Annotated in this window: 49 protein-coding genes (2 of these 49 only partly in view); 24 read left to right on the plus strand and 25 right to left on the minus strand. The window is 65.0% G+C overall.

Annotation, left to right across the window (positions count from 1 at the left end; genetic code table 11):
• A protein-coding gene (locus O3301_RS04705; protein ID WP_289904785.1) for a bifunctional diguanylate cyclase/phosphodiesterase crosses the window boundary here: on the plus strand, positions 1–1,860 show its 3' portion. Its footprint begins 402 nt before the window's first position; only the last 1,860 of its 2,262 coding nucleotides appear in the window; its start codon lies off the left edge, out of view; the stop codon is at positions 1,858–1,860.
• Positions 1,861–1,929: 69 nt separating this feature from the next.
• On the opposite strand, the gene O3301_RS04710 is transcribed toward O3301_RS04705, so the two are convergent.
• Together O3301_RS04710 and O3301_RS04715 are read right to left on the minus strand one after the other, a co-directional pair.
• Complete coding sequence (locus O3301_RS04710) at positions 1,930–2,376, minus strand: CBS domain-containing protein (protein ID WP_010398828.1); 447 nt, start codon at positions 2,374–2,376, stop codon at positions 1,930–1,932.
• Positions 2,377–2,600: 224 nt separating this feature from the next.
• A complete protein-coding gene (locus O3301_RS04715) occupies positions 2,601–3,224 on the minus strand; it encodes a 2OG-Fe(II) oxygenase (RefSeq protein WP_305055696.1) in 624 nt (207 codons plus the stop codon).
• A gap of 284 nt (positions 3,225–3,508) precedes the next feature.
• Between O3301_RS04715 and O3301_RS04720 the strand changes: the two genes are divergently transcribed.
• From O3301_RS04720 to O3301_RS04735, 4 genes are read left to right on the plus strand one after another with little or no spacing between them, the layout of a single operon-like run.
• Entirely contained in the window at positions 3,509–4,819 is a 1,311-nt protein-coding gene (locus O3301_RS04720; RefSeq protein ID WP_305055697.1) for an O-acetylhomoserine aminocarboxypropyltransferase, read from the plus strand.
• A gap of 1 nt (position 4,820) precedes the next feature.
• Positions 4,821–5,633: an alpha/beta fold hydrolase gene (locus tag O3301_RS04725; RefSeq protein WP_305055698.1), complete on the plus strand. Its 813-nt coding sequence runs from the start codon at positions 4,821–4,823 to the stop codon at positions 5,631–5,633.
• A gap of 39 nt (positions 5,634–5,672) precedes the next feature.
• On the plus strand, positions 5,673–7,076 hold the full coding sequence (locus O3301_RS04730; protein WP_305055699.1) for a PoNe immunity protein domain-containing protein: 1,404 nt from the start codon (positions 5,673–5,675) through the stop codon (positions 7,074–7,076).
• Positions 7,077–7,105: 29 nt separating this feature from the next.
• Positions 7,106–9,097 (plus strand): WG repeat-containing protein, encoded by a 1,992-nt coding sequence (locus O3301_RS04735; protein ID WP_305055700.1) that lies wholly within the window; start codon positions 7,106–7,108, stop codon positions 9,095–9,097.
• A gap of 20 nt (positions 9,098–9,117) precedes the next feature.
• Here the strand turns inward: O3301_RS04735 and O3301_RS04740 are convergent, their stop codons facing one another.
• Positions 9,118–10,494 carry a YihY family inner membrane protein gene (locus tag O3301_RS04740; protein WP_289904780.1) on the minus strand — a complete coding sequence of 459 codons (1,377 nt, stop codon included), beginning with the start codon at positions 10,492–10,494 and terminating at the stop codon, positions 9,118–9,120.
• 67 nt (positions 10,495–10,561) lie between these two features.
• Between O3301_RS04740 and wrbA the strand changes: the two genes are divergently transcribed.
• Genes wrbA through O3301_RS04785 form a run of 9 tightly spaced genes read left to right on the plus strand, consistent with a single transcriptional unit; the run spans position 10,562 to position 20,764 of the window.
• Positions 10,562–11,170: an NAD(P)H:quinone oxidoreductase gene (wrbA, locus tag O3301_RS04745; protein WP_305053131.1), complete on the plus strand. Its 609-nt coding sequence runs from the start codon at positions 10,562–10,564 to the stop codon at positions 11,168–11,170.
• Positions 11,170–11,580: a DUF2069 domain-containing protein gene (locus tag O3301_RS04750; protein ID WP_289914475.1), complete on the plus strand. Its 411-nt coding sequence runs from the start codon at positions 11,170–11,172 to the stop codon at positions 11,578–11,580. The genes wrbA and O3301_RS04750 overlap by 1 nt, the downstream gene beginning before the upstream one ends.
• Positions 11,581–11,591: 11 nt before the next feature.
• Positions 11,592–13,007, plus strand: coding sequence for an FAD-binding oxidoreductase (locus tag O3301_RS04755; protein WP_305055701.1), 1,416 nt, complete (start codon positions 11,592–11,594; stop codon positions 13,005–13,007).
• On the plus strand, positions 13,004–13,432 hold the full coding sequence (locus O3301_RS04760) for a DUF4124 domain-containing protein (RefSeq protein ID WP_305055702.1): 429 nt from the start codon (positions 13,004–13,006) through the stop codon (positions 13,430–13,432). The genes O3301_RS04755 and O3301_RS04760 overlap by 4 nt, the downstream gene beginning before the upstream one ends.
• Positions 13,420–16,011 carry an FtsX-like permease family protein gene (locus tag O3301_RS04765; protein ID WP_305055703.1) on the plus strand — a complete coding sequence of 864 codons (2,592 nt, stop codon included), beginning with the start codon at positions 13,420–13,422 and terminating at the stop codon, positions 16,009–16,011. Before O3301_RS04760 ends, O3301_RS04765 begins: the two co-directional genes overlap by 13 nt.
• Positions 16,011–17,087, plus strand: coding sequence for a carotenoid 1,2-hydratase (locus tag O3301_RS04770; RefSeq protein WP_289914471.1), 1,077 nt, complete (start codon positions 16,011–16,013; stop codon positions 17,085–17,087). The genes O3301_RS04765 and O3301_RS04770 overlap by 1 nt, the downstream gene beginning before the upstream one ends.
• A gap of 34 nt (positions 17,088–17,121) precedes the next feature.
• Positions 17,122–18,975 (plus strand): ABC transporter transmembrane domain-containing protein, encoded by a 1,854-nt coding sequence (locus O3301_RS04775; RefSeq protein ID WP_251348417.1) that lies wholly within the window; start codon positions 17,122–17,124, stop codon positions 18,973–18,975.
• A gap of 12 nt (positions 18,976–18,987) precedes the next feature.
• Entirely contained in the window at positions 18,988–19,662 is a 675-nt protein-coding gene (leuE, locus tag O3301_RS04780) for a leucine efflux protein LeuE (RefSeq protein WP_305055704.1), read from the plus strand.
• Positions 19,663–19,672: 10 nt separating this feature from the next.
• Positions 19,673–20,764: a low specificity L-threonine aldolase gene (locus tag O3301_RS04785; protein ID WP_305055705.1), complete on the plus strand. Its 1,092-nt coding sequence runs from the start codon at positions 19,673–19,675 to the stop codon at positions 20,762–20,764.
• Positions 20,765–20,846: 82 nt separating this feature from the next.
• Here O3301_RS04785 and O3301_RS04790 read toward each other — a convergent pair whose 3' ends face one another.
• The gene (locus tag O3301_RS04790) at positions 20,847–22,277 is read right to left on the minus strand and encodes an OmpP1/FadL family transporter (RefSeq protein ID WP_305055706.1); all 1,431 of its coding nucleotides are present in this window, start codon (positions 22,275–22,277) and stop codon (positions 20,847–20,849) included.
• A 198-nt stretch (positions 22,278–22,475) separates the two neighbouring features.
• Entirely contained in the window at positions 22,476–25,178 is a 2,703-nt protein-coding gene (locus O3301_RS04795; protein WP_289910378.1) for an EAL domain-containing protein, read from the minus strand.
• A gap of 205 nt (positions 25,179–25,383) precedes the next feature.
• Between O3301_RS04795 and O3301_RS04800 the strand changes: the two genes are divergently transcribed.
• Positions 25,384–26,358, plus strand: coding sequence for a thymidylate synthase (locus O3301_RS04800; RefSeq protein ID WP_305055707.1), 975 nt, complete (start codon positions 25,384–25,386; stop codon positions 26,356–26,358).
• Positions 26,358–27,401, plus strand: coding sequence for an SMI1/KNR4 family protein (locus tag O3301_RS04805; protein WP_289914466.1), 1,044 nt, complete (start codon positions 26,358–26,360; stop codon positions 27,399–27,401). Before O3301_RS04800 ends, O3301_RS04805 begins: the two co-directional genes overlap by 1 nt.
• Here the strand turns inward: O3301_RS04805 and O3301_RS04810 are convergent.
• From O3301_RS04810 to O3301_RS04825, 4 genes are all read right to left on the minus strand, one after another.
• Positions 27,398–29,659 (minus strand): outer membrane beta-barrel family protein, encoded by a 2,262-nt coding sequence (locus O3301_RS04810; RefSeq protein WP_305055708.1) that lies wholly within the window; start codon positions 29,657–29,659, stop codon positions 27,398–27,400. The genes O3301_RS04805 and O3301_RS04810 overlap by 4 nt on opposite strands.
• A gap of 187 nt (positions 29,660–29,846) precedes the next feature.
• Complete coding sequence (locus tag O3301_RS04815; protein WP_305055709.1) at positions 29,847–31,181, minus strand: VWA domain-containing protein; 1,335 nt, start codon at positions 31,179–31,181, stop codon at positions 29,847–29,849.
• A 9-nt stretch (positions 31,182–31,190) separates the two neighbouring features.
• Positions 31,191–32,444 carry a TerD family protein gene (locus tag O3301_RS04820; protein WP_305055710.1) on the minus strand — a complete coding sequence of 418 codons (1,254 nt, stop codon included), beginning with the start codon at positions 32,442–32,444 and terminating at the stop codon, positions 31,191–31,193.
• A 243-nt stretch (positions 32,445–32,687) separates the two neighbouring features.
• Complete coding sequence (locus tag O3301_RS04825; protein ID WP_099667617.1) at positions 32,688–33,263, minus strand: TerD family protein; 576 nt, start codon at positions 33,261–33,263, stop codon at positions 32,688–32,690.
• A 213-nt stretch (positions 33,264–33,476) separates the two neighbouring features.
• Here O3301_RS04825 and O3301_RS04830 point away from each other — a divergent pair, with 213 nt between their 5' ends.
• The 4 genes from O3301_RS04830 (at position 33,477) to O3301_RS04845 (ending at position 38,886) form a co-directional block, all read left to right on the plus strand.
• Positions 33,477–34,241, plus strand: coding sequence for an alpha/beta fold hydrolase (locus O3301_RS04830; RefSeq protein WP_305055711.1), 765 nt, complete (start codon positions 33,477–33,479; stop codon positions 34,239–34,241).
• Entirely contained in the window at positions 34,238–34,723 is a 486-nt protein-coding gene (locus O3301_RS04835) for a dihydrofolate reductase (protein ID WP_305055712.1), read from the plus strand. Before O3301_RS04830 ends, O3301_RS04835 begins: the two co-directional genes overlap by 4 nt.
• A 239-nt stretch (positions 34,724–34,962) precedes the next feature.
• Positions 34,963–37,221: an arginine/lysine/ornithine decarboxylase gene (locus O3301_RS04840; RefSeq protein ID WP_034784421.1), complete on the plus strand. Its 2,259-nt coding sequence runs from the start codon at positions 34,963–34,965 to the stop codon at positions 37,219–37,221.
• Positions 37,222–37,497: 276 nt separating this feature from the next.
• Positions 37,498–38,886 (plus strand): sigma-54 dependent transcriptional regulator, encoded by a 1,389-nt coding sequence (locus O3301_RS04845; RefSeq protein WP_305055713.1) that lies wholly within the window; start codon positions 37,498–37,500, stop codon positions 38,884–38,886.
• A gap of 6 nt (positions 38,887–38,892) precedes the next feature.
• On the opposite strand, the gene O3301_RS04850 is transcribed toward O3301_RS04845, so the two are convergent.
• From O3301_RS04850 to O3301_RS04885, 8 genes are all read right to left on the minus strand, one after another.
• Positions 38,893–39,621, minus strand: a complete 729-nt coding sequence (locus O3301_RS04850) for an amidohydrolase family protein (RefSeq protein WP_305055714.1) — start codon at positions 39,619–39,621, stop codon at positions 38,893–38,895.
• 9 nt (positions 39,622–39,630) lie between these two features.
• Positions 39,631–40,281, minus strand: coding sequence for a hypothetical protein (locus O3301_RS04855; protein ID WP_305055715.1), 651 nt, complete (start codon positions 40,279–40,281; stop codon positions 39,631–39,633).
• A gap of 34 nt (positions 40,282–40,315) precedes the next feature.
• The gene (locus O3301_RS04860) at positions 40,316–41,173 is read right to left on the minus strand and encodes a hypothetical protein (protein WP_305055716.1); all 858 of its coding nucleotides are present in this window, start codon (positions 41,171–41,173) and stop codon (positions 40,316–40,318) included.
• Complete coding sequence (locus tag O3301_RS04865; RefSeq protein WP_305055717.1) at positions 41,157–42,203, minus strand: aminotransferase class I/II-fold pyridoxal phosphate-dependent enzyme; 1,047 nt, start codon at positions 42,201–42,203, stop codon at positions 41,157–41,159. Before O3301_RS04865 ends, O3301_RS04860 begins: the two co-directional genes overlap by 17 nt.
• Before the next feature lie 20 nt (positions 42,204–42,223).
• On the minus strand, positions 42,224–44,398 hold the full coding sequence (locus tag O3301_RS04870; RefSeq protein WP_305055718.1) for a hypothetical protein: 2,175 nt from the start codon (positions 44,396–44,398) through the stop codon (positions 42,224–42,226).
• Positions 44,395–45,744 carry a hypothetical protein gene (locus O3301_RS04875; RefSeq protein WP_305055719.1) on the minus strand — a complete coding sequence of 450 codons (1,350 nt, stop codon included), beginning with the start codon at positions 45,742–45,744 and terminating at the stop codon, positions 44,395–44,397. Before O3301_RS04875 ends, O3301_RS04870 begins: the two co-directional genes overlap by 4 nt.
• A gap of 4 nt (positions 45,745–45,748) precedes the next feature.
• Complete coding sequence (locus O3301_RS04880) at positions 45,749–46,474, minus strand: hypothetical protein (protein ID WP_305055720.1); 726 nt, start codon at positions 46,472–46,474, stop codon at positions 45,749–45,751.
• A 63-nt stretch (positions 46,475–46,537) separates the two neighbouring features.
• The gene (locus tag O3301_RS04885) at positions 46,538–47,101 is read right to left on the minus strand and encodes a hypothetical protein (RefSeq protein ID WP_305055721.1); all 564 of its coding nucleotides are present in this window, start codon (positions 47,099–47,101) and stop codon (positions 46,538–46,540) included.
• A gap of 412 nt (positions 47,102–47,513) precedes the next feature.
• Between O3301_RS04885 and O3301_RS04890 the strand changes: the two genes are divergently transcribed.
• The gene (locus tag O3301_RS04890) at positions 47,514–49,316 is read left to right on the plus strand and encodes a DUF1800 family protein (RefSeq protein WP_305055722.1); all 1,803 of its coding nucleotides are present in this window, start codon (positions 47,514–47,516) and stop codon (positions 49,314–49,316) included.
• Between the two features lie 9 nt (positions 49,317–49,325).
• On the plus strand, positions 49,326–50,771 hold the full coding sequence (locus tag O3301_RS04895) for a DUF1501 domain-containing protein (protein WP_289910396.1): 1,446 nt from the start codon (positions 49,326–49,328) through the stop codon (positions 50,769–50,771).
• Here the strand turns inward: O3301_RS04895 and O3301_RS04900 are convergent.
• From O3301_RS04900 to O3301_RS04915, 4 genes are read right to left on the minus strand one after another with little or no spacing between them, the layout of a single operon-like run.
• Positions 50,768–51,634 (minus strand): intradiol ring-cleavage dioxygenase, encoded by an 867-nt coding sequence (locus O3301_RS04900; RefSeq protein WP_305055723.1) that lies wholly within the window; start codon positions 51,632–51,634, stop codon positions 50,768–50,770. The two genes, O3301_RS04895 and O3301_RS04900, sit on opposite strands and share 4 nt — an antisense overlap.
• Positions 51,592–51,756 carry a hypothetical protein gene (locus O3301_RS04905; protein WP_171985041.1) on the minus strand — a complete coding sequence of 55 codons (165 nt, stop codon included), beginning with the start codon at positions 51,754–51,756 and terminating at the stop codon, positions 51,592–51,594. The genes O3301_RS04900 and O3301_RS04905 overlap by 43 nt, the downstream gene beginning before the upstream one ends.
• A gap of 3 nt (positions 51,757–51,759) precedes the next feature.
• Positions 51,760–52,410, minus strand: coding sequence for a hypothetical protein (locus O3301_RS04910; RefSeq protein ID WP_305055724.1), 651 nt, complete (start codon positions 52,408–52,410; stop codon positions 51,760–51,762).
• Positions 52,411–52,425: 15 nt separating this feature from the next.
• The gene (locus O3301_RS04915; protein WP_305055725.1) at positions 52,426–52,920 is read right to left on the minus strand and encodes a Spy/CpxP family protein refolding chaperone; all 495 of its coding nucleotides are present in this window, start codon (positions 52,918–52,920) and stop codon (positions 52,426–52,428) included.
• A gap of 193 nt (positions 52,921–53,113) precedes the next feature.
• On the opposite strand from O3301_RS04915, the gene O3301_RS04920 reads away from it, so the two are divergent.
• A complete protein-coding gene (locus O3301_RS04920) occupies positions 53,114–53,803 on the plus strand; it encodes a response regulator transcription factor (RefSeq protein WP_251348393.1) in 690 nt (229 codons plus the stop codon).
• A 2-nt stretch (positions 53,804–53,805) separates the two neighbouring features.
• The gene (locus O3301_RS04925) at positions 53,806–55,299 is read left to right on the plus strand and encodes an ATP-binding protein (protein ID WP_305055726.1); all 1,494 of its coding nucleotides are present in this window, start codon (positions 53,806–53,808) and stop codon (positions 55,297–55,299) included.
• 41 nt (positions 55,300–55,340) lie between these two features.
• Here O3301_RS04925 and O3301_RS04930 read toward each other — a convergent pair whose 3' ends face one another.
• The 4 genes from O3301_RS04930 to O3301_RS04945 all read right to left on the minus strand — a co-directional run.
• Positions 55,341–55,682, minus strand: coding sequence for a FlxA-like family protein (locus O3301_RS04930; protein WP_305052257.1), 342 nt, complete (start codon positions 55,680–55,682; stop codon positions 55,341–55,343).
• 121 nt (positions 55,683–55,803) lie between these two features.
• Entirely contained in the window at positions 55,804–56,373 is a 570-nt protein-coding gene (dcd, locus tag O3301_RS04935) for a dCTP deaminase (RefSeq protein WP_034755486.1), read from the minus strand.
• Between the two features lie 133 nt (positions 56,374–56,506).
• Entirely contained in the window at positions 56,507–57,307 is an 801-nt protein-coding gene (locus O3301_RS04940; RefSeq protein WP_305055727.1) for an alpha/beta fold hydrolase, read from the minus strand.
• Positions 57,308–57,365: 58 nt separating this feature from the next.
• On the minus strand, positions 57,366–57,532 hold the end of the coding sequence (locus O3301_RS04945) for an HAD family phosphatase (protein ID WP_305055728.1). Its footprint extends 529 nt past the window's final position; only the last 167 of its 696 coding nucleotides appear in the window; its start codon lies off the right edge, out of view — the gene reads right to left on this strand; it ends in the stop codon at positions 57,366–57,368.

Here is a 57,532-nt window from a genome sequence, read left to right on the forward strand (position 1 = left end):
GCCATCCGCGATTTCGACATCAACGACTACAAGACCAAGTCCGAATTGACGCGCATCAAGCTGTTTACCACGGTGACGGCAGCCATCCGCTCGTACGAGCAGATCCGTTCAATCAGCAGCAGCCGGCGCGGCCTGGACCGCATCGTCCACGCCAGCACGCAGCTGATGGCGCTGCACGGCGTGCAAAACTTCTCGGCCGGCGTACTGGCGCAGATCGCCGACCTGCTGGGCATCCGCGCCGACGGCGTGCTGTGCGTGCAGGACTTGCAGGACAACGGTTCGCGGGAACTGCTCGTCTCGGCCTGCACGGGCAGCTTTTCCAGCTTGCCGCACAGCGCCCTGTGCGGCCTGCAAAACCCGCGCGTGATGGCTGCCGTCGAGCACACGCTGGCGCAGCGGCGCAATGTGTATGCGCACGACTACGCCACCCTGTACTTCGCGGGCAAGGCCAGCCGCGACGCGGCCGCCTACCTGGTGCTGCCGCGCCCCCTGTCCGCCATCGATGAAAGCCTGCTGGAAGTATTCTGCAGCAACGTCGCCGTGGGCCTCGACAACGTCGAACTGGTGTCGCACCTGCACAATGCCGCCTTCTACGACCAGTTGTCGAAGCTGCCCAACCGCACGCGCCTGGTGGAAATCCTCGACGCCACCCTGGCCGGCCCCGCGCGCGACGACGCCACCCTGTCGCTGGTGGACCTCGACCATTTTGCCGAGACCAACGACGCGCTGGGCCACCAGTTCGGCGACATGCTGCTCGTGGCCGTGGCGGGACGCCTGCAGACCCAGCTGGGCCCGCAGCTGACCGTGGCGCGCCTGGGCGGCGACATCTTTTGCGTGCTGGGCGACTCGTCGCAAGTCAATCCGACCAAGATCCTGGCCCTGTTTCAGGCGCCGTTCAGCATCGATGGCCAGGACGTGCAATTGTCCGCCACCCTGGGCCTGGTGCGGCTGGGCGAACATGCGGGCACGGGCGCCGATGCGCTGAAGGATGCCGATATCGCCCTGAAACGGGCGAAAAGCCAGCAGCGCGCCGGGCATTTCTATTTCTCGCGCAGCATGGGCATCGAAATCCGCGAACGGGTGCGCATGATGCACGCGCTGCGCACGGCTTTCAGCCAGGGCCAGCTGTTTGTCGTGTATCAACCGCAGATCGACCTGACCACGCGCCGCCCGGTGGGCGCCGAAGCGCTGCTGCGCTGGCAGACGCCGGACGGCAAGTTCATCTCGCCCGACCGTTTTATTCCCATCGCCGAGTATTCCGGCATCATCATCGACCTGGGCGAATGGGTGCTGCGCACGGCATGCCGCGAACTGGTGCTGCTGCGCGAACAGGGCCACCGCAACTTCGTCATGTCCGTCAACGTGTCGCAAGTGCAATTCCGCCACCCCCTGTTTTTGGAAATGCTGCGCGCCGCGCTGGAAGAAACGCAGGCGCCGCCCGAGTTCATCGAGCTGGAAATCACGGAATCGATGGCCATGGAAGAGCCTGATTTATTGATCAAGATGTTGTGGCAGATCAAGCAAACGGGCGTGAGCATCGCCATCGACGACTTCGGCACGGGTTTCTCCTCGCTGTCGTATTTGCAGCGCCTGCAAGTGGATCGCCTGAAGATCGACCGCGCCTTCGTGACGGAAATCACGGGTTCCGCGCGCGGCAGCAGCATCGCCGAAATGGTCATCCAGCTGGGCCGCAACCTGGGCCTGGCCGTGATCGCGGAAGGCGTGGAAGACGAGCGCCAGGCGCAGATCCTGCAGGCGCTGGGCTGCCCCATGGCGCAAGGTTTCCTGTTCGCCCGCCCCATGACGGCCGCGGCGCTGGGCAGCTGGCTGAACAATGAAGCGCTGCAGGGCGCCGCATAGACGCCACCCTGGATAGACAATGCAAAACGCCGGCAGATGCCGGCGTTGTTTTTACTGCATGAGTGAAGCTTAGTCGGTGGTTTCGGCCGGCCAGTCGCGGATATAGGCCTTGAGCATCTGGTTTTCAAAGCTTTGCGCTTCGAGTACGGCGCGCGCCACGTCGTAGAAAGAAATGACGCCCAGCAAGGTCTTGGCATTCATGACGGGCAGGTAGCGCGCATGCTTTTCCAGCATGATGCGGCGCACTTCATTGACTTCCGTGTCAGGCGTGACGGTAATCGGGTGGTCATCCATGTGCTTGCGCACGGTTCCGCCGCCGATCTGGCCCGCGTTTTCATGCAGCGCGTTCAACACTTCGCGGAAGGTCAGCATGCCGACCAGGTCGCCAAATTCCATGACCACCAGCGAACCGATGTCCTTTTCAGCCATGGTATTGGCCGCGTCAAGCAGGGGCTGGTCAGGCGTGACCGTGTAGAGGATATTGCCCTTGACTTGGAGAATTTCAGATACTTTCATATTGGCCGTCCTGTCCGCGTGATTGGTATTTTAGTTATTCTAGCCCTTACTGCGACTGTAGCCTATGCCTGCGGAAAAATCCAGCCTTGCGCGCAATCAAATCGACGGGGATTGCCGGGCAAGAAAAACGTAGCGAGCGGATGCGCGGCGCGGCCGAGAAGCGCAGCGGTACGCGAGTACCGTGAGCATCGCCGGCCGTGCCCCGCGACGCGCAGTAGTTTTTCTCACGCCCTGCGGCGGAACCAGCCGGCGATCGACAGGCGCTCGCGCGCCGTCGGCAACACTTCGTGCAGCATCTCGCCCGACATGAACATGGCCATGCGGCCCGCTTGCGGCGCGATATCGACGTGCTCGCCGCCCTGCGGGTGCAGGCGCAGCGCGCCGCCGTGCTCCGGCAGCCAGTCATCGTTGAGGTACAGCACGACGGACACCGTGCGCTTGTCGTCGTCGCGGAAACGGTCCAGATGGGCCCGGTAAAAGGCGCCCGGCGCGTACAGGGCGAAGTGGCTTTCGTACTCGTCCAGCCCCAGGAACAGCTCGCGGTTGAGCATGCAGCGCAGCGCTTCCATGTGCTCCAGGTAACGGTCGCAAGCGGTTGAGCGGCCCGTTTCCAGCCATTCGATATGGTCGCCGCGGATGTCCGGCTGCAGCAGCGGCGCATGGCCGCTGCCCACGCCGGCGCCCTTCATCTTGCCGCTGAGCATGGATTGCACGCATTCGGCGGCCAGCTGGCGGCTCAGTTCAGGGGAGATAAAATGCTCTTGCATGAGCCAGCCTGCGTGGCACAGGCCGTCGACGATAGAAGGTCCGGGTACGGCAAGGGCGCCGTCGAACGATATTGCGGGCATAAAATCTTTCCTGGTGGACATGCGATGAGAGTTCGCCTGAAGCCCAGGATTTCGCTGGCACGTAGCAGCCTTCCCTGCGGCGCGGCGCACGCGCACAGGTCAAACAGCCCGAATATCGCTGATCCGGTATCCTACCACCGCAGCACCGCAGCGGTCACTTTTTTTACACTGCAGGTTACACACGCCACCCGCCAGCACGGCGCCATGCGCCCTGCACACGAGCCCTTTTGCTCAGATGCAAATCAGGTTACGATCTTGCCACTATAAAACTTGGCGGAGACACCATGAGCGGCCCGAAATACCCCGGTTTCGACACTTTATCCCTGCATGCGGGCGCAGCGCCCGACCCGGCCACGGGCGCGCGCGCCACGCCCATCCATTTCACGTCCTCGTTTGCCTTCAAGAGTTCGGAACATGCGGCTTCGCTGTTCAATATGGAGCGGGCCGGCCACGTGTACTCGCGCATCTCGAATCCCACCAACGCCGTGCTGGAAGAGCGCATCGCCGCCCTTGAAGGGGGCGTGGCCGGCATCGCCACGGCCAGCGGCCAGGCCGCCATGCACCTGGGTTTATGCACCATCGCGGGTGCCGGATCGCACATCGTCGCCTCGCGCGCCCTGTACGGCGGCTCGCAGAACCTGCTGGCCTACACCTTGAAACGCTTCGGCATAGCCACGACGTTCGTCGACCCGCGCGACGTGGACGCCTGGCGCGCCGCCATCCGCCCGAATACCAAGGTGCTGTTCGCCGAAACCCTGGGCAACCCCGGCCTCGACGTGCTCGACATCCCCCGGATTGCCGCCCTGGCGCACGAGCACCACCTGCCGCTGATGCTCGATTCGACCTTCACCACGCCGTATCTGCTGCGCCCCTTCGAGCATGGCGCCGACCTGGTGTTCCACTCGGCCACCAAGTTCCTGTGCGGCCATGGCACGGCCATCGGCGGCTTGCTCGTCGATGGCGGCACCTTCGACTGGCAGGCCGCCTACGACAAGACGGGGCGTTTCGCCGAACTGTGCGAACCGTATGACGGTTTCCACGGCATGGTCTTCGCCGAGGAATCGACGGTGGCGCCGTTCGCCCTGCGCGCGCGGCGCGAAGGCTTGCGCGATTTCGGCGCGGTCATGAGCCCGCACAATGCCTTCGCCATCCTGCAAGGCGTCGAAACCCTGGGTTTACGCATGGACCGCCACGTGGCCAATACGCGCAAGATCATCGACTTCCTGCTGGCCAATCCGGCCGTGGAATCCGTGTCCTACCCCGAACTGCCGTCGCATCCCGATTACGCACTGGCGAAAACCCTGCTGCCGAAAGGCGCGGGCGGCGTGTTCACCTTCCGCCTGCGCGGCGACCGCGCGGCCGGCCAGCGCTTTGTCGACAGCCTGAAGATCTTTTCGCACCTGGCCAACGTGGGCGACGCCAAGTCGCTCGTCATCCACCCCGCTTCCACCACGCATTTCCGCGTGCCCGACGATCAGCTGGAACAGGCAGGCATCACGCAGGGCACCATGCGTCTATCGGTGGGGCTGGAAGACGCGGACGATTTGATCGAAGACCTGGCCCGTGGCCTGAAACTGTCGCAGAAAGGCGCCTGAGATGCTGTTCACCATCGACAATACCACCGCCTACTGCTACACGGGCGGCAAAGCTTTTGACCCGAATCAACCCACGGCCGTCTTCATCCACGGCGCGCAGAACGACCATTCCGTGTGGGCCCTGCAGACGCGCTACTTTGCCCACCACGGCTGGAACGTGCTGGCCGTCGACTTGCCGGGACACGGCCGCAGCGGGGGCAGGGCCAGGGACAATGTGGCCGACCTGGCGCGCTGGATCCTGGCCGTGCTGGACGCAGCCGGCGCGCCCAAGGCCATGCTGGCCGGCCACAGCATGGGTTCATTGATCGCGCTGGAAGCGGCATTCCTGGCGCCCGGGCGGATCAGCCACCTGGCCATGCTGGGGTCCACCTACCCGATGAAGGTCTCGCCGGCGCTGCTGGAAACGTCGCTGAACGATGAACAGGCGGCCATCGACATGGTCAATATCTGGTCGCACTCGTCGATCGCGCAAAAGCCGTCGTTTCCCGGCCCGGGCTTTTATGCCATGGGCGGCGCGCGGCGCCTGAAGCAGCGCATCGCCGCCCTCAACCCCGATCACGTGTTTCACACGGATTTTTTCGCCTGCAATGCCTACGCGAACGGCGAAATCGCCGCCGCTTCGGTACACTGCCCCACTTTGTTCATTTTCGGCGCGCGCGACATGATGACGCCGCCCAAATCGACCCGCTTGCTGACTTCAAGCATCGCGCATGGCACCGTGGTGCAGGTCGACAGCGGGCACGAATTGATGGCCGAACAACCGGACGCCGTGCTCGACGCGCTGTTTGCGTTTGCGCAAAGCACGCCGGCATGACGCCACGCCACGCACGTGTTTTTTTAGGATAGATGCACCATGTTGTTGAATACCCTGTTTGACGAATTGACAGGCCGCGGCAGCGGCACGGAAGCGGCGCGGCGCGAACGCTATGAATGGCTGGAACAGCTGCGCTGCGCCAACCCGCAGGCGGCCGAAGGCGGCCCCATGGCCGGCATCCCGGGCCACCACTGGTACCGGCTGCCGCAGGCGCTCGGCGTGGCCGGACAAGAATCCGACCTGCTGGTCGGCACCCTGAACGCCCAGTACCTGGTGTTCGCGGGCCGCCACGCGGCGGCTTTCGCGGCCGAACTGGGCCTGCAATACGACGCCAACAACCGCATCGACCGCCCCGGCGGCATCGACGAACTGCTCGACGCCTATGAAGAACAGGCCGACGGCAGCTGGAGCACCGTGGCGGCGGGCCAGCCGGTGCCGCCGCTGGCCGGCTGGGACGACGTGTACTTCCGCGTGCGCGACCTGAGCGACGGCAAGGCCATTCAGAGCGTGACCACCATCGCCTACGAGAGCAGCCGCTTTCCCGGCTACACCCTGCTGGGCACGACCCTGGTGGGCGCGGGCGCCATCGCGCACGACGACGAGACGGCGCAGTATCTGCTGCAAGTCTTCGCCGACTGGGCCATCCAGCGCGATTGCGCCGATGCCTGCCCGCCGGCATCTGCACCCTGGCCCCTTGCACCGCGCCAGGCGCCGCCCGAGACGTACGACACTGCGTTCGATTTTGCCCGCAACCTGGCCTACCTCGACGCCCTGCTGGCTGCCTATGTCCGCGCGCAGGCGCAGGCGCAAGTCGATGGCGGCGACGACGCCTACTGGGCTTGCGCGGCCGCCAGCACGGCTTACCAGGTCTTCTCGCTGCGCTACACGGCAGGCTTGCCCTTGCCTGACGTGGAAACGGCGCTGGAAGCGGCCATCGCCGCCTGCGAAACGGCGCGCGCAGCCCTGGCCGCGGCCTACGCAGACGACGCCTTGCCCGCCTTTGATTTCGAACAATTGACGGATTACGCGCGCACCTTGCAGCTGCTGGGCGCAAGCCTGCTGTTCGGCCGCCACGACCTGGCCACGCGCCTCGCCGCCCTGCAGACGGCCTTCGATGGCGAAGATGGCGTGTACGAAGCGCTGCTATCCGCCATCGATCCGCAGCGTCCCGCCGTCGACGAATGGTATTTCGCCGAACCCTATACGGCCCTGTACGACTGCCTCGACTCGGACGACCGCGCGCAGCAGCTCGAGCACCTGCAACACTACCTGGCCGGCTGGCACGGCGCGCTGGTGCGCGAAGACTGGTTCAACGGCCATTTGCGCGCGCAGGGACTGGGCGGCTACTACGGCCTGTGGGCCTTCGAAGCGGCCGCCGTGGCGCAACGCCTGGGGCTGGAGCGCGGCGCCCTGGCGCACTGGGTCATGCCGCCAGCGCCCTGAATACCCCGTACACTTTTAGATAAATATCAATGATCAATACCGCAGCCCTGTTCAGCACCGCCCTCCTGCCCGGCCAGGCCGGCTTCGACACCGATACGATCACGGGCCTGGCCGAATGGCGGCTCGATACCCCCATGCTGTTCAAGCTGCTCATCGGCGCCGGCACGCAAGCCGTCGCCTGGCCCATCTACGGCGATGGCGAGGACTGCCCCTGCGTGCTGGCCGCGCCGATGGCGCAGGCGCAGGCCAGTTGGCAAGCCTTGTCCGCCCTGATGAACAGGCCGCGCGACGCGGCCGCCATCGTCGCGCGCGCCGCCATCAGCGCCCTGCTGGCGGGGGGCCAGGCGTGGCTGATCCTCGATTGCGTGCAGCTGATCCCGCACGATATCGACACGCCGCAATACGCGGCCGGGCTCGAAGCCCTGCGCGCCGAGGCGCAAGCCCTGCACTCTGCCCTGCAGCGCGGCGACAAGGAAGCGCTGGCGCCCCTGCTGGCCACCGGCGCCGCATCGCCCGCCATTGGCTACTGGTCGGCCACGGCCGATGCGCAGCTGGCCGATGTCGAGGAACTGGATGCGAACGCGCTGCCGTTCCTGCAAGGCCTGGAAGTGCGGGAATGGGTGGAAGACGCGCTGTGCTACGCGGTGGCTGCGGCGGGGCAGCCGGACATTCGGGGCCTCGTCACGCCGTACGGCCGCTGGATCGCGCCGCTGTCGCTGGGCCTCGCTCACCTGGACGCCAGCGACGCGGACGATGGCTGGATCACCTTTGCCACGGCGGACAAGCCCGACGCGCACGGCGTCATGGACCTGAACGGCACGGTGGTGCTGGCGCCCGCGCCCGGCGCCCTGTACGTGATCAGCCCCCACCTGGCACAGCAGATCGCACCGGACGGCGCCAGCCGCTTGCTGCGCCTGCCCGACGGCACGCTGCTCATCGACAGGGTCGACAACATTGGCGAGCGCGAAGACGGCTATATCGACATCGAGCGCCAGACGGGCGATGATGACGAACGCAATGTCTGCGGCGTGCTCGACAAGATGGGCAAGGTCGTGGTGCCGCCCGCCTACAGCTCCGTGCAGGATTTCGGCACCAAGAAAAAGATCGCCATCGTCAGCCAGCGCATCGATGGCCGCTTCCTGTTTGGCCTGGTCGATAGCCAGGGCGAGCTGCTGGCGCCCTGCCAGTACGAAGCCATCGACTGCGCCACCACGTCGTCGCCGCCCAGGCTGCGCAAGAACCTGATCTTCGCCATCGATGCGCAAGGCCTGGCCTGCATGCTGACCCTGGACGGCAAGCAGGCGTTTGTGCCTTTGTACCCGCCCGCCCACCATCTGCGCGGCGTGGCCGTGCAAAGCGACTTTTTATATGTCGTCAAGGATGGCATGGCCTGGAGCATGGATTTCACGGGCCAGCTGCTGGAACAGTTCGACACCGTGGAAAACTTCAAGGCGGCCATCACGGCCCAGTTGAGCGAGGCCATGGGCCTGGGCAGGAAAAAAACCGTCAGGCGCCGCAGCTTTACGCCCGCGCAAATCCTGGCAAAGGCCGACCGCGCGCAGTTGCGCAGCATGGCCGCCCTGTTCTTGCAGGGCGATGCGGACCTGGCCGCGCGCTGCGTGGACATCACGCTCGACGAGCTGGCGGAGGACGACCCGGAAGAAGAATATGAAGGCGACACGCCCGCAGCGGCCTGTTTCTTCCTGCTGTGGTCCACGGCCGCCCACACGCTGGGCCACGGCACCACCCTGGACTGGAAAGCCGTCGATGAAGTGCCGCGCATCGTCCAGCATATCGGCCTGCCCGCGCTGCGCGATTTTTCGTGGGCGGAGCGCGAGGATGGCGACGCGATGGCCGAGGGCCTGGCCGCCATCGCCGCCCACCTGGCGCCGCATCAGCTGCGCCTGATCAACATGCACGGCGGCGAAGACACGTATTATCTGGGTGTGGTGGTGGCGCAGGATGCGGCCGCGTTCAAGGCAGCGGCGCTGCTGGCGGCCCTGCGGCCCGTGGTGTACTAAGACCGCTCAGTTAAGACCGCTCAATTGCATTTGACGGCGCCGAAATGCTGCGCCAAAGTCAGGCCCAGTCCCTGCTCCACGGCGTTTTCCACCTGCGCCGCCAGGGCGGCCGCTTCTTCGGCCGCCTGGATATCGCGTTCATTGGTGGAACCGGCCGGGTAGCCGGAATTCACGCGCATGCCGCCGAAGACGAACAGCCGGTAGACATCGGCCAGGCTGATGCGGTTGACATTGCCCAGCAAGACCCAGTGGTCGGAACTGTCGGCCACGCGCTTGCCCCACTGGACCCGCACGGCGCCCTCCACGTTGACTCGTCCCACCCAGCCCTGCTGCACCATCTTGTCGAGCAGGGTTTCCATTTCCTCGAAGCCCAGGCGCGTGCTGCGGCGGATCTCGGCGGCGCCCACCAGGGCCGAATCGCCGCAGTGGCAAGCCTGGTGCAGCACTTTCAAGATGGCGACGGCGTCGACGAATTCGCTGCCCGGCGCCGCCTCATACCACCAGCGTTCGTATTTCACGACGGGCAAGGCGGCCACCAGCAAGGCGCCCACGAGGGTAATCATCCAGCTCAGGTAAATCCACACGAGGAACAGCGGCAAGGCGGCCAGTGCGCCGTAGATGCGCGAATAGGTGGGAAATTCCTGGATGAATTCGCCAAAACCCCGCTTGGCCACCTCGAACGCCAGCGCCGCCAGCAAACCGCCCCAGGCCGCGTCGCGCCAATCCACGTCGCGGTTCGGCACGGCGATGTACAGCAGGGTAAACGCCAGCATGGTCAGGCCGATCGACACCAGCGTATAAAACACGGCGCCCAGGAAAGGCACGGCGCCCACCACGCCGCTGGTGGCCATGAAGAGGCGCGACGTCACCGTCAGCGACACGCCCACCAGCAGCGGCCCCAGGGTGACGATGGCCCAGTAGACGAGCAGCCGCTTGGTCCAGCGGCGCTCCTGGCGCACGCGCCAGATGCGGTTGAAGACGCGCTCAATCAAACCCATCATGCCCACCGACGTGACGATCAGGGCGCCCGCGCCGATGGCCGACAGGCGCGTGGCCTTCGAGGCGAACGTGGTCAGATAATCGAGGATGGTGTTCGATATGCCCTTGGGCATCACGCTTTGCACGAAATAATCTTCCAGCGCATGGCGGAAGGTATTAAATAGCGGGAAAGTGGTGAAGATGGCCAGGGCCAGGGTCAGCAGCGGCACCAGCGCAAACACGGTGGCGAACGTCAGGCTGCCGGCCACCTGCGGCAGGCTTTCCTCGCGCACGCGGCGGCGCGCGAACTGCAGCAAGTCGCGCGTTTCGGACCAGGTCAGGCCGCGCACGGCGGCCAACCCGATGCTCAGGGCGCGCCACAGGTATTGGAAGAACGGGAATATATATTTTGAAAACATGTGCAAAATCAGAACGGCGCCATGACAGCAGTCGTATCAGGCTGTAAAGCGCCCTATAATACCAATGATGAAGCCAACCAATCTGATTATTCTCGTATTGTTTTATTCACGCCATGGCGCCACGCGCCAGTTGGCCGAGTTGATAGCCCAGGGAGTGGAAAGCGTGCCCGGTTGCGACGCCCGCCTGCGCACCGTGCCCGCCGTCTCGACGGTGACGGAAGCGACGGCGCCGGAAGTGCCGCCCGCTGGCGCCCCCTACGTGGAACTGGAAGACTTGCAGGAGTGCGCGGGCCTGGCCCTGGGTTCGCCCACGCGCTTCGGCAACATGGCCGCCGCCATGAAGTACTTCTGGGACGGCACGGCCAGCGACTGGCTGGCCGGCAGCCTGTCCGGCAAGCCCGCCTGCGTGTTCACGTCCACGGGCAGCCTGCACGGCGGCCAGGAATCGACCCTGCTGTCGATGATGATCCCCCTCTTCCACCACGGCATGCTGGTCATGGGCTTGCCCTACACGCATCCGGAACTGATGACGACGTCCACGGGCGGCTCGCCGTATGGCGCCACGCACTGGTCTGGCATAGACGGCGACAAGGCCCTGAGCGACGATGAAAAGCGCCTGGCCATCGCCCTGGGCCGGCGCCTGGCGGAAAACGCCGCAAAACTGGCGGGCGCGTGATGCACGGCGCACTGCACAAATATTTTCACTGGGGCGCCATCGCCAGCCTCGTCACCCTGATCGTCTGGTGCGTACTGTGGGAAACCATCGTCGCGCCGCTGCAGCCGGGCGGCTCCTGGGTCGTCCTGAAGGCGGCGCCCCTGCTCATACCCCTGTATGGCGTCATCAAGCGCGACGTCTACACCCTGCAATGGTCGTCGATGGTCATCCTGCTGTATTTCACGGAAGGCGTGGTGCGCGGCTACAGCGACACGAACCCCGTCTCGGCCCGGATGGCCTGGGGCGAAGCGGCCATCGTCTGCATCTATTTTGCCTGCGCCGTGCTGTATCTGCGCCCATATAAAAAGGCGGCCAAGCGCATGGCCAGGGAATTGCTGGAAAAAGTGACTAAAGTGAGCATCAAGAAATGAACGACAATCCCATGACTGACCAAGCCGACTTCCTCGCCGCCTGCCGCGACCTGCTGGGCGACGCCTACGTCCTCACCCTGGACGCCGACACGGCGCCCTTCCTCACCGACTGGCGCGACCGTTTCACGGGCAAGGCTCTGGCCGTGCTGCGCCCCGCCACCGTGGAACAAGTGGCAGCAATCCTGCGCGCCTGCGCGCAATGGCGCGTCCCCGTCGTGCCGCAAGGCGGCAACACGGGCCTGGTCCTGGGCAGCATCCCGGACGCCGCCGGCACGGCCATCGTGCTGTCGCTGGCGCGCCTGAACGGCATCCGCGCGCTCGATCCCGTCAACCGCACCATCACGGTGGACGCGGGCTGCATCCTGCAAACCATCCAGGAAGCAGCCAGCGCCGCCGGTTGCCTGTTCCCCCTGTCGCTGGCGGCCGAAGGCAGTTGCACCATCGGCGGCAACCTGGCGACGAATGCGGGCGGCACGGCCGTGCTGCGCTACGGCAACACGCGCGAGCTGTGCCTGGGCCTGGAAGTGGTCACGCCGCAGGGCGAGATCTGGAGCGGCTTGCGCGGCTTGCGCAAGGACAATACGGGTTACGATTTGCGCGACCTGTACATCGGCGCCGAAGGCACCCTGGGAATTATCACCGGCGCGGTCATGAAGTTGTACCCGCAGCCGAAAGCCTGCATCACGGCGCTGGCCGCCATGCCCTCGCCCTCCCACGCACTGCGCCTGCTCTCGCTGATGCAGGACCATTGCGGCGCCAGCCTGACGGGTTTCGAGCTGATGTCGCAGTACTGTTTGCAGCTGGTGGCGGAGCAATTCCCGCAGCTGCCGCGCCCTTTCGCCGACGCGCACGGCCAATATGTGCTGCTCGAATTGTCCAGCAGCCAGTCCGAGGCGCACGCCGTGGAATTGCTGGAAGCGAGCATCGGTGCGGCCCTGGAAGTCGAATTGATCGAAGACGCCGTCGTCGCCAGTTCCGTGGCGCAGTCCGAGGGACTGTGGCAGCTGCGCGAACACATCCCGCTGGCGCAGGCGCAGGCGGGCAAGAACATCAAGCACGACATCTCGCTGCCGATTTCCCGTATCGCCGATTTCATCGCCATCACGGATGCGGCCCTGGAATCAGCCTTCCCCGGCTGCCAGCTCGTGTGCTTCGGCCACCTGGGCGACGGCAACCTGCATTACAACGTGGCGCCGCCAGCCGGCATGACGGACCGGGATTTCCTCGCCAACCAGGATGCCATCAACCGCATCGTGCATGACCAGGTGCACGCTTTTGGGGGTTCGATTTCGGCCGAACACGGCATCGGCGCGCTGAAAAAGGCCGATCTCGCCCACTACAAGTCGCCGCTGGAATTGCAGCTGATGCGCGCCGTGAAGCAGGCGCTGGACCCGCAGAACATCATGAATCCGGGGAAGATATTGTGAAGCCGTCGCCCCTCCTGCTATGCGCCATGGCCTTGCTGGCCGGTTCCGCCAGTGCGCAGGACGTCTACAAGTGCGTGAAGGATGGCCAGAGCAGCTATAGCGCCACGCCCTGCACGGCCGGCCAATTGCAAATCCTGGAAATCCCCGCGCCGCCGCCCGCCGTCGACAAGGGTGCGGCCACGCGCCAGGAACGGGTAGCCAGCCAGATGGAAGCGGCGCGCAAGAAGCAGGAGCAGCTGGAAGACCAGGCGCGCGAACGGGGCGCCAGGCAGCAGGAAGTCCACGAGAAGCACTGCGCGCAGCTGCGCCTGGAACAGAAATGGGCGGCGCAGGACGCCGTCGGCGCGGGCGACAAGAACCGCGATGCGGCGCAATTGAAAGCACGGCGCGCCGGCGAACGCCTGGCCGTCGAATGCCTGCATTGAGTGCGCCGGCAGCCGATTCTGCGGGCACGCGCCTGCTGTCGCGCTGGCTGCTGCTGGGCGAATGGCGCGCGCATCCCGTGCGCGCCCTCGTCGCCATCCTGGCCATCGCCATCGGCGTATCGCTGGGCTTTGCCATCCATCTGATCAACGCGGCTGCCTTCAATGAATTTTCCACGGCCGTCAAAAGCCTGTCCGGCCAGGCCGACGTGCAGGTGGCCGGGCGCGAAGCGCTGTTCGATGAAGCCATCTACCCATGGCTGGCGCAGCGTGACGGCGTGGCCGTCGCTTCGCCCGTGCTGGAACTGCAGGCCACGGTGGCGGGCAAGAAGGATGGCGGCCCGCTGCACATCCTGGCGCTCGACGTCTTCCGCGCCGGCTTCATCTCGCCCGACCTGATCGGCGCACCGGCAGAAGGCCAGCCTTTCGACACCCTGGCCGACGACGCCGTCTTTTTGTCGCCGGCCGCCCTGCGCTGGCTGGCTGTCGCCCAAGGCGGCCAGGTCGCCCTGCAATCGGGCACGGGCACGGTGCCGCTGCGCGTGGCCGGTTCGCTGCAGCGCGCGCGCGCCGGCCAGCGCATCGCCGTGATGGATATCGGCGCGGCCCAATGGCGCTTCAACAAGCTGGGCAAGCTGTCGCGCATCGACTTGAAACTGCGCCAGGGCGTCAACCGCGACGCCTTCCAGGCCGAGTTGGCGCGGGCGCTGGAAGCACAGTACCCGGGGCGTTTCCAGGTGGGCCAGCCGAATGACGAGAACCAGAATAGCCGCAACAATAACCTCAGCCGCGCCTACCGGGTCAACCTGACAGTGCTGGCCCTCGTCGCCCTGTTTACGGGAGCGTTCCTCGTGTTTTCCACGCAAGCACTGTCCGTCATCCGCCGCCGCGGCCAGTTCGCGCTGCTGCGCGTGCTGGGCATGGAACGGGGCCGGTTGCTGCGCCAGGTGCTGCTGGAAGGCGCCAGCCTCGGCGTCGTCGGCGCAGGCCTGGGCATCGCGGGCGGCTACGCCATGGCGGCCGTGGCCCTGCGCTTCTTCGGCGGCGACCTGGGCGCCGGCTATTTCGCGGGCGTGCAGCCGCAGGTGCAGTTCACGCCCGTCGCCGCCTTCGTCTATTTTATCCTCGGCCTCGGCGTCGCCTTGCTGGGCTGCGCCGCGCCCGCGCTGGAAGCGGCGCGCGCGGCGCCCGCCATCGCCCTGAAATCGGGCAGCGAGGAAGTCGTGACGACGCGCCTGGCGAAAACCTGGCCCGCGCTGGTCTGCCTGCTGCTGGCCGGCGCCCTGACGTTCCTGCCGCCCGTGTTCGAGCTGCCCCTGTTCGGCTATCTGTCCATCGCGCTGCTGCTGATCGGCGCCATCGCCCTGATGCCGCAACTGGCCGCCGTCGTCTTCCGCTTCCTGCAGCGCGCCTGGCTGCGCACGGAGACCAGCCTGCATGCGCCCGTGCGCAGCCTGACCCTGGCCCGCCTGGCGAACGCCTCGGGCCAGGCCGGCATCGCCCTCGGCGGCGTGCTGTCGAGCTTTAGCCTGATGGTGGCGATGGCCATCATGGTGTCGAGTTTCCGCGTTTCCGTCGACGACTGGCTGCTGCAGATCTTGCCGGCCGACGTGTACGCGCGCACGGCCGCCAGCGGCGGCACGGCAGGCTTGAATCCACGCGAACAGGCCAGCATCACCGCCCTGCCCGAAGTGGCCAGGGTGGATTTCCAGCGCCTGCGCTCGCTGTCGCTGGCGCCCGACCGTCCGAATGTGATGCTGCTGGCGCGCCCGATCCTGCTGTCCGATCCGGGCAAGAGCATGGTGCTGGTGGGTGAAACCTTACCCGTGCCGGTGGGGGTAAAACCCGTGTGGCTGTCGGAGGCGGCGGCCGACCTGTACAACGTCAAACCGGGCCAGCAGATAGCCCTGCCGCTGGCAGGCGGCTTGCACAAGTTCTTCATCGCCGGCATCTGGCGCGACTATGCGCGCTCTTCCGGCGCCATCCAGATGCCGCTGGACGACTACCGCGCGCTGACGGGCGACCTCGATGTCAGCGACGCCGCCCTGTGGCTGGCCAAGGACGCCACGGGCGACGCGCTGCAACAGCGCCTGAAAGCGCTGCCGTTCGGCGCCAGCCTGGAAGTGTCGAATCCGTCGGCCATCCGCGCCCTGAGCCTGCAGATTTTCGACCGCAGCTTCGCCGTCACGTATCTGCTGGAAGCCATCGCCATCGTCATCGGCCTGTTCGGCGTGGCCGCCACGTTTTCCGCGCAAACCCTGGCGCGCGCCCGCGAATTCGGTATGCTGCGCCACGTGGGCGTGACGCGCGGGCAGATTTTGTCCATCCTGGCGCTCGAAGGAGGCGCGCTGACGGCGCTGGGCATCGCCACCGGTTTCATCCTGGGCCTGTTGATCAGCTTTGTGCTCGTCTTCATCGTCAATCCGCAATCGTTCCACTGGACCATGCAGCTGCACTTGCCGTGGCCATTGATCGCCACCGTGGCCGGCGCCCTGCTGACGGCGGCCGCCGCCACGGCGCTGATCGCGGGCAGACAAGCCTTGTCCGCTGGCCCCATCCGCGCCGTCAGGGAGGACTGGTAATGCGCCGTGTTTTCATCTTGTCATTGGCGCTGGCGCTACCTGCGCTGGCCGCGCCGCCCGCCTTTGCCCCCGTCACGCCGCTGCCGGCCGGCCAGACCCTGCGCCTGCCGCACGACTTCGGCGCCCACCCCGCGTATAAAACGGAATGGTGGTACGCCACGGGATGGGTCAAAACGGCCGGCGGCGAGCAGCTGGGCTACCAGGTGACCTTCTTTCGCAGCGCCACGGCCACCGATACGGATAACCCCAGCGCGTTTGCGCCGAAACAGCTGATCATCGGCCATGCGGCCCTGTCCGATCCCAAGGTCGGCAAGCTGCTGCACGACGAGAAAAGCGCGCGCGAGGGTTTCGGCCTGGCCTACGCCAAGGTGGGCGACACGGACGTGAAACTCGACGACTGGCGCATGCAGCGGCAAACGGATGGCAGCTACCGGGTCAGCCTGGCCGCGCGCGAATTCAACCTGCAGCTGACCCTCGCGCCCACCCAGCCCGTGCTGCTGCAAGGCGTTGGCGGCTACTCGCGCAAGGGCGCCCGGCTCGCGCAATCGAGTTACTACTACAGCAAGCCGCAGCTGCGCACGACGGGCACCATCGCGCGCGCGGGCGGCAAGCCGGAAGCCGTGACGGGCGCCACCTGGCTCGATCACGAGTGGTCCAGCCAGGTGCTCGATGCGGACGCCAGCGGCTGGAACTGGATAGGTGCCAACCTCGACGACGGCGGCGCCCTGATGGCCTTCCAGATCCGCAGCAAGACAGGTGCTAAACTATGGGCGCACGCGACATGGCGCGACGCGTCCGGTAAGATGACGCAGTTCGCGCCCGGCGACGTCGATTTCACACCCACGCAGCTGTGGCGCTCGCCCCGCACGCAGGCCGAATACCCGGTCGCCACCGAGATCCGCACGGGCGCGACGCGCTGGCAGATCAAGCCGCTGCAAGCGGACCAGGAACTCGATTCGCGCCGCTCGACGGGCGCCGTGTACTGGGAAGGCGCCGTGACGGTGGAGCGCGACGGCCAGCCCGTGGGCCGCGCCTACCTGGAAATGACGGGCTACGTCCAGCCGATGAAGTTGTAAGCACTACCGAATATGTAAATCAAAGCGAAAAACAATGACAACCAGCACAGAAACAGGCAGTACCAGTACAGCAAGCACCGCATCGACTCCCGACACCGGCACCAGCCGCGAACTGAAAAAAGGCAGCCTGGCCGCCTTCAAGGGCTTGATGCCCTTTTTGACGCCGTACCGCAAGCAGTTCTTCCTGGCCGGTATCGCGCTGGTGGTGGCCGCCGCCTCCACCCTGGCCATTCCCGCCGCCTTCAAGCAGATGATCGACCTCGGTTTCGGCGGCGCGGCCGGCTCGAAGAGCATCCAGCACGTCGACCTGGTCTTCCTCGCCCTGTTCGGCGTGGCGTCCATCCTGGCGCTGGCCACGGCCGCGCGCTTTTACACGGTGTCGTGGCTGGGCGAGCGCGTCACGGCCGATATCCGCAGCGCCGTGTACCGCCACGTCGTCACGCAAAGCCCCGAATTCTTTGAAACCACGCAGACGGGCGAAGTCCTGTCGCGCATCACCACCGACACGACCCTGATACAGGCCGTCGTCGGCACCAGCATCTCGATGGCGCTGCGCAATGTGCTGCTGTTCCTGGGCGGCCTGGTGATGCTGTTCGTCACCAGCGCCAAGCTGGCGGGCATCATCATCGGCCTCTTGATTCTCGTCGTCGTGCCCATCATCGTGTTTGGCCGCAAGGTGCGCAAGCTGTCGCGCGACTCGCAGGACCGCATCGCCGACGCATCGGCCATGGCCGGCGAAATCCTCAACGCCATGCCCACCGTGCAAGCGTTCACGCACGAGAAAATCGAATCGAAACGCTTTGGCGACTCCGTCGAAGGCGCCTTCATGACGGCCATGCGCCGTATCCGCGCCCGCGCCCTCTTGACCATGATCGCGATTTTGCTGGTGTTCGGCACCATCGTCTTCGTGCTGTGGCTGGGCGCGCGCGCCGTGCTGGAAGGCTCGATGACGGGCGGCGACCTGGGCCAGTTCATCCTGTACGCCTCCATCGTGGCCGGCGCCATCGGCGCCCTGTCCGAAGTCATGGGCGAAGCGCAGCGCGCCGCCGGCGCCACCGAGCGCTTGCTGGAACTGATGGCCGTCAAGTCGGAAATCGCCTCGCCGGCCACGCCGCTGCCGCTGCCCGCACGCGCCGCCACCGGCGCCGCCTTGACATTGGACAATGTCATGTTCTCCTACCCGTCGCGCCCGGACACCCACGCGCTGGATCACGTCAGCCTCGACATCCGCGCCGGCGAAACGGTGGCCGTCGTCGGCCCTTCCGGCGCCGGCAAGACCACCCTGTTCCAGCTGTTCCTGCGCTTCTATGACCCGCAAAGCGGCAGCATCCGCCTCGATGGCGTGGATATCAAGCAGCTGGACCTGCACACCCTGCGCGACGCCATCGGCATCGTGCCGCAGGATACCGTGATTTTCTCGGCCGACGCCATGGAAAACATCCGCTACGGCCGCGCCGGCGCCAGCGATGAGGAAGTGATCGCCGCCGCGAAAATGGCGGCCGCCCACGAATTCATCGAGCGCCTGCCGAACGGCTACAAATCCTTCCTCGGCGAACGGGGCGTGCGCCTGTCCGGCGGCCAGCGCCAGCGCATCGCCATCGCCCGCGCCCTGCTGAAAAACCCGCCGCTGCTGCTGCTCGATGAAGCCACCAGCGCGCTGGACGCGGAATCGGAACGCCTGGTGCAAAAGGCGCTGGAAGCGGCCATGGTGGGCCGCACCACGGTCATCATCGCCCACCGCCTGGCCACCGTGCAGCGGGCCGACCGCATCATCGTCATGGAAGACGGCAAGATCGTCGAGACGGGCACGCATGCGTCGCTGGTCGCAATGAAAGGCATCTATGCAAACCTTGCCGCACTGCAATTTCACAACGTACAGATCAACTAAGCAAAAACAGCCATGAACGCACTTTTCCACGCCAACCTGGGCATCACCGATTTCTGGACCTTTTTATTGGGGACCATCTTCATCGTCATCCTGCCCGGCCCCAATTCCATGTATGTGCTGTCGGTCGCCGCCCAGCGCGGCGTGCGCCCCGCCTACCAAGGCGCCTTCGGCATCTTCGCCGGCGACCTGATACTGATGGTGCTGTCGGCCTGCGGCGTGGCCTCCCTGCTCAAAGCCAGCCCGGCCCTGTTCTATGTGGTGAAATACATCGGCGCGGCCTACCTGGGCTGGATCGGCCTGCAGATGCTGATTGGCTGTTGGCGCAAGCTGCGCGCACCAAGCGCTGCCGAAGGCGAAGCGGCGGCCGTCCCTGCCCCCGTCAAGGAAAGCGACCCGTTCCGCAAGGCGCTGATCATCAGCCTGATGAACCCGAAGGCCATTTTGTTCTTCATTTCCTTCTTCATCCAGTTCGTCGACCCGGCCTTCCCGAATCCCGTGCTGTCCTTCACCGGCCTGGGCCTGATCTGTCAGGTGATCAGCTTTACCTACCTGACGGCCATCATTTTTGTCGGCGCGCGCCTGGCCGAGACCTTCCGCCGCCGTCGCCGCCTGTCGGCCGGCATGGGCGGCGGCGTGGGCGCCATGTTCATCGGCTTCGGCGCGAAACTGGCCACGGCCACCCTGTAAGGAAACCACCGTGACCGAACTCGAACTGCGCCAGCGCTGCCACACCGTCCTGCCGGGCCACCGCCAGCCCGCCCCAAGCGCCACCTTTGCCGCCATGGCCGCCTGGTGCGACGCCAACGATGTGGCGCACGATACCTACGGCGAAGGCGCGCTGATCGAACAGTTCGAGAACAAGATCGCCAGCCTGCTCGGTTTCGAGGCCGCCGTGTTCTGCATCACGGGCACCATGACGCAGGTCACGGCCCTGCGCCTGGCGTGCCAGGACCGCGGCTCGCGCCTGGTGGCGCTGCATCCCACCTCGCACATCCTGCGCCACGAGCGGGGCAACCATGAATTGCTCGATCACTTCAAGGGTTTGATGATCGGCGACCCGCACCGCCCGTGGACGGTGGACGACTTGCGCGCCGTGCCCGATCATCTGGGCGCCGCGCAGCTGGAACTGCCGATGCGCGAAATCGGCGGCCAGTGCCCTTCCTGGGAAGACTTGAGCCAGATCAAACAGCACTGCCGCGAGCACAATATTCACCTGCACATGGATGGCGCGCGCCTGTGGGAAGCGCAAGCGGGTTTCGGCCAGTCCCTGCCCGCCATCTGCGACGGATTCGATTCCGTGTATGTGTCGCTGTACAAAGGCATCGGCGGCCTCGGTGGTGCCATGCTGGCCGGCAGCCGGCCGTTCGTCGAACGGGCGCGCGAATGGTTCCGCCGCCAGGGCGGCAATATCGTGCACCGCACGCCCTGGGTGGTGGCCGCCGCCATGCAGTTCGACGCGCGCCTCGCCGCCATGCCGCAGTATTTTGCGCGCACGCAGTGGCTGTACGCGCTGCTGCGCGACTTCCCGGCCATTGCCGTCAACCCCGCCAGTCCGCAAGCGAACATGCTGCACCTGCACTTGCCCGTAAGTCGCGAACGGGCTATCGCCATCCGCAACCAGGTGGCCGCCGATCACGGCATCTGGCTGTTCAGTCGCGCCAACCACGCAGCCCTCCCCGGCCACAGCGTGGTGGAATGGTATGTGGGAGACCAGTTGCTGGAACTGCCGGACGACAGCGTGCGGCTGGCCTTGACCCTGCTGGATCAGGCCATGCGCGCCAGGGATTAATTGACAATCGTGACACCAAAAAAAAAGCGCCCGAAGGCGCTTTTTTTCTTTCATGGCGGCCGGGTTGGCCGCCACTACCTGCTTAGAACTTGTAGTTATAAGCGAGACCGATCAACTGCATGCGGGTCTTGAACAGGCCCTTTGTCGTTTCACCGTTGCCGGTGCAGCCCTTTTTAACCGGCGAGCAGTCGTTTGTGTAGTTGACGTCAGCATCCTTGAAATCGATATAGCTGTAGGCCAGGTCGATCGAGGAATTGGCGTTCAGCTTCCAGTTCGCGCCGATCGAGTACTGCATGCGGTCGCTGTCCGGCAAGGCTGGGTGGCGCAGTTCCGCGCTGCGCACTGGCGCCTGGTCATGCGCGATACCGGCGCGCAGCAGCAGGTTTTCGTTGTACTTGTAGTTGGTACCCAGCGAAACACGGTAGGTGTCTTTCCAGTTCTGGCGGATGCGCTCGGCGCCTTCGGCCGTCGGCGGGAACTGGATGTCCAGGTTCTGCAGGCGCGAAGTACGGGTCCAGGTGACGTCGCCCATCAAGGCCCAACGATCATCCATCTGGTGGAAGGCGTTGATCGATACGGTTTCCGGCGTGCGCAGTTCGACCAGCGCCTTGGAATTGACCTTGCCCGATGCACCGCTGATGAAGCCATTCACGGCAGCATTATTCGACACTTGCGAGAAGTCCCAGATGGTGTCGCCTTTCAGCTTGTGCGAAATCGACGAGCGGTAGGAAATACCGAAACGCGTGCCTTCATTCATCTGGTACAGGTAACCCAGATTGAAGCCGAAGCCCCAGTCGTCGCCATCCATCGAGGCGTGGCCATCCTTGGCGCCCGCCAATGCAATGCCGGCAGCATTCGCGGCAGCTAGACCTTGCGCTTGAGCAACACTCGCCAGGAATGCCTTCGAGATGGTTGGATTCGCACTCAGGGCCTTGACCGTACCCGGCACGTCCACCGCCTGGCCCAGTTCCGCCTTCATGTATTCGGCCGTGATGCCGAAGCCGAACGAGTGGTGCTGGTCCAGCTTGAACGACACGGAAGGATTCAGGGCGATCGCTTCGAGCTTGATGTTGGTGATCGCATAGCGGCCGCTCCAGCTGTTGCCATAGTCAAGCTTGGCGCCGTAGGGCACGAACAGTCCCATGCCGACGGTCCATTGTTCATCGATTTTTTTGCTGGCATACACGGCAGGCGCAAAGACTACATCCGGTACATAGTCCTTGGTCGTGCCGCCCGTGGGCGTGCGCGTGAAATTGAAGGACCCCTTGTCCTGGAATGTCGAATGCGGCACCACCAGGGTGCCGCCGCCAACGAACTGCGTGCCTTCCAGGCGCGACAGGCCGGCCGGGTTGTAGAAAATGGTCGATGCGTCGGCCGCTTCGGCGCCGCTGGCATCGGCCGTGCCCTGGGCGGAAACGCTTTGCGAGCCGAAACGGTAGCCCGATGCTTGTGCGGTGGAGGAAATGCCGGCGAATGCGGCAACGATCAGGAGGGGCAGATATTTATGTTTCAAGTTGGTCTCTCTTTATTATATGAAATTGTCTTCGGCACACTATCGCGGGCATATCCAGCTGCCCCGTCTTGCACTTTTCTTGCCGCCGTGAACTCCAATTCACTGACGGCATGAGCGAAGCATATAATATTTTTTAGAAAAAAGCGAACGTTCGCTCTTTTTATGAAACGGCGTTGTTTTTCCTGCGCATACGACCTTCTACAGTGCCAATGCAGGGGCTGGAAGCGGTATCAGAAAGCGCTGATGCATCAGCGACAGCATCTGTTCCGCCGGCACGGGACGCGAGATGAAATAGCCCTGTACTTCATTGCATTGCAGGGTGCGCAGGATGTCGAGCTGCTCGCGCGTCTCCACCCCTTCGGCCACCACGCTCATGCCCAGCGCATGCGCCATCGACAGGATGGCGCGCACGAACACTTCGCCCTGCTCCGAGCGGCCCAGCTCCATGGTGAAGGCGCGGTCGATCTTCAAGCCATCCATGGCGAACTTCTGCAGCTGCGACAGCGAAGAATAGCCGGTGCCGAAATCGTCGACCAGCAGGCGCACGCCCAGCGCGCGGATGGCGGACAACTGCTCCACGGCGCGGTTCTGTTCATCCATCATGGCCGATTCCGTGATTTCCACCTCGATCAGGCGCGCATCGATGCGGTGGCGCGTCAGCGCGGACGCCAGCACCTGGTGCACGTCGCCGCGGCCGAACTGGCGCGCCGAGACGTTGATGGAGACTGGCACCAGTTCCAGTCCGCTGGCTTGCCAGCGCGCCATCTGCAGGCACACCTTTTCGATGACGACTTCGCCCAGCTGGGAAATCAGGCCGCTGCTCTCGGCCACGGGAATGAATTCCAGCGGCGGCACCATGCCGTGCTGCGGATGGTGCCAGCGCACCAGCGCCTCCATGCTGCACAGCTGCCCGCTCATGGCATCGACCCTCGGCTGGTAGACGACGAGGAACTGATCCTGCTCCAGCGCCGCCACCAGGCTTTGCTCCAGTTCGCGGCGGTTGCGGATGGTTTCGAACAATTCCGGCTGGAAAAAACGGTGATGGCCCTTGCCCGCCACTTTCACGGCATACATGGCGATGTCGGCGTTCTTCAGCAGCACTTCCGTCTCGGCCCCATCGCGCGGATACAGGCTGATGCCGATCGAGGCGCCCATCTTGTGGCGTTCGCTGCCCAGGTAAAACGGCTCGTCGAAGGCGATGGCGATGCGCTGCGCCACCTGCTCGGCGCGGCTGTCGTCCTCTACCGGGTCGAGCACGACGACGAATTCGTCGCCGCCCAGGCGCACCACGTGGTCGCCCGGCCGCAGCACGGCCTTCAGGCGCAGGGAGGCGGCGCGCAGCACCTTGTCTCCCTCCGCGTGGCCCTGCGTGTCGTTGATATCCTTGAAGCCGTCCAGATCGATGAACAGCAGCGCCAGCATGTGCCGCGCGATGGCCGCGCGGCCCAGGGCGCCGGGCAGGAATTGCTGCAGCCAGTAGCGGTTGGGCAAGCCCGTCAAACCGTCTTCATTGGCCAGGCGGCGCAAGTCGCGCTCGTGCTCCTTGGCCGTGCTGATGTCTTGCAGGGTGACGGCCAGGCGGTCGCCGCTGCGCACCAGGCGCCGGCGTATCCAGCGCAGCTTGAATGGGTTGCCTTCCGGCAATTCGATCTCTTCCTCGGAAAAACCGGAGACCATGGCGGCCCGGTAATTATGGATCAAGTCGCGGAAATACGGCTCGTGGGCGCGCGACTGCAGGCGCATGCCCAGCAACTGTTCGCGGCGCACGCCAAAGTAGCCTGCGCCCGGCTCGTTGCAGTCGACGATCTCGAAGTCGAGGATGCTGCCATCCGCGCCGCGCAGGGCGGCGATGATATAAAAGCCGTCGCTCGTGCCCTCGGTGGCCATGCGGTAGGCATTGCGCACGCCTTCGGACTGGTGGTGGCGCCACGCCAGGCGCAGCGACAGCACGGTGGCGACGGCGGCAAAGGCCAGCAGCAGCACGGTGACGGCCAGGGCGATGCCGAGATAAATCGTGCGCGTTTCCTCGTAGGGATGCAGCATTTCGCCGTCCGACAGTCCGACCACGGCCGTAAACGGATAGGCTTTCAGCGCCTGCCAGCCCACATAGCGATTTTGCTTGTCGGAAAAAGCTATCCTGCCGCCCGAATGCAGGGCGCCGCTCTCCGTTTCCAGGAAGCTGGTGTCGAGAAACGGCGTGCCCTGGCCGCTCTGCGTCGGCAGCACGCGCGAGCCCAGGCGCGTACTGAACAGCTCGCCCTCTTCGCCCACCATGGCCGACATGCCGAACTTGCCAAAATTGACGCTGTTATAGAATTCGGAAAAATAGCTGGAATGGATGGAAATGAGCAGCACGCCGTCGAAATTGCCATCCTCGTCTTCCAGCCGGCGCGTGAAATGCACGAGGCTTTCGCCGGCGCCCGGCGCTGACGGGGCCGCCTCGCTGGCCCTCCCCAGCGCGATGCGCAGCGCGCTGGAATTGCTGCGCCAGTGGCGCAACAGGAAATCGCTGCGCTCGTTGACGCGCAGCCGCTGCAACGGCGCCGTGGCCGTCACGGGATGGCCTTTGCGGTCGAGGATGGCGACGATGGCAAATTGCGGCAAGGCATACATGCCCTGCGTCTTCAATTGGTCGAGGCGCAGCTGGCCGCGCGAGTTTTCCCATTCATACTTGAGCTGCAAGGTCAGCTGGTCCATCTGCTCCAGGGTGCGCAGCAGGTACTGGCCATATGCTTTCGACAAGGAAGACACGCTGTCGAGCGCCTGCTGCTGCGCCACCTTCTTTTCCGCTTCCAGCTGCAGCAAGGTGGCCGTCCACAATACCGCGCACAGGATCAGGCCCAGCAAGGGCCAGGCGAGGATCAGGCGCAGGTTAGCCTTGAGAAAATCGGCCCTGCTCATCTCCACCACGGCGGCGTTATTATTATTTACAAATTGTCGCAAGAACATGGTGCAGCATCTGCCGTTTCTATGTATTTCTTCAAGGACACACAAATTACCACAGAGTCATGTTTGCAGGTAAGACGGCAGCGTAATTATGTGCGTGGGCCGCGGCCCGCCTGTCGCGCCTGCGTTACAATCACCATCCTTACCGTTGGAGAAATACATGCAGCAATATCAAGATTTGATCAAGACCGTGCTCGAAACGGGCAGCTGGCAAGACAACCGCACGGGCATCCGCACCCTGAGCGTGCCGGGCGCCATGATGCGTTTCGACTTGGCCAACGGCAACTTCCCTGCCGTGACAACCAAGAAACTGGCTTTCAAATCCGTGATCGGCGAATTGTGCGCCTTCCTGCGCGCCTCGCGCAACGCGGCCGAGTTCCGCGCCCTGGGCTGCAAGGTCTGGGACCAGAACGCCAATGAAAACGCGCAATGGCTGGCCAACCCCTACCGCGAAGGCGAGGATGACCTGGGCCCCGTGTACGGCGTGCAATGGCGCCAATGGCCCGCATATAAGCTGCTCGACGCCGACCAGCCCGCACAGATCGCCGATGCGCAAGCGAACGGCTTTAGCTTGGTCGCCCCCATCGTCGAGAACGGCGTGCAAAAAGTGCTGCTGTACAAGGCCGTCGACCAGTTGCGCGAATGCCTGGACACCATCATGACCAATCCGGGCAGCCGGCGCATCCTGTTCCACGGCTGGAACCCGGCCGTGCTGGACGCCGTCGCCCTGCCCGCCTGCCATTTGCTGTACCAGTTCATCCCGAACGCCAGCACGCGCGAAATTTCGCTGTGTTTATATGTACGCAGCAACGATATCGGCCTGGGCACGCCGTTCAACATCGCCGAAGGCGCCGCCCTGCTGCACCTGGTGGCGCGCCTGACGGGCTACACGCCGCGCTGGTTCACCTACTTCATCGGCGACGCGCACATCTATGAAAACCACCTCGACATGGTGGAAGAACAATTGAAGCGCACGCCGTTCCCGGCGCCCCGTTTCGTCATTTCCGACCGCGTGCCCGACTACGCGAAGACGGGCAAGTACGAGCCGGAATGGCTCGAAAAGATCGAACCGTCGGATTTCTCGCTGGAAGGCTATGAACACCACGCGCCCATCAAGGCGGCGATGGCCGTCTGATGGCGGTCACAGCACTCGCCGCCCTGCACCGCAAGCTGTTTGATGAAACGGATGGCAGCAAGTTCGCCCGGCTGAAAGAGCGGCTGCTGAAAAAGCATGCCGCGGACGACAGGCTGGCCGTGCTCGACATCCTGACGGCGTATGCGCGCGATGGACAACTGCTGCACTGGCGCACCTTTTTGATGACGGATATCGTGCATCTGGTGGAAGGCAGTCAACATGCGGCCTTTTTCGCCTGGGCACTGGAGCAGCCCGCACTGGCGTACTGGGGCGTCGATGGCTTGCTGAAAAGTATAGGCGTGGACGCGTATGCGCCCCTGGTGGCGCTGGCAGCGTCCGGCGCCACCAGGCTGGAAGTGCGCGCCAAGGCGATCAAGAGCCTGGCCGTGTTCAGCCGCCAGCCGTTTGACCAGGACTTGCCGTCCGATCCCGGCCACTGGAAGGCAGAGCAGCTGAGACTAAGCGCCGTGCTGGACTGGCAAGCGGACGGCTACCCTGACGGTGCAGGCTACAAGGCGCCCGCCAAGCATGAGACGCTGGCCAAGCCGCGGTCGCGCCTGCAAGTAGCAGCCGCCTTCCTGGAACGGAAACTGGCGCTGCGGCGCCAGCGCGAGCAAGACCTGGCGCAACCGTCGAACTGGCTGACCATGGCCAGCGCCAAGGACATGGCCGAGATCGACGCGCAATGGGTCTTGCCGGAAATCTACCGCCATTTCCTGCAATTCTATTCGCCGCTGCGCGTGCATGTCGACGGCAAGCGCTTCCCGCAGGGCCTGCATCTGTACGGCGCGGCGGAGCTGGTGGAGGCCCAGCACGGCTACGCCGTCCATGCCGTGCATAATCACAACATCGCGAGCTGGCAGTCGAAGCTCGTGGTGATTGCCGATGCGGGCGGCGACCCGTACTGCGTGCACCTGGAAGAAAGAAGCATCGACGGCGACTTGCCCGTGTACCGCGCCAGACATGGCGCAGGCGAATGGCGCTTCGAGCTCCATATGGACGATTTCATCGACTTCCTGCACGAAATCGCGTGGGCGGCCTAGCCTGCTTCGCCGCCCGGTCCGGGGCCGGGTCCGCCTGGCCCCCGTCCGCCCGGCGGACCGAAGCGCGGCTCCCGTTCGCCCTCCTTGGCCGCCGACGTGGCGCCGCCCAGGCGGTACGACAAGCCCACATAAATCATGCGGCCGTCAAAGCGGCGCGTGCTCGTTTCGCGCAGCGAGGCGCTATTGATGACGGTTTCCATCTTGTTGCTGCTGAACACATCGGTCACATTCATGACCAGGCTCAATTGCGGCGTCACCGTGTGGCGTAAACTGAGGTTCAGCGTGTTGTTCGGCGAGCGGTAGCCCTGTCCCGACAGCATCTTGCCCTGCATTTGCAGGGCCAGTTGCAGCTGGTTATCCGCATTGATCTGGTAATTGAGGCGCGCACGGCCGCTCAGTGCGTTGGCCGTGCGCGTGCTGCGGTTGCCCAGGTCGTCGGAACTCGTCTGCTGGCTGCGCGCCAGGTTGCCGCTCGTGTTCAGGGTCAGGGACGGCGTCAGCTTGCCGCTGACGCTGAATTCCAGGCCGCTCGAATGGCTGCCTTCGCCGTTTTCCCGCGTAGTCAGCAGCACATTGTCGCTAATAAAATAGCGGTAATCGACGATGGCGTCCGTGTCGCGCCGGTGGTAGGCGCGCAAGCTGCTTTCCAGGCCCGCGATCTTCGTTTCATAGCCGATTTCGAAGGAATCCGTCTGCGTGGGTTTCAGCTTGGGATTGCCGGCCGCCACATTGAACTCGTCGCGGTAGACCACGTAGGGGTTCAAATCGCCCGCATTCGGGCGGCGGATGCGGTGCGCGTAGCTGAAGCGCAAATTGCTCTCGTCGCTGACTTTATAGGTGGCGAACAGGCTGGGAATATAGTTGACGTATTTGTTGCCAGCCTCAACGCCACTGGTGATCTGGCGCACGTTCAAGTCCGTGTATTCGGCGCGCAAGCCGGCCAGCGCGCCCCAGCGTTCGCTCAGGCGCATCTGGTAGGAACCGTACAGCGCGATGGTGCGCTCGTCGAGCTCGAAACGGTTGCTGCGCATGGGATTGACGGTCTCGGCCAGGCTGGCCGGATTGATGTCCGTATATAAAGTGTCGAAGCTGCTCTTGTTGTCGGCCACCTTGTAGCCCAGCTTGGCCGTGCCGCCCGCCAGTGGACGCTCGTAGTCGCCGCTGAAGTCGACGATGCGGTTGCCCGTCTCGCTGTGCTGGCGTGCGCGGCTGTCAAACGCGTTGACGGGCGCGATCGCATAGGCATTCGCGTAATCGCTGTCGCTCTCGTTAGTGGACGACGACACGCGCAAGTCGATTTTCAGGGTTTCGCCAGGCAACTCGCCCTTGTGGTCGTAGCGCCCGCCCCAGCTGTAGTTGCGGCTGTCGCCGTTGCGCACGGTGCTGCGCACATAGTCGCCGATGGTGCTGCCCGTGCTGTCGCCGTTGATATAACGGTCCAGCGAGCGCTGGTCGTTGCTGCGCCCGTTGTACGACACGCTGGCGGCCAGGGTGTCGTTCGCATTCAGGTTGTAGTTGACGGTGCCGTGCAATCCCAGCGAATCGTTCAAGCCATTGTTCGTGGAGCTCTGGCTGCTGGGGGCGAAGGCGCCCGTGCCGCGGTCCAGGCGCTCGCGGCTGACCTCGCCCACGGAATTGCGGCCGTCATGGCGCACATTGATGCCGCCCTGGTAGCCCCACGGACCTTCATTGTAGGTACCGGAGACGGAGCTGTTGTAGCGCCCGGCGATGCCCGCATTCGCGTTGACGGTGGCAAAGCCGCCCGGCTTGCGGTTGCGCCGCATCACCAGGTTCAAAATCGGGCCGCCACCGGCTTCGTTGCCGAACTGGGCGCCGGGATTGTTGATCACTTCCACGGATTCGATATCGTCGGCCGCCATGGCGTTCAACGTGGCGCCCCGTGAATCGCCCTGTAGCATGGCCGACGGCTTGCCATCGATCAATATCTGCACATTGCTGCTGCCGCGCAAGGACACCGAACCGTCGGGGTCGACGGCCACCGAAGGCACATTGTTCAAGGCATCGGCTGCCGTACCGTTGGTGCTGCCCACGTCGGACTTGACGTCGTAAACTTGCCGGTCGATGCGGCCCGTGGGACGTTCGGCCGTCACGCTGACGGTAGCGGGAGCATCGACGGCGGGCGCCTTGGCCGGTGCGGGCTTGACGACGGTATCGCCGGTGACGGTTTGCGCCTGGACAGCGGCGCCGGACACGAGCAGGCTGCCGCCCGCCAGGCAGTGAAAGAGGATTTTATGCATTTGCTTAAAAAATAATCGAGACGCTACGGATGAGGCACTACGCCGCAGCGTGAGAGCACATTCTCAAAGCATGCCACGATTGCAAGGAGCAAAGCAAATGCGAACCATTGTTATTTACTTCAATTTACAAATCTCTCGCACTTGTGGTCGCATAGCCTCATCCGATGACCTTTGCGCTACCTTTGCGCTACCTCAACAAGCCCTTGCCGCGCGCCAGCTTCAGCCAGCCCGGATATTCCGTCATCAATAAGTCATACAGCTCCGCATCGCTGTGCTCGTCGGGCGAGCTGACGGAAAAGTAATTGGCATTGTCGACCAGGCGGCCCTGCAATTCGTCGAGCTTTTCCAGGAAGGGGAAGTCGGAATCGGCAAAGGCGGCGAGAAACTTGCTTTTCGATTTGCGCCCCTTGCCGATGCCCATGAATTGCCAAAAGATCGGCTCATGGCTGGCCCAGCGCAATTGTTTCTCCGTCGTCGCCTGGTCGCTCGTGCCGCCGTCCGTGACGAACATCACGTACACGGGCAATTCCGCGGCGACGGGCCGCGTGCGCTCGCCGCCGGCGCCATCGGGGAAATAAAATGCGCGTATCGCCTGCATGGCGGCGCCATAGCGCGTGTCGCCTTCCAGCGGATGGCGCTGTATGGCCTGGCCCACGTAGGTATTGCAGTTGCTCAAGGCCATGGGCGCCGGATGGTGGACGTTCTTGCCGAACAGGAAAACATCGATCTCGCCATCGTCGTCGAACTTGCAGCCCAGGGCCAGGATGCGTTCGGCAAAGCGCTGCACCAGCCCCTCTTTATATAGTCGGCCCATGGAGCCGGAAATATCCAGGCACAAACACACCTTGGCGCGGTGGTCAAGCAAACCCACTTTCTGCAGCGACACGCCCGCCTGCTTGACGAGGCTGACCAGTTGCGGCGCTTCCCGTTCGACCCGTTTTTCCAGGTTGATCTTTGCCTGCACGACGGCCGAAACCGCCGCAGGGGCAGCAGAAGCGGCCTGGTCGACTTCGCCGCCGAAGTGGCGCACCAGCGCGTCGAGTCCGCCATTGAAGCCCTGCCCCACGGCCATGCAGCGCCAGCCGCCATCCTTGCGGTAAATTTCCGCCAGCATGACGGCTTTTTCCTGTGCGAAATCACTACCCGCGAAGGCGAAGCGGGCCAGCTCGCGTCCGCCCGCCTCCAGACGCACGTGGCCGGCTTGCAGCTGCGACATCACGCCGCCGCCATCGATGGACGCCGTCACGACGAGGCGGTCTATGCCGGCCGGCAAGCGCGCCAGTTGCAAGGCAAACTCGGCCATGTCGCCGCCGCTGCCGGCCCGCGCTTCCACGCCGCCGCACGGCGTGCGCGGCTGGTTGAAAAAGGTCATGTAGCGCTCGTCGGCCAGTTTGCCGCTGGCGTCGAGGCCGAAACAGGCCACGTCGAGCGCCAGCCCCTGCGCGGCGACGCCCACCTGCAGCACGCCGTCGGGAACGAGATTGGCCAGCGGCAAGCGCTGTCCCTTGGACAAGGTTTCCATCAGTGCCTCCTAGGCGATATAGCGGCGCGGATTGTCCGCGTTGAAATCATCTTCGTCTTCCTTGTCCTCGCCCTTGAAGACGACGGGACCGTTGAAGGCCAGTTGCAGATTCTCGCCCTGCCAGCTCAGCCACGGCGTCGCTTCGCTGCCCGGTTCCGACGTCTTCCCGGACGGTTCGAGGATGATGCTGTCGGGCGTGATGCGCGCCATGCCGATCACATAGGTGTAGACGGAATCGTCCTCGGCCGCCTTGGACAGGCGGAAGTCGTACGCGCACTCGACGATCTGCTCGCCATATTGCATGACCATCTTCGGCCGCATGGAAGCGACCGACACGGCGCCATTGGCCAGCGCCGAATACACGCTGAAGACGAGGCCCACCGTGCCGCCGTACTGTTGCGCCAGCGCGGGATTGACTTCCACCGTTTCCGTGGCCGGTTCCTTGCCCGATGCGCCCGCCACGTCGCCCAGGTGGCGCACGTACGGCATGACGTCGAAGCTGCCCGGCGTATCGGGCGCCTGGATGAAGCGCATCTGGCCGTTTGGCAAGAGGATGCCGACTCTTAAATCGAGGTCGTCGTTATCGTCGTCGCCATCGCCGTTATCGACCCAGCTGGCCTTGACGGTGAGCTTGCCCGGCGCGCCCGCGCCTTTTTGCAGCGACACCTTGTGCGTCTGGCCCGCCTTGGTCAGCGAGATTTTCGACAGGGAAATTTTTGGCGGCGGCGCCGGCTCCGCTGCCGCCTGCGCCACTTCGCCGCCGAAATGCGCGACCAGTGCGTCCAGGCCGCCATTGAAACCTTGGCCCACGGCCATGAAGCGCCAGCCGCCGTCCTTGCGGTAGAACTCGCCCAGCATGACGGCTTTTTCTTGCGCAAAATCAGATCCCGCATACGTGTAGCGGGCCAGCTCGCGCCCGCCATCCTGCAAGCGCAGGTAGCCGCTGCCCAGCTGCGCCATGGTGGCCGCGCCATCGATGGCGGCCGTGACGACGAGGCGCTCGATGGTGGCAGGCAAGCGGTCCAGCTGATAGCTGAAACCGGCCGCATCGCCGGACGGCGCCGCCGCTTCGACGCCGCCGCACGGCGTGCGCGGCTGGTTAAAGAAAGTCATGTAGCGGTCGTCGGACAGTTTGCCGTTGGCATCGAGGCCGAAACAGGCAAAGTCCAGCGGCACGCCAGCGCTGGAGAGCCCCAGTTGCACGACATTGCCCGTGACGAGGCCGGACAGCGCCAGGCGCTGCCCCTTGATCAGGTTTTCCATGCGATTATTTATTCAGATGTGGGAGCTTCGGACAACGGCTCAGGGCAAGGCGCGTCGTCCGAAGACAGTACGAATGTACAGTCAGTCCATGGCGGCGCAACGCCGCCATGGACTGCCGTTTTGGGTTCTATACAAAGCTAAAAGAGCTTCGGACAACGGTTCAGGGCAAGGCGCGTCACCGAAGACAGTACGAATAGTACGGCGAGGTGACGCAACGCGGCCATGGGCCGTTTTCCGGAGCTCTTAGGCGTTGATGCCGAACGAGCGTGCCAGCGGGCCGAGTCCGCCCTTGAATCCTTGGCCGATGGCCTTGAATTTCCATTCGCTGCCGGCGCGGTAGATTTCGCCAAAGATCATGGCCGCTTCCGTCGAGCCGTCTTCCGACAGGTCGTAGCGGGCGATTTCCGCGCCGTTGTCGCCGTTCAGGCAGCGGATGTAGGCCTTGCCGACCATGCCGAAGTTCTGCTTGCGGTTTTCCGCGTCGTGGATAGTCACGGCGATGGCGATCTTGTCGATGTCGGCGGGCACGCTGGCCAGGTCGACGGCCACTTTCTCGTCGTCGCCATCGCCGCCGCCGGTCGTGTTGTCGCCCGCGTGGACGATGGAGCCGTCAGCCGACTTCAGGTTGTTATAAAAAATGAAATCGGCATCGGAACGGGCCTTGCCATCCGTTTTCAGCAGGAAAGCGCTGCCGTCCAGGTCAAAAGCGGCGCCATCGGTGGCGCGCGGGTCCCAGCCCAGGCCAATCACGATTTTCTTCAAGCCGGGAGCTTCCTTGCTCAGGTTGACATTGCCGCCTTTTTGCAAACTGATCGCCATGGTAATTCCTCTTTAATGTGGGGGTTGCATTCGGTGTTTCAGGTCACGTCGCCGGCACGCCGGCTTGATGAGCCATGAGCCTACCATAAAGTTCCGGCTTGCCAGCCGCGCACTATTGAAAATAATGCCATACGGAAAAATCGTGCCGCTGTCCCCATGCGCAAAATGACGGATAATGCCGCTCGACAAAAATTTTTCACACTAGGTTTGTCCTTGATCAATATACGACTCGACTGCATTCCTGGCACCCTGTGCGACGCACGCCTGTGGTCGCGCCTGGCGCCTGCCCTGGGCGACGCCTTTGAACTGCGGCACGTACCCCTGCACCAGGCGCGCACGCGCCCGCAGATGCAGCAGATGATCGCCAGCCACAGCGCTCCGCATGCCCATCTGGTGGGCTTTTCGCTGGGCGCCTACCTGGCGCTCGAACACGCGCTGGCGCACCCGCAGCGTGTGAAATCCCTCACTTTGATCGCCAATTCGGCCAAAGGTTTGCTGCCGGCGGAAATCGAAGCGCGCCAGCGCATCGTCGCCATGCTCGAGCGCAATGCCTATACGGGCATCACGCGCCAGCGCCTGCGCGAATTGCTGCACCCGTCGCACTTGCAGGACGACGGCATCACGGGCCTGATCCAGCAGATGGGGCTGGACCTGGGCAAGGAAGTGCTGCTGGCGCAATTTCTCACCACGATAGACCGCCCCGACCTGATGGCGCGCTTGCCGGAACTCGATTTCCCCGTGCTGATCGTGGGCGCCGAAGACGACAAGCTCGTCAATCCCGACGACCTGCGCACCATGGCCGCCCGCCTGCCGCAAGCCACCTTGCACATACTCAAAGACGACACCGGCCACATGATTCCGCTGGAAGCGCCAGGCGCGCTGGCGCAAGCCATGCGTGCGCATCTGGAGGCTGCCGGCAATTTCAACGATAATGACGGGCATCGGGCCTCGCCCCCACCTTTTTCACAGAACCAATGAGCTTACTGACCATCATCGTCGCCACCGACCAGCAAGGCGGCATCGGCATCGACAACACCCTGCCGTGGAAATTGCCGGAAGACCTGGCGCATTTCAAGCGCTTGACGACGGGCCACCCCATCCTCATGGGCCGCAAGACCTTCGATTCCATCGGCCGCCCGCTGCCGAACCGCCGCAACATCGTCATCACGCGCAATCCGGACTGGCGCCACGAAGGCGTGGAAGCGGCGCCGTCGCTGGAAGCGGCCATCGCCCTGCTGGACGGCGCCGAAGGCTACGTCATCGGCGGCGCCGACATCTATAGACAGTCGCTGGCCCTGGCGCAGCGCCTGATCGTCACGGAAATCGGCCAGACGTTCGATTGCGATGCGTTTTTCCCCGCCGTGGATCATGCCGTGTGGCAAGAAACCGCGCGCGAAGCGCATGTTTCGGAGAAATCCGGCCTGCCTTACGCCTTTGTCACCTTACAACGCAAAGCCTGATAAGGTTGATGTTGATTAACAGAATGTTGCTGTAATACCCCTGTCACACCGTTGCGTCACGCTAGCGCAAGCTTGTGGCGCTTTGGGGCGATATTTTTTTCCCGCAGAGGCCGCATTTCTGCGAGAATCCCGTTCTTATTTTTTTTATGCGGCTGCCGGGTTGCACTACCGCCTGACCGTCGCGCCCTAGTCCGCCCCTTCACATCTGTCAGGGGCGGCTTGCTTTTTTGGAGACATGCATGAAATTTCGTTTCCCCATCGTCATCATTGACGAGGATTTCCGTTCTGAAAATACGTCCGGCCTGGGCATTCGCGCCCTTGCCGCCGCAATGGAAAAAGAAGGCATGGAAGTGCTGGGCGTGACCAGCTACGGCGATTTGTCGCAATTTGCCCAGCAGCAATCGCGCGCGTCAGCCTTCGTGCTGTCGATCGACGATGAAGAATTCGGCGCCGGTTCCATCGAGGAAACCGATCACGCCTTGAAGTCGCTGCGCGCCTTCGTCGAGGAAATCCGCTACAAGAACGCCGACATCCCTATTTACCTGTACGGCGAAACGCGCACCTCGCGCCATATTCCCAACGATATCCTGCGCGAACTGCATGGTTTCATCCACATGTTCGAAGATACGCCGGAATTCGTCGCGCGCCACATCATCCGCGAAGCGAAATCCTACCTGGATGGCCTGTCGCCGCCGTTCTTCCGCGCCCTGGTGCACTACGCCAACGACGGTTCCTACTCGTGGCACTGCCCCGGCCACTCGGGCGGCGTAGCCTTCCTGAAGTCACCGATCGGCCAGATGTTCCACCAGTTCTTCGGTGAAAACATGCTGCGCGCCGACGTCTGCAACGCCGTCGAGGAACTGGGCCAGCTGCTCGACCATACGGGCCCCGTCGCCGCGTCCGAACGCAATGCGGCGCGCATCTTCAATGCCGACCATTGCTATTTCGTCACCAACGGTACCTCGACCTCGAACAAGATGGTGTGGCATTCGACCGTGGCGCCAGGCGACATCGTCGTCGTCGACCGCAATTGCCACAAGTCAATCTTGCATTCGATCATCATGTGCGGCGCCATTCCCGTGTTCCTGATGCCGACGCGCAATCACCTGGGCATCATCGGCCCTATCCCGCTGCATGAATTCACACCGGAAAGCATTGCCCGCAAGATCGAAGCGAATCCGTTCGCGCGCGAAGCGAAGAACAAGAAGCCGCGCATCCTGACCATCACGCAATCGACCTACGATGGCGTGATCTACAACGTGGAAACCCTGCGCGAAATGCTGGACGGCAAGATCGACACCCTGCACTTCGATGAAGCGTGGCTGCCGCACGCCACCTTCCACGATTTCTACAAGAATATGCACGCCATCGGCAAGGACCGTCCGCGCGCCAAGGAATCGATGATCTTCTCGACCCAGTCCACGCACAAATTGCTGGCCGGCCTGTCGCAGGCCTCACAAATCCTCGTGCGCGAATCGGACACGGTCAAGCTGGACCAGGACGCCTTCAACGAGGCTTACCTGATGCACACCTCGACCTCGCCGCAGTATTCCATCATCGCCTCGTGCGACGTGGCCGCGGCCATGATGGAAGCGCCGGGCGGCACGGCCCTGGTGGAAGAATCGATCATGGAAGCGCTCGATTTCCGCCGCGCCATGAAAAAGATCGACCAGGAATGGGGCCAGGACTGGTGGTTCCAGGTGTGGGGTCCGGCCAGCTTCAACGACGAAGGCATGGGCCAGCAGGAAGACTGGATGATACGCGCCGAAGATGACTGGCACGGTTTCGGCGACCTCGCTCCCGGCTTCAACATGCTCGACCCGATCAAGGCGACCATCGTCAACCCGGGCCTGTCGCTGGACGGCCAGTTCGGCGACACGGGCATCCCCGCGTCCATCGTCACCAAGTACCTGGCCGAGCACGGCGTCATCATTGAAAAATGCGGCCTGTACTCGTTCTTCATCATGTTTACCATCGGCATCACCAAGGGCCGCTGGAATACCCTGTTGACGGCCTTGCAACAATTCAAGGACGACTACGACAAGAACCAGCCGATGTGGCGCATCCTGCCGGAATTTGCGGCGGCCAACCCACGCTACGAAAAAATGGGCCTGCGCGACCTGTGCCAGCAGATCCACGATTTCTACAAGGCTTACGACGTGGCCCGTTTGACGACGGAAATGTATCTGTCGGACATGATCCCGGCCATGAAGCCGTCGGACGCGTTCGCCAAGATGGCGCACCGCGAAATCGAGCGCGTGGCCATCGACGAACTGGAAGGCCGCATCACGTCCATCCTGCTGACGCCGTACCCGCCGGGCATCCCGCTGCTGATCCCGGGCGAACGCTTCAACAAGACCATCGTCGACTACCTGCGCTTCGCACGCGACTTCAACGAGCGCTTCCCCGGCTTCGAGACGGATGTGCATGGCCTCGTGAAACGCGAAGTCGATGGCAAGCGCGGTTACTTCGTCGATTGCGTCAAATTGGACGATTAGTGACGGCCCATCCAATCTCGCTTGGCGCACTTTGCGGCCGGCGATGCTCACCGTACCAGAGTACGGTTACGCTTCTCGGCCACAAATCATTGCCGCTCGCTACGATTGGATGAACCGTCGTGACGTTCGTTAAAGAACGCTGCTTACATGGCGCCGCCTGATGCAAATCAGGCGGCGTTTTTCATTGTGGGCCAGCGCGCACGCTTGCGCCAGATCAAACGGCTGGGGTATCGGGCCTCTAAGATGGGCGACTCGTGCCCTCGTGACGGCAGACCTATGACGCTCAAGGTGTGGCTGGAAATCATGCAGCAGGCGGCGGCTGGCAGTGGCGCCTTGCTGGCGGCGGCCTTGAAGCAGGCTCAGGTAACTATAGCCCGGCGGCACGATGGCGAAGCAGATGGAACGGGCATCGTGCTGTTCGCCGAAGCCAATACGGCGCTGCTGCAGGCGCTGCCGGCGCTGTGCAGCCATGCCCGCGTGCTGGCCATCGCCGCCTGCGGCCAGGCCCTCAGCTGCGCGCAACAGCGGGCCCTGCTGGCGGCCGGCGCGCTCGATGTGCTGCTGTGGCCTGGCGGCGCCGTCGATGCGGGCCAGGTGCTGGCGCGCCTGCAGCGCTGGCAAGCCGTGGCGCAGCTGCTGGCGTCCAGCGCCGTGCGCCAGCAACTGGTGGGCGGCAGCGCTGCCTGGACCGCCTTGCTGCACCAGGTGGTGGAAATGGCCGCCTTCAGCCAGGCTCCGATGCTGATCACGGGCGAAACGGGCACGGGCAAGGATTTACTGGCGCAACTGGTCCACCGCCTGGGCAACTGCCGGGGCGACTTCACCATCCTCGACTGCACCACCCTGTCGCCGGAACTGGCTGGCAGCGAACTGTTCGGCCATGAACGGGGCGCGTTTACGGGCGCGGCGGCACCGCGCGACGGCGCTTTCGCCCTGGCCGACGGCGGCGTACTCTTCCTCGACGAAGTGGGCGAACTGCAACTGCCCCTGCAGGCGCAGCTGCTGCGCGCCATCCAGGAACGCAAATACAAGCGCGTGGGCGGCAATACCTGGCAACCGACGCAATTTCGCCTCGTCTGCGCCACCAACCGTGCACTGGAAGACGAGGTGGCGCGCGGCGCCTTCCGCGCCGACCTGTATTACCGCATCGCCGGCTGGCGTTGCCAGACGCCGCCCCTGCGCGAGCGCCAGGACGACATCTTGCCGCTGGCGCGGCATTTCCTCGCCGAACTGGCCCAGCAGCAGCCGCCCCCGCTGGACGCCGCCGTGCGCGAATACCTGCTGCTGCGCGACTATCCGGGCAATGTGCGCGAGCTGCGCCAGACCGTCACGCGCATCTGGCACCGCCATTGCGGCCCCGGCCCCATCACCATCGGCGCCCTGCCCCCCGAAGAACGGCTGCTGGCGCCGCCCTGGCCCGACCAGCACTTCGAAGCGGCCGTGCGGCGGGCCCTGACTCAGGGCTGCAAGCTGTCGCACATCGCGCGCTGCGCCACCGACATGGCCATCCGCCTCGTGCTGGCCGAGGAACACGGCAACAACCAGCGCGCCGCCGCCCGCCTGGGCGTGACGGACCGCGCCTTGCAGATACGCCGCAAGGCGGCCGCCTGCGCGACGCCAGCCGCGACTGCCGCTACGATTGCGATTCCGCCGGCCGCGCCTTGATCTGCCTCAAGCCAGCCGCGCCAGCCGCAAGAAATTGCCACCCGTAATCAAAGCCGCATCGGCCAGCGGCAAGCCTAGCAGCTGAATCTTGTGCAATTCCAGCCCCGGATGCAGCCAGGGGCCATCCGAGCCGAACAAGACCTTGTGCGGCCCCGCGCGGCGCACGGCCTGCTGCAGCAAGTCGAAGCGGCGCACGCCCGAGCTGTCCGCATGGATGTTACGGTGGCGGGCCAGATGGTCGATCAGCGCCAGCTGCGCCGCCCAGTCGTCGCCGAAGCTGCCCAGATGGGGCAGGATGAAATCGACATCGGGATACTGCTGCGCCAGCAGTTCGGCCACGGCCACTTCGCCGGCCGGGTCGTACAGCACGGGCAAGCCGAAGAAACGGGCCGCGTCGCACACTTCGCCGCTGATGCGCGCATCCAGACGGTGCGCCTTGATGCCGACAAAACCGTAGCGCTCGACGGCCGTGCGCACCAGATCCTGGATGCGGCCCCGGTCGCGCCGCGCATGCACGAAGGCAAAACCGTAGAAACGCTGCGGATCGGACGCGACCAGGCGCGCCACGCCATGGTTGGCGATGGCGTAATCGGAGTGGAAGGTGGCGAACAGCACGCTGCGGGCGATGCCGGCCGCCTGCGCGCGGCGCAGATAGGCTTGCAGCGGCGCATCGCTGTCCCACGGCCCGTTCAAGCCGTCGCCCGGTCCCGCATGGCAATGACAGTCGATGATCATCTTGCCGCGCTATTGCCAGTCGCCCATGACGACGATGCGGTTGCCGCGCCGGCGCCAGCGCCCGCTCTCCTCCTCGCCCTGCGGAGCGGCCGAACGGAAGTGTGGCAGTTGCTGGTGCAGGGCCCGCGTCAGCGCGCTTTCCACGGCACGCACGCTGCCGTCGCCATCGGCCGCCAGGCGCGCCGCCTGCCCCGCGATGCGCACGAAGCGGCGCGCCAGCTCCAGTTCGCGGTCGGCCGGCGCCGCGGCCTCCATCTCCAGTTCCAGCGCATTGCTGGCGGCGCGCCCCAGGGCCGAACCGAGCGCCGTGCCCACGCCCGGTATGGGTATCATCGAACCGAGGGCGCCGCCGACAAAGGGCAAGGCCGTCTTGGCCACGGCCTTCAAGGCGCCGCCCAGGGGCTTGGCCACCTTGGCGATGGTAGCACCCACCTTCTTGACGCCCTTCCACACGCTCTTGAAGACGTTGCCGAGAAACTGTTCCAGTTCCTCTTCGCTGGACACTTCCAGCAATTCCATGGCCAGCTGCAACTCTTCCTCGTCGCTGAAGACGGCCGGGGCGCTCCCCTTGCCGGACCAGGTTTCGCCAAACTCCAGCACTTCAAACGCGGCGCCGGCCCGCTGGCGGCATTGCGCGCATTCACATTCAAGTTGATGCATGATGTACTCCTTCGCAGTCGTCAAGGCGCTGTCGTCAGTTCCACATTTCACCCAGCACGGCCAGTTCCAGTTCGCGCCGCTGGTTGGTCAGCACGCCGCGCTGGTTGGCGAACATGTCGTCATGGATGCGCTGCTCGATGCGGCGCCGCTGCGCCGCCGAGGACAGGGCCGCCACGTACACCTGGTGCGCGCTGACGTCGACGGCCAACATCTGGCCGCACAGCCGGTGCTGCAGCAAACGGCGGTGCAGATCGTCCGTCTGGCCGCTGTAGGCGCGGCGCCTTCCACCCGCATCGAACTCGATCACGTACAGGCCCGGGCCGCGGCCATTCGGGTCGCGCAAGGCATTGGCCAGCGTCCCCAGCGCCTGGTAGGTCAAGGCGGCCGCTTCCGGCACCCGGCCCATGGTGCCGGCCAGGGTGGGCGGGATTTCACCTTGTTGCCCGTCATCGTCCTGGCCCTGGTCCTGACCTGCATCGATGCCCGGCTCCGGCTCCGGCTGGTCGCCAAAGGCCGGCTCCGCCACGGGATAGGCCTGCGGATAGAGGGTCGGGTAGAGGGGCACATAACCGCCCCAGCCCCGGTAGCGCGGCGGCAGATAGGGCAAGGGCGGCGGTGCGGGACGCGGCGGCCTGCGCGCCGGATTCGCCTGGTAGCGCGGCGGCGCGGGACGGCGCTGTCCGCGCAGGGGCGGCCGCGCGCGCAGCCCCCCGCCGCGCATGCCGCCGCGCACGCCACCGGGGGGCCAGCGCTCGCCCTCCCATTCGGCCTCGCCCTCTTCCTCCCCCTGCCACTCCTGCGACCACTCTTGCGACCACTCCCCCTGCCATTCCTGCTCGCCGGCCGCTCCCGGCTGCCCCGCAAAGGGCAGCATTTCAAACGCTTCGTTCATATCGCCTCCTGATGTGATATTCAAGCAAGCCCATCGCCTGCTCCAGTTGCCGCGATGTCTGGTCGGCCCGCAGCAGAAAAGTCAGCGCGCCGGGGACCTCCCCCGCTTGCGCCAGCGACAGCACGCCCGCTGCGCGCATGACCTGTTGCAAATGGGCGCGGCCGGGCAGGCGCTGCACAGGAAAGCTGCCCCCCTGGCAGGCGATGCCGGCCGCCGCCATCCCCGCCCTCCATTGCGCCACCCGCTCCGCCAGCCTGGCGCGCAGGGCATCGCCATGGCGCGCATTGAGCGCCAGCGCGCGCCGCGCCGCCGCCAGCACGGCTGCCGAAGGCGGACTGGCATGCACGCGCGTCTGGCTGTGCGCCGCGAAGCGCCGCAGCAAGTTGCCGCTGCCGGCCAGCACGGCCAGCGGCACGCCAAAGCCCTTGGCCAGCGAGGCGCCGACGATCAGGTGGCCGCCCCCCTTGTCGTAGCCGCCCGGCAAGCCATGCAGCCGCGCCGAGCCGCCACCAGCCGTGCCCATCACGCCCAGCACCTGCGTGTCGTCCAGCAGCAGATAGCCGCCTCCCTGGCGCGCCAGGGCCGCGTAGCCGGCCAGCGGCAAGACCTGTTCGCTGCCCGGCACATAGCCGTCGGCCAGGATCAGCGGGCGCCGCCCCTGCCGGCCCCAGTCCGCCGCCAGACGCCGCAGCACCGCCATCTCGCCGCTGGGAAACATGCGCAGGGGCAAGCCCAGCGCCTGCGCCCGCTCGGCGCCCCAGCGCGCGATGGCGTAGCTGCCGCCATCGACGAGGATCACCAGCCGCTCGGCAGCGAGCATGCCGAACAGGTCCCAGAACAGGTGCAGGGTCGACGGCAGCACGCAGGCGGCCTCGCAGCCTTGCAGCGCAGCCAGGCTTGCTGCCAGGGTTTGCGCGCCGGGCGGCTCCTGCAGCGCGGCCGGCTGACCCAGGGTCAGGCTGCTCCATGGCGCCAGCGTAGCCGCCGGATGGCGCATGCCCAGGTACAGCGCACTGGTAAAATCGAGCATGCACGCGCCTCGCTCCCGTCCTAGACGCTGCGCAGCTGCTGGCTCAGGCGCTGGCGCAGCAATACCGAGGGCATCGTCGCTTCGATCGCCGGGTCGCTGCTGTCGACGGACAGGTCGACCCCGGTGGCGGCGCGGTAGCCGTGGATATAGCCCTGCACTTGCGGGCGCCAGAAGCGCGCCCAGTTGAATGCCTGCGTGGGTTCGTAGATGTCGCTCCAGTTGCCGTAGCGCACGGAAAGCAGCAATTGCTCGCCAAAGATGGCCAGGTTACGGAAATGCATCACACTCGTATCCGTCCAGCCTTGCAGTTTCTTCATGGCATCGACCCGGTCCATCCACGGCTCCGGATACGCCACCATCACGCGCGTCGGCAAGAATTCGCGGAATTCGGGGCGCGCCAGCATCCATTGCTGCATCAGCATCTCGATGCGCGCCGTCGACGGCAAGTCGCCGAACTGGTTGTGCGCGCCCTGCGACAGGATCAAATGGATTTCCTTCAAGGCATTCAGCACGGGGAAGGCGTCCGCCTTCACGGTGGTGTCGTCATCCTGCTTGTAGAACGAGGTGAGCAGGCGCAGCAGGTGGTGGAACGCTTCCAGGAATTTGGAGCGGCTGTCGGCCGGCCGGAAGTGCTGCACTGCCTTGCCGTCCAGGCGCACGCCGTAGTGATGGTCATATTCGTAGTTGCGGCGCACCACGGTCAGCCGGTGCTGCTCATCCTGGGTGTAGCCCCACAGCAAGTTATTCAGGGGACGCAGCATGTCGATTTCCGTGTTCGACAAGGGGTCGAGGCCGCCGCCGGGCGCGCGCAGGTTCTGGAAGCGTTGCGCGATGGCGTTCATGGTCTGCACCAGCATGCCCTCTTCGTGCCAGTACGACCAGATCAGTTCCAGCAGGCAAGGGTTCGCCAGCTTTTCCTGGATGATGCCAAAGCACAGGTCCACTTCCCCCTCCTGGCCGCGCGGGATGCTGATGGGGATGTCGGGCAATTTGCGCCGGATCACGGCCAGGTAGGGCAAGGTCTGGAAGCCGTCGATGTTTTCCAGGTAATCGTTGCGCAGCACGGTTTCCAGGTCGCGCCCCTGGGGGATGTCGCGCCGGTCCAGATAGGCGTTGTCTTCGGCCGGATTGAAAGCCAGCGGCTGGTTCAGCACGCCGCAATTGACCATCACGAACGCTTCCGTCGCCACTTTCAGCACGCGGTAGGAGTCCGAATCGGAGAACGGCAGCGCGCGGCGCTGCTTGAGCTGCTGGAACATGTCCGCCTTCTTGACGAAGCGCTCCTGCTCGAAGCCGCGCACGGCGGCCAGGTCGCCGCAAAACAGGCTGTCCATGAAATGCAGGTAATTTGTAAACGACATCGCCTCGGTGCTGTTGCGTATCAAGGTCCACAGGGGCAAGTCTTCCGTCGGTTCCGTTTCCGTGCGCGTCAGCGACACGCCCACATTGCCCGAGATGGGCTGCGGCTGGCGCTCTTCCGTCTCGTATTCCGCATCCACGGCCAGCATGGCGTTCGGACTCAGCCCTTCCGGCACGGGCAAGGCGCTGCGCAGGTCGGGCCGCTGCGACAGCATCATCTGCGCCATGAAACGGTGCATGCCGGCGCGCCGCACGGGTGTGGAAAAGGCGTTCGGCGTGCCGCGCAGGGGCACCCATGGCGCGGCGGCCAACACCTGCACCTGGTCGCGCCCGTCGGCGCTTTGATCGCCGTCAAACGACACGGTGGCCACGGCGCGGTCGCCCACCCTGCCGAAATTGCAGTCGCTGGGATGGCAGTCCGGCGTTTCGAAGGCCAGTCCCACCTGCGGGTTGAGCTGCGGCTTGAAGCACAGCACGGCGCTGCAGCCGGCCTGCACCGTCACGCACTGGGGCGCCGTGGCGGGAAAATTGCCATACACGCCCACGTAGCTGCCCGTCGCCAGGTCGGCAAACACGGTGCCGCCACGGCCATCCGTCCAGCGCACGCCGACCAGCATGGCGGGGTCGGCTTGCCAGGCGGCGGCATTGAAATCATGGCAATCCGCCTCGGCTCCCCGGTACAGGCTGATCGCGGCATTGACGACCATGGCCCCGCTGTCCTGCTCGTGCACGGTGACGACGATGCTGCCGCCCTGCTGTTTCGGGCCCGCCTGGCCCGCCGCCCCGCCCCTACTGCCCATCTTGCCACCCATATTGCTGCTCATCTTGCTGCTCATGTCATTCTCCTCAATGGATAATCAAACGGCCTGCCGGACCGGCGGCCATGCCGCACGACATCCGCGCACAGCTCCGACGTGTCCAGGGTGCTGCGCAGGGCCCAGTGGGTCAGCAAACGCCCCAGCAGCTCGCTTTCGTCTTCCGGGCTCAAGGTGGCGCTGGCGCGCGCCTGTCCCAGCACGGCGAACACCAGGGTCGGCGTCGCCTGGTACATCTGCGCCGGCGCCAGGGTCCAGCTGCGAAACAGCTGCGCCAGCATGGCCGGCTGGCGCGTGTGCACGGCCATGGCTTCGACCAGCGAGCCGCCGCGCAAGGCCGGCGGCCGGTGCTGCACCAGCAAGCCCACCAGCGCGTCCATGCTGGCCTGCAACTGTTCCAACAAGCGCTGCCGGGCCGGCGGCAGGCCGGCCAGCGGGTAGTACGATAGCCACAGCTGCTCCAGGCGGCCCCACTGCGGATGCGGATACAAGGCCCGTCCCATGGCGCAGCTCAGGCGCACCCGCAGCCATGGCACCGGATGGGGATCGTCGATATTCAGGCGGAAGACAAACACGCGCGGCAGGCTGACCACGCCGATCAGGCCCAGGGTGGCGGCCACGCCGACCCGCGCCAGCGACCAGAAGTCGGCCACGATCTCGGAAATCCACCGCTCCCACAACTGCCACACGTGCACCAGGCCGCTGCTGCCGTGCTGCATGGCTTGCAGCACGGGCCGCAAGGACGCCACCAGGTCCAGCAGCGCCGCGCCCTGGTGGCCGATTTCGTGCACCAGCGACGAGGCGATGCCGCTGCCGATCATGCGTTCGCGCGGCAGGCGGATGATGGCGACGGGATTGTCGCCGCCGCCCGGCAGGCGCGTGCGCGCGCGGCGGATGGCCGCGCCCGGCCCCCGGTCCAGGTAGCAGATGACGGGCGGCGCCTGGTAGACATCGCCGGGCAGCGCCAGCGCATCGGCGGCAACGATGTCCAGGCCGGCCAGCCACACGCCCGTCTTGTGCTCGCTGCGCTGGGTGATGACTTCGTTGAACAGGTCGAACTGGGTCAGCGCGGCATTGAACTTCAGGCGCAGGAAAGTGAAGCGGCGCTGGGCCTCGGCGGCCGTGGCCATGCTGGCGCCGTCGGCGTGCTCGCGCCGCAGCCACCACTGGAACTGGGCCACCATGCGCCGCAAGGCGCGCCGGCCCTGCACCAGCTGGCTTTCGATGGCCGACTGGGCGCTGGGCATCAGGGACGCCGCCAGCACCGTCGGCTCGATCAGCGCAAACGGTTCCAGCCGCGCCAGCCGCGTCAGCAGCGAGCGCGCCTCCTGCTCCAGCATCCAGGCTGCATAAGCGCCGATGGCCATGATGTCACACGCCGTACAGGACGATCTTGTGGCCCTGGCGCGCCCAGCGGCCGCTGGATGGCCGCATGCCGGCGCCGCTGCGCACGCCGGCCGGCGCCACGCCCCCCGCAGCTGCGCCGCTGCCGTTCTGCGTGGCGACCTGGCCGCCCGGGCGGCCCAGCAGGCCTGGCGCGAACTGGCGCGCCGCCGCGCTGGCCGCCGCCTGGGCGATGGCGCGCGGGTCGCCATTGCCGCGCGCTTGCGCGGCGCGGTTGACGGTATCGGCCGCCAGGCGCACGAACTGCTTGGCGCCCTCGAATTCGCGGTCTTCGTTCGACGACGCTTCCGCTTCCAGCCCCAGGGCGCTGCCGGCGGCCGAGGCCAGGCCGCTGCCGATCTTGGCGCCCAGCGGGCCGCCGAAATAGCCGCCGATGGCGCCGCCCGCCAGGGGAATGGCCTTCTTCGCCACGCCCTTAAGCACGCCGCCGATCGCTTGTCCCACGGGCGACTTGATGATGCCGCCCGCCACGGAGGCGGCCTTGCGCAGGAAATTGCCGAGAAACTGTTCCAGTTCGGCTTCATTGCTGACCGACAACAGCTCATTCGCCAGTTCCATCTCCTCGGCCTCGGAAAACATGGCGCTCGCACCGCCCTCGCCGCTCCACTCGCCCTGGCCAAACTCGAACTGTTCCGCTTCAAAGCCGGACATTTCCTGTCCGTATTCCAGGGTCGTACGATCCAAGTCATGCATGATGAACTCCTCAAAGTTAGCACCTCGGTTGACATAACAGTGCCGGAGGCAGCAGCCGTCCGGCTAACAATCGAGCACGACGATGTGCCCGCCCTCGCGGCGCCAATGGCCACCGTCCCGTCCCGGCGTTTGCGCCGCCAGCCTGAGCAAGCCTGGCGCCGCGCGGCGTGCCACTTGCAGCAGGGCCGTGTCCACCCGCGTCCTGGGGTCGCGCGCGCCCAGGACGCCGTCCTGCACCAGCGCCGTGTTGACGGCATCGATCAGGTGCACGACCTGGCGCGCCAGTTCGAATTCCTTGTCTTCCGGGCTCAATCCTTCCAGTTCCATGCCGAAGATGGCCGCAGCGCGCCGCTTGAGCGCCTGCGGCGAGCCACCATGCAGGGGCAGCAAGGGCGCCACCACCTTGCCCAGCAACTGGCGCAGCGGCCCTTCCAGCGGCGTGCCGCGCACTTGCTGGCCCGCCGCGGTGGCGCCCAGCTGGTGCGCCAGGAAAGCATCGAATTGGGCCGGCCCTTGCAATTCCAGCAACTGCGCCGCCAGCGCCAGCGCATCTTCCTGCAGCGGCAGCACGCCCGGCGTTTCAGGCAATTCCATTTCGGGACGATAGGCGAGCAGGCGGGTGGTCATGACAGGCTCCGGTGGAAGGCGGGCGGGTGGCCCATGCCTCCCTGACGCAAGGGCCATGCCAGTCCGGCGCAGGGGAAGCAAGGGACAGGACAGCGAACGGCGTTTCGCCGATAGCGTAAAAACCATGGTTTCCGGCGAAGCGGGTTTCGTTGTCAAGATGAGCTTTCAAACAAGCTTAATTGGCAGGAATGATTACGTCGCCTATCCGCCACAGTGCTCGCTATCGGCAAAAAATATTTTTCATTTTTAAAAAGAAAACTTCGCGCTACCCCGCCAAAAACACCACCAATACCACACCAACGGACGATAAAAATAAACGTGGCCAACACGTAAATAGTTAATTGGAAACAGGATTTTGGTAGGCAAGCCCTACAATTAATGGGCCAGAATTTGATTGCCTGAAAGAAACTAAATGATAGACCCTACCTTGCGCCGTTTATTGGCCATCACATTACTCAGCCTGCTTGCCGCCTGCGGCGGTGGCGGCGACAGCAAGACCGGCGACAGCCAGAACCCGGACATATCGGTCGTGCCGCCGACCACCACGGTCCCCGGCGATCCGGCCAACCCCGGCACCAAGCCGGGCGACACCATCCCGCCACCGCCCCTGACCACGCCCCCGGCCAACCAGACAGCCACCTTCACGCGCGCGGAAGCGTCGCGCTTCCTGGGCCGCGCCACGTTCGGGCCGGACATGGCGGCCATCGACGCCCTCGCCGCCAGCGACAGCGACGCCTGGTTCCGCGCGCAGTTTTCCAAGCCGCAAACCTTGCACCGCAAATATATCGACGCCAAGTATCCCGTTGCGGGCGCGGCGGCCACCAAGGCCGTGCCGAACGACTTTTACGAGTCGTTCTGGCAGCAAGCCGTGCGCGGCGACGACCAGTTGCGCCAGCGCGTGGCCTTTGCCCTGTCGGAAATCTTCGTCGTGTCCACGCAAAACGAGAGCGTATGGACGCAAACGCGGGGCGTCGCCAGCTATTACGATATGCTGGGGCAACATGCGTTCGGCAACTTCCGCAACCTGCTGCAGGGCGTGGCCACCCATCCGATGATGGGGCTGTACCTGTCGCACCTGCGCAACCAGAAGGAATCGGCCACGCGTACGCCCGACGAGAATTTCGCGCGCGAAGTGATGCAGCTGTTTACCATCGGCCTGTACCAGCTGAATGCGGATGGTTCGTTGAAATTGTCCGGCGGCAAGCCCATCGACACCTACACGCGCGACGATGTGGGCGGCCTGGCGAAAGTGTTTACGGGCTGGAGCTGGGCCGGCCCGGACCAGGGTGCGAACCGTTTCTTTGGCAGCGTGGCCGATCCGGACCGCGACTGGAAACCGATGCAGAACTATGCGGCGTACCACTCCACCAGCGAAAAGCGCTTCCTGGGCGTGAGCGCGGCGGGCGCCGCCGGCGGCGAAGCGGACATGGCGCTGGCCCTCGACACCCTGTTCAACCATCCGAATGCCGGCCCCTTCTTCGGCCGCCAGCTGATCCAGCGCCTGGTGACCAGCAACCCCAGCCCGGCCTATGTGGGCAGGGTTGCGGCCGCCTTCGCCAACAATGGTTCTGGCGTGCGCGGCGACATGCAGGCCGTGATCCGCGCCGTGCTGCTCGACCCCGACGCGCTGGCGCCAGCCGGCAGCAGCCTGCGCACGGGCAAATTGCGCGAACCGCTTGTGCGCCTGGGCAACTGGATGCGCGCCTTTCACGCCAAAGATGCAGCCTTGCAGTACCGCATCTATTACCTGAGCGATCCACTGTCGGGGCTGGGGCAGAATCCCATGAACGCGCCATCCGTCTTCAACTACTTCCGTCCCTCGTACGTGCCGCCCAATTCGGCGCTGGCGACGGCGGGCCTGGTGGCGCCGGAAATGCAGATCACGTCGGAGCCGTCCGTCACCGGTTACCTGAACTTCATGCAGGACGCCATCCGCGGCGGCGTGGCGGAAAACAGCGCCGTGCAAGCCGATTATTCGGCCGAACTGGCCCTGGCCGGCCAGCCCGCAGCCTTGCTGGACCGGGTCAACTTGCTGTTAATGTCCGGCAATATGTCGTCCCGGCTGCGCGGCAAGATCCTGGCGGCCGTCACGAGCATCGCGATTCCCGCCGCCAGCGGCAGCAATGCCGCGCAAGTGACGACGGCAAAAACCTACCGCGTGCACCTGGCCATTTTCCTGGCCATGGCCTCGCCTGAATACCTGGTTCAAAAATAAGGAAGCAGCATGACCATCACCTCTCATTTCTCGCGCCGCCGCTTCCTCGGCTCCATGCTGGGCCTGGCCGGCAGCGCGGCCACGCCATTCGCCCTCAACCTGGCCGCCATGGGCCAGGCTGCGGCCCAGTCCGCCGACGACTACAAGGCCCTCGTCTGCCTGTTCATGACCGGCGGCAACGATTCCTTCAACACGGTGCTGGCCACGGACACGCCATCGTGGAGCGAATACCTGCGCCTGCGCAACACGGGCAGCAACGATTCGATCCACCTGCCCGGCGTCGGCGAAACGGGCGGCGTGCTGCCGATCACGCCGGCCACGGCGCAAACGGGCCGCAGCTTTGCCCTGCATCCCGCCCTCGCTCCCGTGAAAGACCTGTTCGACGGCGGCCGCGCCGCCATCGTTGCCAATGTGGGCACCCTGATCCAGCCCCTGACCCTGGCGCAATACAAGGCGGGCAATGTGGCGCTGCCGCCGAAACTGTTTTCGCATAACGACCAGCAATCGACCTGGCAATCGGGCTTGCCGGAAGGCGCCAGCATCGGCTGGGGCGGACGCCTGGGCGACCTGCTCGGCACGGGCAACGCGAATGCGACGTTTACGGCCATCTCGGCCGCGTCAAACGCGCTGTTCCTCAGCGGGCGCCAGGTGCGCCAGTTCCAGGTGGGCCAGGCAGGCGCCGTGCCGATCCGCAATATCGGCGGCGGCTACCTGTTCGGCACCACCCAGGGCGAGACGGCCTTGCGCGACATCATCAGCACGGCGGGCGACGACATGATGGAGCAGGAACACGTGGCGACGGTGCAGCGCGCCATTTCCAGCCAGAGCGTGCTGAGCGGCGCCATGCTGGCGGCCGGCGCGGGCGGCGTGCCCAATCCGCCGCCCTACATCAACCCGAACACGGGCGCGTCCAGCGTCAACCAGCTGGCCGTGCAATTGCAGACGGTGGCGCGCATCATCGGCGGGCGCGGTCCTCTGGGGGCGAAACGGCAAGTGTTTTATGTGACCCTGGGCAGCTTCGACACGCATGACCGCCAGAAGGAATTGCACGGCGACCTGATGGCGCGCCTGGCGCACGCGCTCGCGTATTTCGACGCGACCCTGGCCACCCTGCAAGGCGCCGACGTGCGGCGCCAGGTGACGACGTTTACGGCGTCGGACTTCGGCCGCACATTCAGCAGCAACGGCGACGGCACGGATCACGGCTGGGGCGCGCACCACTTTGTCGTGGGGGGCGCCGTGAAGGGCCGCGACATCTACGGCGCCTTCCCCGCCACGGGCCTGGGCCATGAGCTGGACGTGGGTTCCGGCTCCCTGCTGCCGACCACCTCCGTCGACCAGTATGGCGCCACCCTGGCCAAATGGTTCGGCGTGGCCGACAGCCAGCTGGCCGACGTGTTCCCGAACATCGGCAACTTCAGCCGGCGCGACCTGGGTTTCATGACGGCAACTTAACCGTTCACGGCCACCGTCAGGGTCACCACATAACCATCGGTGGCATTGCCCGTCACCGTGGCCATCTGCAAGCTGGTGCCGTCGGCAAAGACATTGTCGGTGGCATAGCTGATCTGCGCCAGGTTACGCACGCTGGCCGTGTAGCCGCTGGCCGTGTAAGCCTCGTTCAGCGTTGCCATCGGGAACGTGAACTGCGACGTCTTGATGCGGTTCGCGGCGCTGGCCGCCTTGGCCAGGCTGGGATACACCTCGAAATGCACGTGCGGCATGCGCCCTGCGTAGCAGCCGGGAAAGATGGTCGCAAACGCCAGCTTGCCCGCGCTGTCCGTTTCCTGCACGCCGCGCAAATAATTTTGCGCCGTCACGCCGCTCGAATACAGCGAATACAGACCGTCGCGGTCGCAATGCCATAAATACACGGCGTAGCCGGCCAGGCTGGCGCAGCCGCCGCTGGCGTTGAGCAACTGCAAATTGATGGTCAAGGGCACGCCTGCCGCCACGCCCGTGGCGCCATTGAAACTGGCGCGGATATCGCTGCGCACCACGCCCGACTGGTTCAGCACGTTGATGATGCTGCCGCCATTCGTGTTCGTGCCATCGGCCGGATACGGCCCGCCCGTTTCCTCGGGAATCACCGTGCAGGCGCCCGCCGCCGGTATCGTGACGCTGCCGGCGCCGCCGGACGTGCCCGTGACGGCGCCGCCGCTCGCGGCCGTGCCGCCGGCGTCCGAACCGCCGCCGCAGCTCATCAACGGCAAGGTGGCGGCGCCCGCCAGCAGCCAGCGCAGGACTTGCCGCCGTTCAAACGCCTGTTGCCGCATCATTTCGAGGTCGGATGCCAGACCGTGATCATGTAAGTCCATATGTATTCCATCAAATAGGGCAAGCTCGCCAGGGCAGGACTCAGGCTGGCGCACAGGAACAGCGCCTGCGTGGCCCGTTGCGCGAGCGCCTTCCTGGCGGCAATGGCGAGCTTGCGTTCCATGGCTCAAGCCGTTGTATCGACCAGGTTGCCGCTGGCGGACAGGCTGCCGCCCGCGCTCGCCGCGCCCAGGCTGCCCGACAGTGCCTGCAGGAAACTGCTCAGTTTGCTGCTGCTCGTGCCGCCCTCATCGCCACCCAGCGCGCTGAGCAGGCTGGCAAAGCTGGACTGCAAGTCCGTCACGCTGCTGTCCGCGCTCTGCGCGCTGTCGCTGCCATCGCTGCCGGACGACGAGAGTTTTTGCAGCAGGCTTTGCAAATCCGACTCGATATTGCCGAGACCGCCGCGCGCGCCACCGCCGGGTGGTGGCCCCGAAGGCGGCTCTGCCCCCTCTTCTTGCCCGCCAGCACCGCCACCGCTCTGCGCATGCAGGCTGCCCATCAGCTGGTGCAGGAAGGCGCCCAGCGCCTGGCCCGCGTCGCCGCTGCCGGCGGCGCTGGCGCCGTCCGTCGCGCTTTCGCCATCGCTGGCATCGACCGTCACGCCGATCGATGACAAGGCGCTGGAAATGGCGTCGAGAAATGCGCCATCGTCGGGTTTTGACGGCCGCGTGCCGCCCGCGCCGCTGGTACTGCCGGTATTGCTGCCGCCGCCCAGGCGGCTGAACGCGCTCAGCTGGCTGGCGGCGCTGGTCGAACTCAAGGCACTGATGCTCATCTCACTCTCCTGTGCTTATTGGGGGCAGCGCGGGCCGGGGCGGCTGTCGCCCCGCTGCTGCGCCTGCTTGCGCTGTTCCGGCGTCAGCACGGCCAGCAATTGCTGCTCCAGCCGCGCCTGCTGCAAGCTGATCTGCGCCATGGCTTGCGCCGCCGTGCTGGCCAGCGCACTGGCCTTCGCATCGTCATAGGCGCTGGACGCGGCCAGCGCGCGCAGTTGCGCATGGGCCTTGAAGGCGATTTTTTCCTGTTCCCGCAGCAAGGGCGCCTGGGCATAGGTGGCGGCGAAAATCTTGTCCTGCTGCGCTTCGCTCAAGTCGATGCCGCGCAGGAATGGCGGCAAGCCTGGCGCACCGGGTCCGCCGGGTCCGTGAAGCAGGCCGGGCGGCGGCCCTTCCATGGCGCGCGCTGGCGGGCCGTCCGGCGCAGCTTCTTGCTGGGCCAGCGCCAGCAGCGGCATGCTGCAGGCGGACAGCAGCAACAGGGATATGGCAATACTCAGGTATTTCATCGGGCTTTCCTTTCGTGGCGATCAGCCCTGATTGTGGGCGTCTGGCATGTAAAGCAACGTTAGGGCGGCGTAAAAGCGTGTAAAGGAAGGTGCGCAAATGTAAGCGGACGTATGTAAAAGCGGGTAAAACCGCCCTGAACGGCCCCCTTTGACTGCTATCATCGGGCGATATTCACCCGAAAAAAGCACAGGCATGAGCAAGGTTTTGTTAATCGATGACGACGTGGAACTGGTCGGCATGTTCCAGGAATACCTGACGCAGGAAGGTTTTGACGCCCGCGCCGTGCATGACGGCGAAAGCGGCGCGGCCGAGGCGCTGACGGGCCTGTACGCCATCGCCATCCTCGACGTCATGATGCCGCGCATGAATGGCCTGGAAACCCTGCGCCGCATCCGCGCCGGCAGCAACCTGCCCATCCTGATGCTGACGGCGCGCGGCGACGATACGGACCGCATCGTGGGCCTGGAGCTGGGCGCCGACGATTACGTGACAAAACCGTGCACGCCGCGCGAGCTGACGGCGCGCATCCGCGCCATCCTGCGCCGTGCGCAAGCGGCGCCGCAGGACACGTCGGGCCTGGCGCCGCTGACCGTGGGCCAGTTGACGATGTGGCCGGAACAGCGCCGCGTTGCCTGGGCCGGCGCGCACCTGGAGCTGACGAGCACGGAATTCAACCTGCTGGAAGTGCTGGTGCGCCATGCAGGCAAGCCCGTGAGCAAGAATCAGCTGTCCGAACTGGGCCTGGGCCGGCCCATGGCCCGCTTCGACCGCAATATCGACGTGCACTTGAGCAGCCTGCGCCGCAAGCTGGGCAGCCTGGCCGATGGCCGTTCCTGCCTGCAAACCGTGTACCGTCTCGGCTACCAGCTGATCAAGGAGTAAGCGTGGGCCGTCTGTTCTGGAAGTTTTTTCTGTGCATCATGCTGGCGCAAGTGACGGCCACCATCGGAATCGGCGGCACCTTCTGGCTGAAAAACCGGGCCGCGCAGCAGGAACGGGCCCTCGACATCGACACCAGCCCGCCCGCGCAAATGATCATCGAGGCCGCCAGCGCCACCGTGGAAGCAGGCGGCAGCCAGGCCTTGCGGCAATTCCTGGGCAAGCTCGAACGCATGCGCGTGTTTGCCGTCGATGCCAAAGGGCAAGAATTGATGGGCCGCACGGTGCATCCCGCCATGCTGGCCAAGGCACGCGCCATGCTGCAACAAAGCCAGGCCCATCCCGTCGTGCGCGACGTGGCCGGCAGCGACGGCAAGCGCTACCTGCTGTTCCTGCCCTCGTCCGAACGCTTCCGCAATGCCGAGGCGGGCGCCGCGCGCGACACGCTCAACGCCGTCACCCTGAGCGGCCCGCGCGCCATGGGACCAGGTCCACGGCCCAGCGAAGCGGGCGCCCCGCCGCCACGCGGCGAATTCGGCCGCGGCATGCCGCCCGGCCCGCGCATGGACAGCCCCTACCGCACCTTCATTCCCCTGGCCGCCGCCATCGCCGCCAGCCTGCTGTTCGCTTTTTTGCTGGCCTGGTATTTTGCGCGCCCCATCCGCGACCTGCGGCAGGCATTCGAGGCCGCCTCGCACGGCAACCTGGCGCCGCGCTTTCACGCCAGCGGCAAGCGCGGCGATGAATTGACGGACCTGGGACGCGATTTCGACCGCATGACGGGCCGTTTGCGCAGCCTCATGGACAGCCAGAGGCGCTTGCTGCATGATGTCTCGCATGAGCTGCGCTCGCCGCTGGCGCGCTTGCAGGCCGCCATCGGCCTGGCGCACCAGCAGCCGGAAAAGATGGCCGCCTCGATGCAGCGCATCGAACGCGAAAGCGAGCGCATGGATAAGCTGATCGGTGAACTGCTGACCCTGTCGCGGCTGGAAGCGGGCGCCGTGCAAGCGGGCGCGGGGCACGCGCACAGCGAAGACGTCGGCATCGCCGACCTCGTGCACGACATCGTGGACGACGCCCGCTATGAAGCCAGGGCGCGCCTGATGGGCATCGACCTGGCGGTCGACGCGGCCATGGCCGACGCCAGCGTCACGGGTCAGCCCGAACTGCTGGCGCGCGCCGTGGAAAACGTGGTGCGCAATGCTGTCAAGCACAGCCCCGACGGCGGCACGGTCGATGTCGAGCTGTCGCGCCAGCATGATTGCTTGCGCATCGCCGTGCTGGACCGGGGACCCGGCGTGGCCAGCGCCGACCTGGCCCGCATTTTTGAACCATTCTTCCGCGCCAGCAATACCCAGCACAGCACGGACGGTCATGGCCTGGGCCTGGCCATCGCCCAGCACGTCATCAACGCCCATGGCGGCCGCATCGGGGCCAGCTTGCGCAGCGGTGGCGGACTGTGCGTGGAAATGTTGTTGCCCGTCAAAACGCCAGGCTGACCTGTCGGCGAGCCTGGCGTCTTTTACGCGCGGAGTTGCTGTTACGCCTGCGTATCGATGATGCTGCCCAGGGTGGACGAAGTCGATTTGGCCGGGCTCGTCGCCGTATCGGCGCTGCTGGCCGGCTGAGCATCTTGCTGCGCCGCCTTCTGCGCGGCGGCAGCTTGCAACTGGGCAATTTGCGCCTGCAAGGCCTGGATTTGCTGCGCCAGCTGCTGCTGCAGCTTTTGCGACGCCTCCGTCTGCTCGCCCTTCTGCGACTCCGTCAACTGCTTTTGCGCCGCCGTGATCTGCTTTTGCAGCGCCGCGATCTGCGAACTGCTGCCCGAACTGGCGCTCCCCGCCGCGCTGACCGCGCCGCCTGAACCGATTGCCGCTACCATGATGCCTCCTCAGTGTTTCGATACCAAGGTTAACGGCAAGCATGGGCGCGGATGTAGTGCCGCAGGTGTAAAGGCAGGTAAAGACAGGGAAAGACGGCTGGCGCCCCTCCCTTCACCGCAATCAGGTCTTGGGTAACGTTACGCCGACCTGGCCCTGATATTTGCCGCCGCGGTCCTTGTACGACGTTTCGCACACTTCATCGGACTCGAAGAACAGCACTTGCGCCACGCCTTCGTTGGCGTAGATTTTCGCCGGCAGCGGTGTCGTGTTGGAAAACTCCAGGGTCACATAGCCTTCCCATTCCGGTTCGAACGGGGTGACGTTGACGATGATGCCGCAGCGCGCATACGTGCTCTTGCCCAGGCAAATCGTCAGCACGTTGCGGGGAATGCGGAAATACTCGACGGTACGGGCCAGCGCGAACGAATTCGGCGGGATGATGCAATAACCCTTGCCGGACACGTCGACGAAATTGTTCGCGTCGAAATCCTTCGGATCGACGATGGTGGTGTTGATGTTGGTGAACAACTTGAACTCGTCGGCGCAACGGATGTCATAGCCATAGCTGGAGGTGCCGTAGGAAACGATGCGGTTGCCGTCGCGTTCCTTGACCTGGCCCGGTTCGAACGGCTCGATCATGCCCGTTGTTTCCGCCATGCGGCGTATCCATTTATCGCTTTTAATCGTCATCGCAGGGGTATCTTTCTAGAATATCGGAATGGCTGGGGCCGCACGCCTGCTGCAGGCGCGGCCCGGATGGCAGGATTTTACGCGAAAAACCGCCACTTTTGGCCCTTGCCCGCTGAAAATCCTTGCCAGTCGGCTAGTGTTTCGCCAACAGCGAGGTGATCATCTCGCGCACCACTTGCGCCGTCAGTTCCGGGTTTTCCATGGGAAACAGATGCCCGCCCGGCACCTGGCGGAAAAATTTGCCGACCAGCTTGCGCGTGGCCGTCAAGCCCGCCTGGCGGCATTCCACCGATTCCGTGCCACCGATAAAACCGATGGGCACGGGAAAACCATCCTTGACGAGGCCGCCGATATGGTGCGGCAAGCTGCGGTAGACCTGCGTTTCCACTTCGCGCGTAAAGCGCAACTGCACCCCGTCCGGATGTGGCGCCAGGCCGCTGTCGATGTAATCGCGCAAGACTTGCGGCGCCCAGATGGCGAACATGTCCTTGGCGGCAAAATGCGCATACGCAGCTTGCGCATCGGGCCACAGCTTGCGCCGTCGGGCGGAAAAACGGGCGGGAGAGTAACGCTCGCCCAGCGCCGTGTTGCGCGCCAGCCGCACCAGCAAAGCGCGCCAGCCCGCCACCACGGGCGAATCGAGCAAGACCACGCAGCGCACCAGGTCGGGACGCTGCTTGGCCACCATAACGCTGAGCATGCCGCCCAGCGAATGGCCGACGAGGATCACGGGCGCGCTGTAGCGGCGCTCCAGGTCGTCGATATACTCGCGCACCAGCTCGGGCCAGCCCGTGCTGACGGGGTATTCTGGATCGTGCGCATGCATGTCGAGCGCCTGCACGGTGTAATGCTGTCCCAGCAAGCCGAACAGCTTGCGGTAAGTGCCGGCTGGATAACTATTGGCATGGGCAAAGTGCAGTTGCGGGAGGGTCATCGTGGGTCGGTGCCGGTGAATGCGATAAACAATTGTAATGGCATGCCGGCAAGACGTATCAGAGGAAGGACTCTAATTGCCGGGGCGTATGGGCCATGCCGGGCACGAACGCCGCCAGCACTTCGCCCAGCTCGGCGTTTGAATCCACGACGCAAAAAGCGTCGTCGAACGCGTAATGACGATTCATGGGATTGCGCACGACGATGCATTCCAGCCCGGCCGCGT

This window comes from Janthinobacterium sp. SUN211, assembly GCF_030587315.1.
GTDB lineage: Bacteria > Pseudomonadota > Gammaproteobacteria > Burkholderiales > Burkholderiaceae_D > Janthinobacterium > Janthinobacterium kumbetense.

What these genes read in the sequence shown, in the direction of transcription:
- O3301_RS04730 (WP_305055699.1), top strand. Translation starts at nt 5,673, where the DNA reads ATGTTGTTGAATACCCTGTTTGACGAATTGACAGGCCGCGGCAGCGGC.
- O3301_RS04795 (WP_289910378.1), bottom strand. Translation starts at nt 25,178, where the DNA reads ATGAGCAGGGCCGATTTTCTCAAGGCTAACCTGCGCCTGATCCTCGCC.
- wrbA (WP_305053131.1), top strand. Translation starts at nt 10,562, where the DNA reads ATGAAGCCAACCAATCTGATTATTCTCGTATTGTTTTATTCACGCCAT.
- O3301_RS04815 (WP_305055709.1), bottom strand. Translation starts at nt 31,181, where the DNA reads ATGGAAACCTTGTCCAAGGGACAGCGCTTGCCGCTGGCCAATCTCGTT.
- O3301_RS04870 (WP_305055718.1), bottom strand. Translation starts at nt 44,398, where the DNA reads ATGAGCAGCAAGATGAGCAGCAATATGGGTGGCAAGATGGGCAGTAGG.
- dcd (WP_034755486.1), bottom strand. Translation starts at nt 56,373, where the DNA reads ATGACGATTAAAAGCGATAAATGGATACGCCGCATGGCGGAAACAACG.
- O3301_RS04765 (WP_305055703.1), top strand. Translation starts at nt 13,420, where the DNA reads ATGCCTGCATTGAGTGCGCCGGCAGCCGATTCTGCGGGCACGCGCCTG.
- O3301_RS04750 (WP_289914475.1), top strand. Translation starts at nt 11,170, where the DNA reads ATGCACGGCGCACTGCACAAATATTTTCACTGGGGCGCCATCGCCAGC.
- O3301_RS04755 (WP_305055701.1), top strand. Translation starts at nt 11,592, where the DNA reads ATGACTGACCAAGCCGACTTCCTCGCCGCCTGCCGCGACCTGCTGGGC.
- O3301_RS04820 (WP_305055710.1), bottom strand. Translation starts at nt 32,444, where the DNA reads ATGGAAAACCTGATCAAGGGGCAGCGCCTGGCGCTGTCCGGCCTCGTC.
- O3301_RS04885 (WP_305055721.1), bottom strand. Translation starts at nt 47,101, where the DNA reads ATGACCACCCGCCTGCTCGCCTATCGTCCCGAAATGGAATTGCCTGAA.
- O3301_RS04805 (WP_289914466.1), top strand. Translation starts at nt 26,358, where the DNA reads ATGGCGGTCACAGCACTCGCCGCCCTGCACCGCAAGCTGTTTGATGAA.
- O3301_RS04890 (WP_305055722.1), top strand. Translation starts at nt 47,514, where the DNA reads ATGATAGACCCTACCTTGCGCCGTTTATTGGCCATCACATTACTCAGC.
- O3301_RS04905 (WP_171985041.1), bottom strand. Translation starts at nt 51,756, where the DNA reads ATGGAACGCAAGCTCGCCATTGCCGCCAGGAAGGCGCTCGCGCAACGG.
- O3301_RS04720 (WP_305055697.1), top strand. Translation starts at nt 3,509, where the DNA reads ATGAGCGGCCCGAAATACCCCGGTTTCGACACTTTATCCCTGCATGCG.
- O3301_RS04900 (WP_305055723.1), bottom strand. Translation starts at nt 51,634, where the DNA reads ATGGACTTACATGATCACGGTCTGGCATCCGACCTCGAAATGATGCGG.
- O3301_RS04920 (WP_251348393.1), top strand. Translation starts at nt 53,114, where the DNA reads ATGAGCAAGGTTTTGTTAATCGATGACGACGTGGAACTGGTCGGCATG.
- O3301_RS04840 (WP_034784421.1), top strand. Translation starts at nt 34,963, where the DNA reads ATGAAATTTCGTTTCCCCATCGTCATCATTGACGAGGATTTCCGTTCT.
- O3301_RS04735 (WP_305055700.1), top strand. Translation starts at nt 7,106, where the DNA reads ATGATCAATACCGCAGCCCTGTTCAGCACCGCCCTCCTGCCCGGCCAG.
- O3301_RS04845 (WP_305055713.1), top strand. Translation starts at nt 37,498, where the DNA reads ATGACGCTCAAGGTGTGGCTGGAAATCATGCAGCAGGCGGCGGCTGGC.
- O3301_RS04915 (WP_305055725.1), bottom strand. Translation starts at nt 52,920, where the DNA reads ATGAAATACCTGAGTATTGCCATATCCCTGTTGCTGCTGTCCGCCTGC.
- O3301_RS04880 (WP_305055720.1), bottom strand. Translation starts at nt 46,474, where the DNA reads ATGCATGACTTGGATCGTACGACCCTGGAATACGGACAGGAAATGTCC.
- O3301_RS04835 (WP_305055712.1), top strand. Translation starts at nt 34,238, where the DNA reads ATGAGCTTACTGACCATCATCGTCGCCACCGACCAGCAAGGCGGCATC.
- O3301_RS04850 (WP_305055714.1), bottom strand. Translation starts at nt 39,621, where the DNA reads ATGATCATCGACTGTCATTGCCATGCGGGACCGGGCGACGGCTTGAAC.
- leuE (WP_305055704.1), top strand. Translation starts at nt 18,988, where the DNA reads ATGAACGCACTTTTCCACGCCAACCTGGGCATCACCGATTTCTGGACC.
- O3301_RS04715 (WP_305055696.1), bottom strand. Translation starts at nt 3,224, where the DNA reads ATGCCCGCAATATCGTTCGACGGCGCCCTTGCCGTACCCGGACCTTCT.
- O3301_RS04770 (WP_289914471.1), top strand. Translation starts at nt 16,011, where the DNA reads ATGCGCCGTGTTTTCATCTTGTCATTGGCGCTGGCGCTACCTGCGCTG.
- O3301_RS04810 (WP_305055708.1), bottom strand. Translation starts at nt 29,659, where the DNA reads ATGCATAAAATCCTCTTTCACTGCCTGGCGGGCGGCAGCCTGCTCGTG.
- O3301_RS04740 (WP_289904780.1), bottom strand. Translation starts at nt 10,494, where the DNA reads ATGTTTTCAAAATATATATTCCCGTTCTTCCAATACCTGTGGCGCGCC.
- O3301_RS04875 (WP_305055719.1), bottom strand. Translation starts at nt 45,744, where the DNA reads ATGGCCATCGGCGCTTATGCAGCCTGGATGCTGGAGCAGGAGGCGCGC.
- O3301_RS04910 (WP_305055724.1), bottom strand. Translation starts at nt 52,410, where the DNA reads ATGAGCATCAGTGCCTTGAGTTCGACCAGCGCCGCCAGCCAGCTGAGC.
- O3301_RS04725 (WP_305055698.1), top strand. Translation starts at nt 4,821, where the DNA reads ATGCTGTTCACCATCGACAATACCACCGCCTACTGCTACACGGGCGGC.
- O3301_RS04825 (WP_099667617.1), bottom strand. Translation starts at nt 33,263, where the DNA reads ATGGCGATCAGTTTGCAAAAAGGCGGCAATGTCAACCTGAGCAAGGAA.
- O3301_RS04710 (WP_010398828.1), bottom strand. Translation starts at nt 2,376, where the DNA reads ATGAAAGTATCTGAAATTCTCCAAGTCAAGGGCAATATCCTCTACACG.
- O3301_RS04930 (WP_305052257.1), bottom strand. Translation starts at nt 55,682, where the DNA reads ATGGTAGCGGCAATCGGTTCAGGCGGCGCGGTCAGCGCGGCGGGGAGC.
- O3301_RS04800 (WP_305055707.1), top strand. Translation starts at nt 25,384, where the DNA reads ATGCAGCAATATCAAGATTTGATCAAGACCGTGCTCGAAACGGGCAGC.
- O3301_RS04855 (WP_305055715.1), bottom strand. Translation starts at nt 40,281, where the DNA reads ATGCATCAACTTGAATGTGAATGCGCGCAATGCCGCCAGCGGGCCGGC.
- O3301_RS04895 (WP_289910396.1), top strand. Translation starts at nt 49,326, where the DNA reads ATGACCATCACCTCTCATTTCTCGCGCCGCCGCTTCCTCGGCTCCATG.
- O3301_RS04775 (WP_251348417.1), top strand. Translation starts at nt 17,122, where the DNA reads ATGACAACCAGCACAGAAACAGGCAGTACCAGTACAGCAAGCACCGCA.
- O3301_RS04940 (WP_305055727.1), bottom strand. Translation starts at nt 57,307, where the DNA reads ATGACCCTCCCGCAACTGCACTTTGCCCATGCCAATAGTTATCCAGCC.
- O3301_RS04865 (WP_305055717.1), bottom strand. Translation starts at nt 42,203, where the DNA reads ATGCTCGATTTTACCAGTGCGCTGTACCTGGGCATGCGCCATCCGGCG.
- O3301_RS04860 (WP_305055716.1), bottom strand. Translation starts at nt 41,173, where the DNA reads ATGAACGAAGCGTTTGAAATGCTGCCCTTTGCGGGGCAGCCGGGAGCG.